The 57,301-nt window shown below is 62.0% G+C and carries 53 protein-coding genes and 2 pseudogenes (1 of these 55 cut by a window edge); 27 read left to right on the top strand and 28 right to left on the bottom strand.

The window, feature by feature from the left end; translation table 11 throughout:
• Positions 1 to 139, bottom strand: the 5' end (the start) of a protein-coding gene (ltrA, locus tag CCR95_RS10555) for a group II intron reverse transcriptase/maturase (protein WP_242523175.1). The gene continues 1,085 nt to the left of window position 1, outside the view; only the first 139 of its 1,224 coding nucleotides appear in the window; its start codon is at positions 137 to 139; the stop codon falls past the left edge of the window.
• Positions 140 to 737: 598 nt separating this feature from the next.
• On the opposite strand from ltrA, the gene fusA reads away from it, so the two are divergent.
• A complete protein-coding gene (fusA, locus tag CCR95_RS10550) occupies positions 738 to 2,783 on the top strand; it encodes an elongation factor G (protein ID WP_201094154.1) in 2,046 nt (681 codons plus the stop codon).
• Positions 2,784 to 3,079: 296 nt separating this feature from the next.
• Here the strand turns inward: fusA and xseA are convergent, their stop codons facing one another.
• Entirely contained in the window at positions 3,080 to 4,456 is a 1,377-nt protein-coding gene (gene xseA, locus CCR95_RS10545; protein WP_201094152.1) for an exodeoxyribonuclease VII large subunit, read from the bottom strand.
• On the bottom strand, positions 4,453 to 4,716 hold the full coding sequence (locus CCR95_RS10540; protein WP_201094150.1) for a type II toxin-antitoxin system HicB family antitoxin: 264 nt from the start codon (positions 4,714 to 4,716) through the stop codon (positions 4,453 to 4,455). Before CCR95_RS10540 ends, xseA begins: the two co-directional genes overlap by 4 nt.
• Positions 4,717 to 4,880: 164 nt before the next feature.
• Between CCR95_RS10540 and guaB the strand changes: the two are divergent.
• The 6 genes and pseudogenes from guaB to guaA all read left to right on the top strand — a co-directional run.
• Positions 4,881 to 6,017, top strand: a pseudogene (guaB, locus tag CCR95_RS10535) (IMP dehydrogenase); the annotation flags it as partial.
• 894 nt (positions 6,018 to 6,911) lie between these two features.
• Positions 6,912 to 7,478: pseudogene (locus tag CCR95_RS10525) on the top strand (IMP dehydrogenase); the annotation flags it as partial.
• 63 nt (positions 7,479 to 7,541) lie between these two features.
• Complete coding sequence (locus tag CCR95_RS10520; protein ID WP_201094148.1) at positions 7,542 to 7,808, top strand: BrnT family toxin; 267 nt, start codon at positions 7,542 to 7,544, stop codon at positions 7,806 to 7,808.
• Complete coding sequence (locus CCR95_RS10515) at positions 7,801 to 7,998, top strand: hypothetical protein (RefSeq protein WP_201094146.1); 198 nt, start codon at positions 7,801 to 7,803, stop codon at positions 7,996 to 7,998. Before CCR95_RS10520 ends, CCR95_RS10515 begins: the two co-directional genes overlap by 8 nt.
• A gap of 100 nt (positions 7,999 to 8,098) precedes the next feature.
• Positions 8,099 to 8,722 (top strand): Uma2 family endonuclease, encoded by a 624-nt coding sequence (locus tag CCR95_RS10510; protein WP_201094144.1) that lies wholly within the window; start codon positions 8,099 to 8,101, stop codon positions 8,720 to 8,722.
• A 140-nt stretch (positions 8,723 to 8,862) separates the two neighbouring features.
• Positions 8,863 to 10,437: a glutamine-hydrolyzing GMP synthase gene (gene guaA / locus CCR95_RS10505; RefSeq protein WP_201094142.1), complete on the top strand. Its 1,575-nt coding sequence runs from the start codon at positions 8,863 to 8,865 to the stop codon at positions 10,435 to 10,437.
• Positions 10,438 to 10,674: 237 nt separating this feature from the next.
• Here guaA and CCR95_RS10500 read toward each other — a convergent pair whose 3' ends face one another.
• Entirely contained in the window at positions 10,675 to 11,775 is a 1,101-nt protein-coding gene (locus CCR95_RS10500; RefSeq protein WP_201094140.1) for an alkene reductase, read from the bottom strand.
• A gap of 151 nt (positions 11,776 to 11,926) precedes the next feature.
• Here CCR95_RS10500 and tadA point away from each other — a divergent pair, with 151 nt between their 5' ends.
• Both tadA and CCR95_RS10490 read left to right on the top strand, forming a co-directional pair.
• Entirely contained in the window at positions 11,927 to 12,394 is a 468-nt protein-coding gene (tadA, locus tag CCR95_RS10495) for a tRNA adenosine(34) deaminase TadA (protein ID WP_207188584.1), read from the top strand.
• Between the two features lie 239 nt (positions 12,395 to 12,633).
• Positions 12,634 to 12,999 carry a 4a-hydroxytetrahydrobiopterin dehydratase gene (locus CCR95_RS10490; protein WP_201094139.1) on the top strand — a complete coding sequence of 122 codons (366 nt, stop codon included), beginning with the start codon at positions 12,634 to 12,636 and terminating at the stop codon, positions 12,997 to 12,999.
• 12 nt (positions 13,000 to 13,011) lie between these two features.
• Here CCR95_RS10490 and CCR95_RS10485 read toward each other — a convergent pair whose 3' ends face one another.
• Together CCR95_RS10485 and CCR95_RS10480 are read right to left on the bottom strand one after the other, a co-directional pair.
• Complete coding sequence (locus CCR95_RS10485) at positions 13,012 to 14,400, bottom strand: ribonucleotide-diphosphate reductase subunit beta (RefSeq protein ID WP_201094203.1); 1,389 nt, start codon at positions 14,398 to 14,400, stop codon at positions 13,012 to 13,014.
• Positions 14,401 to 14,964: 564 nt separating this feature from the next.
• Entirely contained in the window at positions 14,965 to 15,453 is a 489-nt protein-coding gene (locus CCR95_RS10480; protein WP_201094138.1) for a hypothetical protein, read from the bottom strand.
• 273 nt (positions 15,454 to 15,726) lie between these two features.
• Here CCR95_RS10480 and CCR95_RS10475 point away from each other — a divergent pair, with 273 nt between their 5' ends.
• Positions 15,727 to 15,990: a ferredoxin gene (locus CCR95_RS10475; protein WP_201094137.1), complete on the top strand. Its 264-nt coding sequence runs from the start codon at positions 15,727 to 15,729 to the stop codon at positions 15,988 to 15,990.
• A gap of 328 nt (positions 15,991 to 16,318) precedes the next feature.
• Here CCR95_RS10475 and CCR95_RS10470 read toward each other — a convergent pair whose 3' ends face one another.
• The 3 genes from CCR95_RS10470 to CCR95_RS10460 form a co-directional block, all read right to left on the bottom strand.
• Positions 16,319 to 18,043: a potassium/proton antiporter gene (locus tag CCR95_RS10470; protein ID WP_201094136.1), complete on the bottom strand. Its 1,725-nt coding sequence runs from the start codon at positions 18,041 to 18,043 to the stop codon at positions 16,319 to 16,321.
• A 183-nt stretch (positions 18,044 to 18,226) separates the two neighbouring features.
• Positions 18,227 to 18,541, bottom strand: a complete 315-nt coding sequence (gene ppnP / locus CCR95_RS10465; protein WP_201094135.1) for a pyrimidine/purine nucleoside phosphorylase — start codon at positions 18,539 to 18,541, stop codon at positions 18,227 to 18,229.
• Positions 18,542 to 18,631: 90 nt separating this feature from the next.
• Positions 18,632 to 18,868 (bottom strand): YMGG-like glycine zipper-containing protein, encoded by a 237-nt coding sequence (locus CCR95_RS10460; protein WP_201094134.1) that lies wholly within the window; start codon positions 18,866 to 18,868, stop codon positions 18,632 to 18,634.
• Between the two features lie 378 nt (positions 18,869 to 19,246).
• On the opposite strand from CCR95_RS10460, the gene hcp reads away from it, so the two are divergent.
• Positions 19,247 to 20,536, top strand: a complete 1,290-nt coding sequence (gene hcp, locus CCR95_RS10455) for a hydroxylamine reductase (protein WP_201094202.1) — start codon at positions 19,247 to 19,249, stop codon at positions 20,534 to 20,536.
• Positions 20,537 to 20,793: 257 nt separating this feature from the next.
• On the opposite strand, the gene CCR95_RS10450 is transcribed toward hcp, so the two are convergent.
• The gene (locus CCR95_RS10450) at positions 20,794 to 21,174 is read right to left on the bottom strand and encodes a Rieske (2Fe-2S) protein (protein WP_201094133.1); all 381 of its coding nucleotides are present in this window, start codon (positions 21,172 to 21,174) and stop codon (positions 20,794 to 20,796) included.
• A gap of 78 nt (positions 21,175 to 21,252) precedes the next feature.
• Between CCR95_RS10450 and CCR95_RS10445 the strand changes: the two genes are divergently transcribed.
• Both CCR95_RS10445 and phoU read left to right on the top strand, forming a co-directional pair.
• Positions 21,253 to 21,615 (top strand): hypothetical protein, encoded by a 363-nt coding sequence (locus CCR95_RS10445; RefSeq protein ID WP_201094130.1) that lies wholly within the window; start codon positions 21,253 to 21,255, stop codon positions 21,613 to 21,615.
• A 236-nt stretch (positions 21,616 to 21,851) separates the two neighbouring features.
• Entirely contained in the window at positions 21,852 to 22,517 is a 666-nt protein-coding gene (gene phoU, locus CCR95_RS10440; RefSeq protein WP_201094129.1) for a phosphate signaling complex protein PhoU, read from the top strand.
• A gap of 51 nt (positions 22,518 to 22,568) precedes the next feature.
• Here phoU and CCR95_RS10435 read toward each other — a convergent pair whose 3' ends face one another.
• The 3 genes from CCR95_RS10435 to CCR95_RS10425 form a co-directional block, all read right to left on the bottom strand.
• On the bottom strand, positions 22,569 to 23,195 hold the full coding sequence (locus CCR95_RS10435) for an SPOR domain-containing protein (protein ID WP_201094127.1): 627 nt from the start codon (positions 23,193 to 23,195) through the stop codon (positions 22,569 to 22,571).
• A gap of 1 nt (position 23,196) precedes the next feature.
• A complete protein-coding gene (gene argS, locus CCR95_RS10430) occupies positions 23,197 to 25,002 on the bottom strand; it encodes an arginine--tRNA ligase (RefSeq protein WP_201094125.1) in 1,806 nt (601 codons plus the stop codon).
• Between the two features lie 278 nt (positions 25,003 to 25,280).
• Positions 25,281 to 26,939: a hypothetical protein gene (locus CCR95_RS10425; protein WP_201094123.1), complete on the bottom strand. Its 1,659-nt coding sequence runs from the start codon at positions 26,937 to 26,939 to the stop codon at positions 25,281 to 25,283.
• Positions 26,940 to 27,207: 268 nt separating this feature from the next.
• Between CCR95_RS10425 and CCR95_RS10420 the strand changes: the two genes are divergently transcribed.
• Entirely contained in the window at positions 27,208 to 28,098 is an 891-nt protein-coding gene (locus CCR95_RS10420; protein ID WP_201094122.1) for an S-methyl-5'-thioadenosine phosphorylase, read from the top strand.
• A 20-nt stretch (positions 28,099 to 28,118) separates the two neighbouring features.
• Positions 28,119 to 28,646 (top strand): adenine phosphoribosyltransferase, encoded by a 528-nt coding sequence (locus tag CCR95_RS10415; RefSeq protein ID WP_201094121.1) that lies wholly within the window; start codon positions 28,119 to 28,121, stop codon positions 28,644 to 28,646.
• A 115-nt stretch (positions 28,647 to 28,761) separates the two neighbouring features.
• Here the strand turns inward: CCR95_RS10415 and CCR95_RS10410 are convergent, their stop codons facing one another.
• The 7 genes from CCR95_RS10410 to CCR95_RS10380 form a co-directional block, all read right to left on the bottom strand.
• Positions 28,762 to 29,304 carry a DUF1415 domain-containing protein gene (locus CCR95_RS10410; protein ID WP_201094120.1) on the bottom strand — a complete coding sequence of 181 codons (543 nt, stop codon included), beginning with the start codon at positions 29,302 to 29,304 and terminating at the stop codon, positions 28,762 to 28,764.
• Positions 29,301 to 30,563, bottom strand: coding sequence for a peptide-methionine (S)-S-oxide reductase MsrA (gene msrA / locus CCR95_RS10405; protein ID WP_201094119.1), 1,263 nt, complete (start codon positions 30,561 to 30,563; stop codon positions 29,301 to 29,303). The genes CCR95_RS10410 and msrA overlap by 4 nt, the downstream gene beginning before the upstream one ends.
• Before the next feature lie 82 nt (positions 30,564 to 30,645).
• Positions 30,646 to 30,903, bottom strand: a complete 258-nt coding sequence (locus CCR95_RS10400; RefSeq protein ID WP_201094118.1) for an FmdB family zinc ribbon protein — start codon at positions 30,901 to 30,903, stop codon at positions 30,646 to 30,648.
• A 186-nt stretch (positions 30,904 to 31,089) separates the two neighbouring features.
• Positions 31,090 to 33,282, bottom strand: coding sequence for a malate synthase G (locus CCR95_RS10395; protein WP_201094117.1), 2,193 nt, complete (start codon positions 33,280 to 33,282; stop codon positions 31,090 to 31,092).
• 258 nt (positions 33,283 to 33,540) lie between these two features.
• Positions 33,541 to 37,506: a PAS domain S-box protein gene (locus CCR95_RS10390; RefSeq protein ID WP_201094115.1), complete on the bottom strand. Its 3,966-nt coding sequence runs from the start codon at positions 37,504 to 37,506 to the stop codon at positions 33,541 to 33,543.
• The gene (locus tag CCR95_RS10385; RefSeq protein WP_201094114.1) at positions 37,503 to 37,964 is read right to left on the bottom strand and encodes a response regulator; all 462 of its coding nucleotides are present in this window, start codon (positions 37,962 to 37,964) and stop codon (positions 37,503 to 37,505) included. The genes CCR95_RS10390 and CCR95_RS10385 overlap by 4 nt, the downstream gene beginning before the upstream one ends.
• Entirely contained in the window at positions 37,939 to 39,423 is a 1,485-nt protein-coding gene (locus tag CCR95_RS10380) for a sensor histidine kinase (protein ID WP_201094113.1), read from the bottom strand. The genes CCR95_RS10385 and CCR95_RS10380 overlap by 26 nt, the downstream gene beginning before the upstream one ends.
• Before the next feature lie 293 nt (positions 39,424 to 39,716).
• On the opposite strand from CCR95_RS10380, the gene tnpA reads away from it, so the two are divergent.
• The 12 genes from tnpA (at position 39,717) to CCR95_RS10320 (ending at position 50,070) form a co-directional block, all read left to right on the top strand.
• On the top strand, positions 39,717 to 40,139 hold the full coding sequence (gene tnpA / locus CCR95_RS10375; RefSeq protein ID WP_201094112.1) for an IS200/IS605 family transposase: 423 nt from the start codon (positions 39,717 to 39,719) through the stop codon (positions 40,137 to 40,139).
• Positions 40,140 to 40,439: 300 nt separating this feature from the next.
• A complete protein-coding gene (locus CCR95_RS10370; protein ID WP_201094111.1) occupies positions 40,440 to 41,018 on the top strand; it encodes a TerD family protein in 579 nt (192 codons plus the stop codon).
• Between the two features lie 73 nt (positions 41,019 to 41,091).
• Positions 41,092 to 41,775 carry a TIGR00266 family protein gene (locus tag CCR95_RS10365; RefSeq protein ID WP_201094110.1) on the top strand — a complete coding sequence of 228 codons (684 nt, stop codon included), beginning with the start codon at positions 41,092 to 41,094 and terminating at the stop codon, positions 41,773 to 41,775.
• Between the two features lie 121 nt (positions 41,776 to 41,896).
• On the top strand, positions 41,897 to 42,493 hold the full coding sequence (locus tag CCR95_RS10360; RefSeq protein WP_201094109.1) for a TerD family protein: 597 nt from the start codon (positions 41,897 to 41,899) through the stop codon (positions 42,491 to 42,493).
• Between the two features lie 19 nt (positions 42,494 to 42,512).
• A complete protein-coding gene (locus CCR95_RS10355; RefSeq protein ID WP_201094108.1) occupies positions 42,513 to 43,541 on the top strand; it encodes an ATP-grasp domain-containing protein in 1,029 nt (342 codons plus the stop codon).
• Positions 43,538 to 44,704, top strand: a complete 1,167-nt coding sequence (locus tag CCR95_RS10350) for a phosphoribosyltransferase domain-containing protein (RefSeq protein ID WP_201094106.1) — start codon at positions 43,538 to 43,540, stop codon at positions 44,702 to 44,704. Before CCR95_RS10355 ends, CCR95_RS10350 begins: the two co-directional genes overlap by 4 nt.
• On the top strand, positions 44,689 to 45,267 hold the full coding sequence (locus CCR95_RS10345) for a TerD family protein (RefSeq protein WP_201094104.1): 579 nt from the start codon (positions 44,689 to 44,691) through the stop codon (positions 45,265 to 45,267). The genes CCR95_RS10350 and CCR95_RS10345 overlap by 16 nt, the downstream gene beginning before the upstream one ends.
• Before the next feature lie 4 nt (positions 45,268 to 45,271).
• Positions 45,272 to 46,465, top strand: a complete 1,194-nt coding sequence (locus CCR95_RS10340; RefSeq protein ID WP_201094102.1) for a TerD family protein — start codon at positions 45,272 to 45,274, stop codon at positions 46,463 to 46,465.
• A 66-nt stretch (positions 46,466 to 46,531) separates the two neighbouring features.
• Positions 46,532 to 46,987 carry a tellurite resistance TerB family protein gene (locus CCR95_RS10335; RefSeq protein WP_201094100.1) on the top strand — a complete coding sequence of 152 codons (456 nt, stop codon included), beginning with the start codon at positions 46,532 to 46,534 and terminating at the stop codon, positions 46,985 to 46,987.
• A 192-nt stretch (positions 46,988 to 47,179) separates the two neighbouring features.
• Positions 47,180 to 47,938 carry an HAD family hydrolase gene (locus CCR95_RS10330; RefSeq protein WP_201094099.1) on the top strand — a complete coding sequence of 253 codons (759 nt, stop codon included), beginning with the start codon at positions 47,180 to 47,182 and terminating at the stop codon, positions 47,936 to 47,938.
• A gap of 163 nt (positions 47,939 to 48,101) precedes the next feature.
• On the top strand, positions 48,102 to 49,211 hold the full coding sequence (locus CCR95_RS10325) for a cysteine protease StiP family protein (protein ID WP_201094098.1): 1,110 nt from the start codon (positions 48,102 to 48,104) through the stop codon (positions 49,209 to 49,211).
• Positions 49,204 to 50,070, top strand: a complete 867-nt coding sequence (locus tag CCR95_RS10320) for an HpcH/HpaI aldolase/citrate lyase family protein (protein ID WP_201094097.1) — start codon at positions 49,204 to 49,206, stop codon at positions 50,068 to 50,070. Before CCR95_RS10325 ends, CCR95_RS10320 begins: the two co-directional genes overlap by 8 nt.
• A gap of 302 nt (positions 50,071 to 50,372) precedes the next feature.
• Here the strand turns inward: CCR95_RS10320 and CCR95_RS10315 are convergent, their stop codons facing one another.
• From CCR95_RS10315 to CCR95_RS10280, 8 genes are all read right to left on the bottom strand, one after another.
• Entirely contained in the window at positions 50,373 to 51,773 is a 1,401-nt protein-coding gene (locus CCR95_RS10315) for an MBL fold metallo-hydrolase RNA specificity domain-containing protein (RefSeq protein WP_201094096.1), read from the bottom strand.
• 492 nt (positions 51,774 to 52,265) lie between these two features.
• Positions 52,266 to 53,249, bottom strand: a complete 984-nt coding sequence (gene fcl, locus CCR95_RS10310; RefSeq protein ID WP_201094095.1) for a GDP-L-fucose synthase — start codon at positions 53,247 to 53,249, stop codon at positions 52,266 to 52,268.
• Positions 53,246 to 54,373, bottom strand: coding sequence for a GDP-mannose 4,6-dehydratase (gene gmd, locus CCR95_RS10305; protein WP_201094094.1), 1,128 nt, complete (start codon positions 54,371 to 54,373; stop codon positions 53,246 to 53,248). Before gmd ends, fcl begins: the two co-directional genes overlap by 4 nt.
• Before the next feature lie 333 nt (positions 54,374 to 54,706).
• Positions 54,707 to 55,039 carry a type II toxin-antitoxin system PemK/MazF family toxin gene (locus CCR95_RS10300; protein ID WP_201094201.1) on the bottom strand — a complete coding sequence of 111 codons (333 nt, stop codon included), beginning with the start codon at positions 55,037 to 55,039 and terminating at the stop codon, positions 54,707 to 54,709.
• A complete protein-coding gene (locus CCR95_RS10295; RefSeq protein WP_201094092.1) occupies positions 55,036 to 55,287 on the bottom strand; it encodes an AbrB/MazE/SpoVT family DNA-binding domain-containing protein in 252 nt (83 codons plus the stop codon). The genes CCR95_RS10300 and CCR95_RS10295 overlap by 4 nt, the downstream gene beginning before the upstream one ends.
• 168 nt (positions 55,288 to 55,455) lie before the next feature.
• Entirely contained in the window at positions 55,456 to 55,896 is a 441-nt protein-coding gene (locus tag CCR95_RS10290; RefSeq protein WP_201094090.1) for a DUF29 domain-containing protein, read from the bottom strand.
• Between the two features lie 263 nt (positions 55,897 to 56,159).
• Positions 56,160 to 57,104: an Rpn family recombination-promoting nuclease/putative transposase gene (locus CCR95_RS10285; RefSeq protein WP_201094088.1), complete on the bottom strand. Its 945-nt coding sequence runs from the start codon at positions 57,102 to 57,104 to the stop codon at positions 56,160 to 56,162.
• Positions 57,105 to 57,137: 33 nt separating this feature from the next.
• The coding region (locus tag CCR95_RS10280) for an IS4 family transposase (protein ID WP_276570251.1) at positions 57,138 to 57,301 on the bottom strand (164 nt) is incomplete at its 5' end.

Genomic DNA, 57,301 nt, shown 5'->3' with positions numbered 1-57,301 from the left:
GGAGCCTCGCCGTGATCCGGTCGCTGTGTCGGTCAAGATGCTCCGCCAATGCCTTGACGCCCATCCCGTCCACCCCAGGCGCACCACCGTTGGCTTTCACCTGTCGGTAGGCGGCCTGGAGATTCTCCTCCGTGAGCATCATCTCCATCAAACGCTCATTCAGCACTGTCATGATTCCACTCTCCATGACGATCCCCTTGCCGTCCCCGTGCTGGCCTTCCGGTGATCCACANTCAGGCCCGAGATCTCCCCGGGTAAGGTGCCAAGACTGTCGGCCCGTGCCGTCAAGCTCTACCGGATGCGTCTTTCGGTGACGGTTGGATTTCGCGGTCCCTAGCACGCTCATCGCCCGCATCCGGCCTCACTGCTTGTTCGTGTTCCTACGGTCGTGCCTTTGATCCACGCTTCTTTCAGCTTGGCCTCGCGGCGTCCGCCTTGCGCTTCACTACGGTTGTCGTCACTCTCTCCGGCGACCTCTTTGCAGGTCGCAAGTCTTGGCCCATGCCGGGCACACTAGGGGCGGGTTTCAAACCCGCCCCCTAGCCAAGGTTATGTTTGGATATCAGGTGCGAAGGCTATAGTAAAGATCCTTGACCCAACGCAATCGTCGCGGAATTGCACCGACATACCGCCAGTGCGACATCTCGGTTACAGTATAATTTCGGTTCTTCGAACGATCAGCCGAAAGGGCGCACCAACGCCCTGCATTCCACTCAAGCGCCACGACAGGATCACCGATGTCTGACTACAATGCCGAGGACGTCCGCAATATCGCACTGGTCGGCCACGCCGGCTCCGGTAAGACCACGTTGGTAGAGGCACTGCTCGCCGCCACCGGCGTGATCCCCAGCCCTGGCAGCATCGCCCGGAGCACGACCGTCTGCGACTTCGACCCGCTGGAAAAAGAACTGCAACACTCGCTGGACGCAGCCATCACGAGCTTCAGTACCGGCGGCAAACACATCAATCTGATCGACACCCCCGGCTACCCGGATTTCCTCGGACGCAGCATCTCGGTTCTGCCCGCCGTGGAGACCGCCGCCCTGGTCATCAATGCTCAGTCCGGCATCGAGCCAATGAGCATCCGCATGATGAAGGCCGCGCAGAACCGCAAGCTCTGCCGTCTCATCGTCGTCAACCAGATCGATGCCCCGGATCTCGACCTCGCCGGTCTGACCGAGCAGATCCGCGAAACCTTCGGCGCCGAATGTCTGCCGATCAATCTGCCGGCCGATGGCGGCAAGCGGGTCGTCGACTGCTTCTTCCAGCCGACCGGCGAGGGCGCCGATTTCACCTCGGTGGAAGATGCCCACAGCCACATTATCGACCAGGTCGTGGAAGTCGACGAGGCGCTGATGGAGGTGTATCTGGAGCAGGGCCAGGATCTCGCGCCCGAACAGCTCCATGACCCCTTCGAGACCGCGCTGCGCGAGTCTCACCTGATCCCGGTCTGTTTCGTGTCCGCGCAGACCGGCGCAGGCATCCCCGAATTGTTGGAGATTCTGGCGCGGCTGATGCCCAACCCATCCGAAGGCAACCCGCCACCCTTCCTGAAAGGCGAAGGTGCCACGCTGCTGCCGGTGACCGTCAAGCCCGATCCGTCGCTGCATGTCGTGGCGCATGTCTTCAAGATCATCAACGATCCCTTCCGGGGCAAACTCGGCATCTTCCGCATCCATCAGGGCCGCATGACGACGGGCGCTCAGATCCTGATCGGCGACGCCCGCAAGCCGTTCAAGGTGAATCATCTCTACCGACTGCATGGCAGCGAATTGATCGAGGTGAGCGAAGGCGTCCCCGGCGACATCCTCGCCGTCTCGCGGGTCGACGACATCCATTTCGACGCCGTGCTGCACGACTCGCACGAGGAAGACCACTTCCACCTCGCCAGCCTGGAATGCCCGCTGCCGCTGTTCGGACTCGCCATCAACACCGCCAAGCGCGGCGACGAGCAGAAGCTGACCGACGCGCTGCATAAACTGGAGTCGGAAGACCCCTGTTTCCATCTCGAACACAACGCCGCCGCCAACGAGACCATCATCCGCGGTCTTGGCGAATTGCACCTCAAGGTGTTGCTGCGCCGGCTGACCGAACAATTCCATGTCGAGGTGGAGACCCACCCGCCGAGCATCCCCTACCGCGAGACCATCGTGGGCAAGGCGGAGGGGCATCACCGGCACAAGAAACAGACTGGCGGCGCGGGTCAGTTCGGCGAGGTCTATCTGCGGGTCGAGCCCAACGAACGCGGCGCCGGCTTCGAGTTCATCGACGCGGTGGTCGGCGGCGTCATTCCCGGCAATTTCATCCCCTCGATCGAAAAGGGCGTGCGTCAGGTGCTCGATGAAGGCGCCGTCGCCGGTTATCCGCTCCAGGATGTCAAGGTCACCGTCTATGACGGCAAATTTCATCCCGTGGATTCCAAGGACATCGCCTTTGCCACCGCCGGTCGCAAGGCGTTCATCGACGCCGTGCTCAAGGCCCAGCCGGTCATCCTGGAACCGATCGTCAAGATCCGCATCACCGCCCAGGACAGCGCCATGGGCGATCTGGCGGGGGATCTGTCGAGCCGGCGCGGCCGCATCAACGGCAGCGAGACCAAGAGTCGCGGTCGCATCCTGATCGAAGGCGAGGCGCCGCTGGCGGAGTTGTCAGGCTATGACGCCCGGCTCAAGGCCATGACCGGCGGCGAGGGCACCTACAGTATCGAACTCAGTCGCTACGAACCGGTACCCGCCAACATCCAGAAGCAGATGGCGGACGCCTATCAGCGCGCGGAAGACTGAGCAACACCCCGGCTGGGGGACAGTAATTCTCATGTTGACGTAGGAACCCGCTTGCGGGCGACTTGCGGGCCTGCGGGCTGGCTTCCGGGCGACGGGGTTTAGCCCCAGACCCAAAGGCGACTGGCAAGTCATATCGCCCGCAAGGGGGCTCCTACGATGGCGGATGACGCCAAAATGAGAACGGCTGCCGGAAGGATGACCGAGTTGTATTCGGACCGCCGTCAGCCAAGCGCGGCGTGACGACCACAGGTCGGCGCACCCAGGGCGGCGGCAAATCCTTGGTGATTCGACGCGATTCAGCCGCTTTCGTCGGACGCCACAACCGCCATCAATCGCCCTGCCGCGACACGCGCCTGAATGTGGGTTCCAGGTGGAGCCTGATACGGATCCCTGACAATCAAACCATCCGGCCAGCGCGTGACGATGGCGTAGCCGCGCGCCAGCGTGGCCAAGGGGCTAAGCGCCTCCAGTCCGGCGAGAGCACGCAGTAGCCGCTCGCGCCGCTGTTCCGCCATCCGATGAGACGCCCGAGCGAGCCGTTGGCCGAGCGCGTCCAGAATCATCCCCGCCCGTTCCAGCCGTCGCTCCGGCGAGACCGCGCCCAATCGCGCCACGACTGGACGAAGTCGGTTCCGCGCACCCCCCAGCCGCTCCGCCATGAGTGTCAGCAAGCGCTGTTGAGCGAAATCCAGACGCTGCGATTGCTGCTGCAACCGGGCGGCCGGATGCAGCAGCCCCAGATGGCGCACCACGCCCGCCAGTCGCTGACGGACGAGGTCAAACCGACGTTGCTGAACCTCGGCCAGACGCACGGACAGCGCGGTCAGTCGCTGCCGAACATGCTCGGACGAGGGCGCGACCAGTTCGGCCGCCGCCGAGGGCGTGGCCGCCCGCCGATCTGCCACCAGATCGGCGATGGTGAGATCGCTCTCATGACCGACCCCGCTGACCACCGGAATCGCGGAGGCGCGAATCGCCCGCGCCAGCGACTCGTCGTTGAAGGCGTTGAGATCCTCCAGCGAACCGCCGCCGCGCGCCAGGATCAGCACATCGCAGTCGGCACGGGCATTGGCGAGCGTCAGCGCGGCGATCAGTGAGGCAGCCGCCGCCTCACCCTGGACCTGCGCGGGATAGATCACCACCGGCAAGGCGCTGAACCGGCGCTTGAGCACCGCGAGCAGGTCACGCACCGCCGCGCCCGTGGGCGAGGTGATCAGGCCCACCTGACACGGAAAGGCTGGCAACGGGCGCTTGCTGGACTCCGCGAATAAGCCCTCGCTGACGAGCGTTTGCTTCAGGCGCTCAAAGGCCAGCCGCAGCGCGCCCTCCCCGCCCGATTCCAGATGCTCGACCACCAGTTGGAAATCGCCGCGCGGCTCATAGAGCGTCACCCGCACGCGCGCCAGCACCTGCTGGCCGTTCGCGGGTTTAAACGGCAGCAACAGCCGCTTGGCACGGAACATGGCGCAACGGACCTGGGCCGCTTCGTCCTTCAGGCTGAAATACAGATGTCCCGAGGCGGGCTGCGCCAGATTCGAGATCTCGCCCCGCACCCAGAGCAGCGGGAAACTGCCGTCGAGCACGGCCCGCACCTCGCTGGCGAGACGCGCCACGCTGTAGATGTCGCGGGAAAAGTCCAGACCCGCATCCTTGGTGGTTTTCCGCGCGGTCAACAAGACTCCGCCTGGGCGGCCTGCCTGATCGCCTCCGTCGCCCACTGATTCAAACTCTGACCATGCGCGGCCGCGGCCATGACGGCGGCCTCATGCGTGGCGGGATCGACCCGCAGGGAAAATTTACCCGAAAAATGCTTGCGTGGCTCGATCCCACGACGCTTGCAGGCGTCCAGGAACAGACGCAGCGAAATTTCGCCCTCCCGCTTCAAACCTTCGACATCGGCGGCATAGAAGTCGGCACCGCCATTCAGTCCCATAAACTCCCCCCGGAACAGTTCAATGTCGGGGTCAAAGGCGATGACCGCCTGATAGCCATTGATGTGATGATATTCATAAACACAAGTTTACCACTCGGATTTGAAATCCTATACTCACGGGTTAATTTCCAGCCTTTGGAAACGATCCGCGGAGCCCGATTCCCATGCGCCTGATCCAGGAAGCACTGACCTTCGACGATGTCCTCCTTGTCCCCGCCCATTCCAGGGTGCTCCCGAACGAGGTGGATTTCCATACCAAGCTGACCCGCGGGATCGAACTGCGAATTCCCCTGGTCTCGGCCGCCATGGATACGGTCACCGAGGCCCGGCTGGCCATCGCCATGGCGCTGGAAGGCGGCATCGGCATCATCCACAAGAACATGAACGCCGAGCGTCAGGCCCGCGAGGTGCTGGCGGTCAAGAAATACGAGAGCGGCATCATCCGCAATCCCATCACGGTCGCGCCGACGGTCAGTGTCGGCGAGGTGCTCGCACTCACCCACGCCAATAACATCTCCGGCGTCCCGGTCACCGAGAACGGCAAGCTGGTCGGCATCGTCACCGGACGCGATCTGCGTTTCGAGACCCGAATGAGCGCGCCGGTGTCGGCCATCATGACCCCGCAGGAGCGTCTGGTCACGGTACGCGAGGGTGCCAGCCGCGAGGATGTGGTGAGCCTGCTGCACAAACACCGGATCGAGAAGGTACTGGTGGTCAACGACCGTTTCGAGCTGCGCGGACTGATCACCGTCAAGGATATTCAGAAAGCCAAGGACTTCCCCAAAGCCTCGCGCGATTCGCATGAACGGCTGCGCTGCGGCGCGGCGGTCAGCGTCGGACGCGGCACCGAGGAGCGTATCGCTGCGCTGGTCGAGGCCGGGGTCGACGTGGTCGTGGTCGATACCGCACACGGTCACTCGCAGGGCGTGCTCGATCGCGTGAAGTGGGTCAAGACCCACTACCCCGATCTCCAGGTCATCGGCGGCAATATCGCCACGGCGGACGCCGCGCGGGCGTTGCGCGACGCGGGCGCGGATGCGGTGAAGGTGGGCATTGGACCTGGTTGTTTCGCGGCGGGGACGCGAATTCTGATGGCGGACGCCAGCTACCGGAATATCGAGGATGTCCGCCCCGGCGAGCGGGTGATCAATCGGGATGGACAGCCTGTCACGGTCGTGAACGCCTGGTGCACGGGGGTGCGCGAGGTCATGCAGATTCGTCATACCGCCTCGTTCTGGGGCACGCTCGCCACGCCCGACCATCGCTATCTAGTCGGCGATCTCACCACCGCAAGCGCGGAGACCGTGGCATCGAAAGGTTATGTCAATGTACTCGACCGGCCCACCCGGCAAGGCGCATCGAAGATCGGTTGGACGGCCATCGGCGAGGTCGAACGCGGCACCTGTCTGTTCCCGCGCCAGGTTGCGTTCGAGCTACCCGGCACCATTGAAATCAATCTGACCGAGTTTGCCATCCGTCAGGATTTACAGTTAGCGCGTTATCACACCCAAATCCGCGAGTCCTACGCGCTCGGCTATCTTTTTGGAACCTTTCTCGGTGACGGACATGCCTTCATCGCGCCCTCCAGAAATTCCGAGCTGGGACGGGTTTCCTGGTACTTTGGCGAGCATGAACAGGCCATCGTGGACAAACTAATCCAGTGTGTCCAGGAGGTCACCGGGGTCGCGCCGGTACAAACGGCTGGCCCCAGCATCATCAACATCCATTTCTATTCGTTGCAGTGGGCACGCCTGCTGGCACGCTTCGGCAAACGCCACGAAAAACACCTGCCGTCCGATCTCCTGTGCGCCAACCCCGACTATCTGCAGGGGCTGTTCGATGGACTTCTGGACAGCGACGGCTATACCGCCGCCGATGGCCGGCTCTGTTTCGGCAATACCTCGCAAGCGCTGACCGAACTCTTCAGCCTGCTCTGTCTGTTGCTCAAAGGCAGCCTGCCGAACTGCCATGTCGAGGCGCCGTCGGCGGGCGGACTTGTCGGCACCTGCGACGAGAATTGCCGGGATTCCTATCGCGCCCGTCTGAACGTCTCGCACGCGAAGCGATTGACCAGGGACTATCAGGTTCTGAAGCTGCTAGACCGGCAACCGCTCCATCTGGCGCTTCCCGTCTACGACATCGAGGTCGATTGCCCGACGCATAGCTTCATCGCCGATAACGCGATCGTGCATAACTCCATCTGCACCACCCGCATCGTCGCCGGCGTCGGCGTCCCGCAGATCACGGCGGTGTCCAACGTCACCGAGGCGCTGGAAGGCAGCGGGGTGCCAGTCATCGCCGATGGCGGTCTGCGCTACTCGGGCGATGTCGCCAAGGTGATCGCCGCCGGCGCGCACAGCGTCATGATCGGCGGCATGTTCGCCGGCACCGACGAGGCGCCGGGCGAGGTGGAGATCTATCAGGGGCGTTCCTATAAATCCTATCGCGGCATGGGCTCGCTGGGCGCCATGGGCTCCTCCGAGGGCTCCAGCGACCGCTATTTCCAGGAAGACACCGAGAAGGAAAAGCTGGTGCCCGAGGGTATCGAGGGGCGCGTTCCCTACAAGGGCAGCCTGATCAACGTGATCCATCAACTGGTCGGTGGGCTGGGCTCCAGCATGGGCTATACCGGCTGCGCCACCATCGAAGAGATGCGCACCAAGCCGGAGTTCGTGCGCGTCAGCACGGCGGGGATGCGCGAGTCGCATGTGCATGATGTGCAGATTACGAAGGAAGCGCCGAATTATCGCATCGACAATTAAAATCTGGCGCCGGCTGTTGCTTGGGCAACAGCCGGAGCTAGGTCTTTATGTGGATTTTTTGATATGGATTTTGAGTGGGACGAGAAGAAGGCGCGCGCTAATCAGGCAAAACACGGAGTCACCTTTATTGAGGCGACGGAGGTTTTTGGCGATGAACACGCTTCATCTGTTTCCGATCCGGAGCACTCATCCGATGAAATGCGTTACCTACTCTTCGGCATCTCCTCAAAAGCCCGGCATCTCGTGGTGTCATTCACCGAAAGAAACGACACCATCCGTATCATCTCAGCACGATGCATGACACGATCCGAGCGCAATGCTTATGAATGAAGAAGATACCTTGAAGCCCGAGTATCCGCCGAGCTTGATCAAATCAGGCGAACGCGGGAAGTATGCCGCCCGTTATCGGGAGGGAACCAACATCGTCAGGATCGACCCCGATCTTCATCGGATTTTTCCTGATTCGACCGCAGTGAACCAAGCACTCCGCCAGTACGCGCAGGAGCGCCGCATCTTGTAACGAAGGAGATGGATGCATACCGGGCAGTCTGGATTGAGCATCGCCTCCTGATCCTGACACCGATCAGACTGAACCATCCAACATCATAGAGGCGAGGTCAATGTATACCCAGGCCCAATACGAACAACACGATGACCGACCGACCGAGGATCACGTCGTCCATCTCTCGGACCTGAGTTGGGATGACTATGAACGCCTGCTCGACATGCGCGGCGATCATTCGGCGCCGCGCATTGCCTATCTGGAGGGAGTCGTCGAGATCATGAGTCCATCCCGCACCCACGAGGCGATCAAGTCATTGATCGGCTGCCTGGTCGAAACCTACTGCCTGGAACGCGACATCCCTTTCTCCGTCCTCGGCTCCTGGACGCTGAAGTCGGCTGATCGCACCCGGGGCGCCGAACCGGACGAGTGTTACATCTTCGGCGACCCGGAGCGCGAGCGCCCGCACCTGGCCATCGAGGTCGTCTGGACCTCGGGGCGTATCGACACGCTCGACATCTACCGCAAACTCGGCGTGGCCGAGATCTGGTACTGGCGCAAGGGCCGGATTCAGCCCTACGGACTGCACGACGAGCGCTATGTCCCACTCGTCGCGAGCGAGGTACTGCCTGGACTCGATCTGGATCTGCTCATGTCCTTTCTCGACCGCCCGACGACCGACGAAGCGATCCGGGCCTATCGCGACGCCTTGCGTGGCGTACCGCCAACTGACACACGCTAGACAGCATCGACAGATTTTTCAGGATTCGCGGGTTGCGATTGAAAGATCGCGGCATTTCGCGCGCTCCATTCGATCTTGGCTGCGCAAGACCTGGATCTCTGACAACTGACAACTGACAACTGACAACTGACAACTCATTTATGCCCAACATCCACGCCGACCGCATCCTGATCCTGGACTTCGGATCTCAATACACCCAGTTGATCGCCCGGCGGGTGCGCGAGGCCGGGGTCTATTGCGAACTCCACCCCTACGACCTGGACGCCCAGGCCATCCGCGAGTTCGCACCCAGCGGGGTGATCCTCTCGGGCGGGCCGCAATCCGTCCATGAGGCCGAAACGCCGCGCGCCGATCCGCTGGTCTTCGACCTCGGGGTGCCGGTGCTGGGCATCTGCTACGGCCTGCAAACCATGACTGCGCAGCTCGGCGGCGCGGTCGTCCCGGCGACCCATCGCGAATACGGTTATGCCCAAGTCCGCGCGCGCGGACACTCGCGGCTGCTGCGCGATATCGAGGACCATGCCAGCCCCGAGGGCTACGGACTCCTGGATGTCTGGATGAGCCACGGCGACCGTGTGGAATCGCTGCCGCCAGGCTTCCAGGTCATCGCCGAAACCGAAAACGCCCCGCTCGCCGGAATCGCCGACGAGGAGCGCCGCTTCTATGGCGTGCAGTTCCATCCCGAGGTCACCCATACCCGCCAGGGCCAGCGGATTATCGAACGCTTCGTGCACGAGATCTGCGGCTGCGGGCGTCTCTGGACCCCGGACAACATCATCGATGACAGTCTCGCGAAGATCCGCGCCCAGGTTGGAACCGACAAGGTTCTGCTCGGACTCTCCGGCGGCGTCGATTCCAGCGTGGTCGCCGCCCTCCTCCACCGCGCGATTGGCGATCAACTCACCTGCGTCTTCGTCGACAACGGTCTGCTGCGCCTCGGCGAGGGCGATCAGGTGATGAGCACCTTCGCCCGTCACATGGGCGTGCGGGTGATTCGGGTGGATGCCGAGGAGCGTTTCCTGGGCCGGCTCAAGGGCGTGAGCGATCCGGAACAGAAACGCAAGATCATCGGCAATACCTTCATCGAGGTGTTCGATGACGAGGCGAGCAAGATCCAGGATGTGCAGTGGCTGGCGCAGGGCACCATCTATCCGGACGTGATCGAATCCGCCGGCGCCAAGAGCGGCAAGGCCAAGGTTATCAAGTCGCATCACAATGTCGGCGGTCTCCCGGATGACATGAACCTCAAGCTGGTCGAACCCTTGCGCGAACTGTTCAAGGACGAGGTGCGCCGAATCGGGGTCGAGTTGGGCCTACCCTCCGAGATGGTCTATCGCCATCCCTTCCCCGGCCCTGGTCTTGGCGTGCGAATCCTGGGCGAAGTGCAGCGGCACGACGCCCAGACGCTCCGTCTGGCCGATCACATCTTCATCGAGGAACTGCGTCGCGCCGATCTTTATGACCAGGTCTCGCAAGCGTTCGCGGTTTTTTTACCCGTGCGCTCGGTCGGCGTGGTCGGCGACAACCGCCAGTATGCCCATGTCATCGCGCTGCGCGCGGTCGAGACGCTGGACTTCATGACCGCCCGCTGGGCGCATCTGCCCTATGAATTTCTCGATCTAGTCTGCCGGCGCATCGTCAACGAAGTGCCCGGTGTGTCGCGGGTGGTCTACGACATCACCGGCAAGCCGCCGGGGACCATTGAGTGGGAGTAAACCTTCAAACCTTCCCGATTCGATCTGCACAAGACCGCCCACCAGAAGCGAGGGCAGTACGCCCTCGCTACCAAGGAGATTCAAGAGTTACCCGACAACTGACAACTGACAACTGACAACTGACAACTGACAACTGACAACTGACAACTGACAACTGACAACTGACAACTGACAACTGACAACTGACAACTGACAACGATTCTGCGCAGGAGTCGGGAACGAGAAAATAGATATTTCTCAGCGAGCGCTGTCGAGACAGGGATAATCGGTATAGCCGCGCTCGTCGCCGCCATAGAAGGTCGCGGGATCGGGCTCATTCAGCGGGGCATTCAGACGCAACCGCTCGACCAGATCGGGGTTGGAGATGAAGAGCTTGCCGAAGGCGATCAAGTCGGCGCTATCGGCCGCGCGAGCGGTCAGCGCAAGATCGCGCGTGTAACCGTTGTTGGCGATATAGGTTCCCTTGAACAGTCGTCGCAGGGTGTCAAGCTGGAAGGGATGACCTGTCTCGCGCGGACCGCCGGTCACGCCTTCAATGACATGCAGAAAACCGATGCCGCGTGCCGTCAACTCGCTCACGACATGGGTGAACAGCGGCTCGGGATCCGAGTCGTCGATATCGTTGACCGGCGAGAGCGGCGAGAGACGCACGCCGACACGATCCTTCTCCCAGACTTCAAGCACCGCGTCGGTGACTTCAAGCAGCAGCCGGGCGCGGTTTTCGATGGCGCCGCCGTAGAGGTCGGTACGCCGATTGGTCTTGTCCCGCAGAAACTGATCGAGCAGATACCCGTTGGCCGCGTGGATCTCGATTCCATCGAAACCCGCCTCTTGCGCATGGCGGGCCGCCTGTCGGTAGTCCGCCACAAGACCGGGGATTTCGTCGAGTTCGAGCGCGCGCGGCGTCACCATGTCGACCATTCCCTGGCCGGTGAACACCTGGCCGACCGGGATCACCGCCGAGGGCGCGACCGGCAGCGCGCCGTTGTCCTGCAGGTCGGGATGCGAGATACGCCCGACATGCCAGAGCTGGATGACGATCTTGCCGTCAGCGGCATGCACGGCGTCGGTGACTTGCTTCCAGCCAGCGATCTGTTCGGCGCTGTAAATCCCCGGCGTTTGGATATACCCCTTGCCCTGCGGCGAAATCTGCGACGCCTCGCTGATCAGCAGACCGGCACTGGCGCGCTGTGCATAATAGGTCGCCATCAAGGGCGTCGGCACATCGCCCGCGCCCGCGCGACTGCGCGTCAGCGGCGCCATGACGAGCCGGTTGGCAAGCGTCAGGCCGCCAAGCCGGTAGGGTTGAAAGAGGTCGCTGGTCGGTTCAGTGTCCATGCCTGGGTTCTCGTTCGATGGGAGACGAAGTGGAGTCTGTGGTGAGGGATTCTGCCATAGCGACCGAGTTCGAACCTCGGTTTTGAATCCTGTCAATCTTGAAACATCCTGTTAATCCTGTCCATTTAACGACCAAGGGGGAAACGCTCGCTTGGACATCGCCGACAACCGTTCGGATCAAGACTGGATGCGCCTTGCGCTGACCCTGGCCCAACGCGCCGCCGAGGCGGGCGAGGTGCCGGTCGGCGCGCTGCTGGTCCGGGACGGCGCGGTCATCGGCGAGGGCTGGAACCGCCCGATCGGGACGCATGACGCCAGCGCCCATGCCGAGATTCAGGCGTTACGCGATGCTGGACGGCGCGTGGGGAATTACCGTCTGCCCGACACAACCCTGTATGTCACCCTGGAGCCCTGTGTCATGTGCGCCGGGGCCATCGTTCACGCCCGCGTCGCTCAGGTCATCTATGGCGCGCCCGACCCCAAGGCCGGCGCCTGCGGCAGCGTCTTCGACCTGCTGCCATCGGACGACCGATTCAATCACCGCACCGCTTGCCGGGGTGGCATCCTGGCCGAGGAGTGCGCCGAAACCCTGCGCGCCTTTTTTCGGTCGCGGCGTTAAACCGCGCCCAGTGCGGTAGGCGATGTTTTTGGATTGGATCACTCTCGACAGCATCCACGTCTGTCGGAGCTGGCGCGGTTTAAAACATTAAAAACAGACTGTCGAAGAAATCGCGTTGTCGTTGTCGTTGTCGTTGTCGAGTATCCGAGCGACAACGACAACGACAACGAGCAAAGTCCTCGATCACGTTTTTAGTTCCGGCTCTGCCGGGTTGGGTGAAACCACCGGAGGCACCAACCATGTCCGACATCCGAGTCTACGGCGAAGCGGAAATCCGCGAGCGGATCGCCCGCGAACTCCCGCGCTGGATCTTCGAGGACGGCTGTCTGCGCCGCACCTACCGCACCCACGGCTGGAAGGGAACGCTGATGGCGCTCAACGCCGTCGGACACCTTGCCGAAGCCGCTTGGCATCACCCCGATCTGACGGTCTCCTATGACCGCGTGACCATCAGTCTGATGACCCATTCGGCGAAGGGCGTCACCGACAAAGATTTCGAGCTGGCGAGCCAGATCGAGGACATGGTGATGTGGCGTCCGCCCGCCGGAAGCGCGCTGGAAGGGACGCCAGATGACGTCCGGTTCGCGTACATTCGCGACGAGTAGGCCGCTCGGGGATCAATCCCAGTTCAGCGCCCCACCGGTCTGATACTCGGTCACGCGCGTCTCGAAGAAGTTTTTTTCCTTCTTGAGATCCAGCACCTCGGACATCCAGGGGAAGGGATTGCTGGCGCCCGGATACTGCTCGGGCAATCCGATCTGGGCGCAGCGGCGGTTGGCGATGAACTGGAGATACTCCTCGAACATGGGCGCGTTCAGGCCCAGCACGCCGCGCGGCATGGTGTCGTGGGCATAGCGCGACTCCATCGCGACCGCGTCGCGGATCATGGTGACCAGTTCCTCCCGGAACTCCGGGGTCCAGAGGCGGGGATTCTCGATCTTGATCTGGTTGATGACATCGATGCCGAAATTCATGTGCATGGATTCGTCGCGCAGGATGTACTGAAACTGCTCGGCGGTGCCGGTCATCTTGTTGCGCCGGCCCATGCTCAACACCTGCACGAAACCGACATAGAAAAAGATGCCCTCGAAGATCACGTAGAAGGCGACCAGTTCGCGCAGCAGCGTCTGATCGTTCTCCCGCGTGCCGGTGTTGAAATGCGGGTCGGCCAGATGCTGGGTGTAGGGCAGCGCCCACTCGGCCTTGCGCGCGACGGATGGCACCTCGCGGTACATGTTGAAGATTTCGCCCTCGTCCAACCCCAGGCTTTCGACCACGTACTGATAAGCATGGGTGTGCAACGCCTCCTCGAACGCCTGGCGCAGCAGATATTGACGGCACTCGGGGTTACTGATGTGACGATAGACCGCCAGCACCAGATTGTTCGCGACCAGCGAATCGGCGGTCGAGAAAAAGCCCAGGTTACGCTTGATGATGGTGCGTTCGTCGTCGGTCAGGCCGTTCGGATCCCGCCAGAGCGCGATGTCCGCGTTCATGTTGATCTCTTGCGGCATCCAGTGATTGGCGCAGGCGTCGAGATATTTCTGCCAGGCCCAGTCGTATTTGAAGGGCACGAGCTGATTGAGATCCGCTCGACAGTTGATGATCGCCTTATCGTCCACCCGCACCCGGCCCGCGCCCAGTTCCAGGCTTTCGAGTCCGGTGGCGCCGCCCGCGGCACCCTGTTCAGGCTCATGGTGCGCGCCGGGGAGGAGCGGATCCTCGATGGACAGCTCGGCCTGTTGGTTCGCGGCGGCGGCAAAGGGATCGGGAGCGACCACGGGTGCCGCGCCGGCGCTCTCCATCAGATTGAGATTGGCGACCAGCCCCTGACCGGGCCTCGCATGGGCGCGGGTATCGTGGGATTGAAAGCGCGTCCGGAAATCCGCGTGCTGACCCGCCAGGCTATCCAGCCGATCGTCCTGACCCGCCGAAGTCGGCATGGCAGCGGCCGGACGGAAAGCGTCGGGCTTGGCCGCGGCAAGTGGATCGTCCCAGTTCAGCATGGTGGTCTGTCCTCGATTCATCGATTCGATCAATCCGCCAGGCAGCCGACGTGGGTGGATGGCGGAAGAAGGTTAAGGTTGACTGAAGGGCGGGAATCGCCCCGTCCCGAAAGACCGACGGCAGTGCCATCCGTCCAGGAAGAAAGCCGGAAAAACCCGGTGCCAGGCGATCCGTCGAACGCGTTCGCGTGGTACCGCCCGTGCGCCGGAAGCGCTAGTGCTTCGCTGCTCAAGTTCCGAGCCCCGGTCCTCCTCGTTGTCGTTGTCGTAATCGATATTCGCCATGTCGAGACCGCGACAACGACCTGAGACGGTCTTGGGACTTGCGCACAGTTGCACGAGGTCATTCTAGGACATCCAGACAGTATCTCCAACCGAAAACACAATATATTGTGTTTTCTCTGAAATAAAAGCATGTATTTAGTTCTTCCGAGCGACAGTCATGCGAACGAAACCAGGTCTTTGCGTCGATAGACCCGCTTGGTCTGTCCCGTTCCGTGAGGGCTGGAAGCTCTGGCGTTGCAGGTTGAGCGACTCGACTTCGGCGCCGCTGCGGCAGAGGATTCAGACCGAACTGGCGTGGCTTTGTTCTTCGACCCAAAGCCGCCGGAGGCTGGGCGCTTCCAGTTCGTCCCGCATCCTGTCGCCGGCTGGCGCGGCCGACTCGCAAGGAACCGGAGCGCCACGCGAGACAGTCCGGGCATCGGGCAGATAGGTTGAAATGAGGCCGTGAAGTTCCGCCGCGGCACGCTTGGCATGATCGAACGGCAGTCTGTCGAAACAGATCAGGGTAGGCTTGATCCTGAGATGCGATTCCGGAATGGCGAAGCGCTCGAAAATCGCGCGGGCGTTGTTTTCCAGCGAGGCAAAATGGCCGCGCAACAGGGCATCGCAACTCGGCGGAAGCGTGACATAGTCCCAAAGCACGTCGGCTGATGTCTCGCCACTGCGCACGACGACGTAAGGCGTCTGGGTCTGACGGCAGACATGGAACCAGTCGCTATCGGCGAAGGCGTCCTTGGCGTCGATGAGGTCGAATGGGGCATCTGACATGGATGAAGGCTCTCTCGATGATTCCCTGATAAAGACATGCATGGTTTCTCGGATTGGCCGATCACGTCCGATGGTCGATTATACGGGTTACCCAACGATGAACACGTACGCTGAATTTGCGCGCTCTCGCGTGCCAGCCGTCGTCGCCTTCCGCGTGTGGGGTATCCTATCTCGTTGCGCCCCGCGCCACCCCAGCGTATCTTTTGGCGTTTGAAATCCTGCTGCGCGATGCAGACGACACGCAGCCTAACCCGCTATGGACCCTTCGTACACATGATTAGCAAGATCGAGGTTGAAGCTGCCGCCTGTATTGGCTGCGGTACCTGCTGGGTGGCCTGCCCCCAAGCGTTCAAGGAAGACGATATCGGCGATGATCTCAAGGCGCTTCCGACTGGCGGCCTTGGGGACCAACTGATGATGCGCTCGGCGGCCGAAGGCTGTCCGACCCTCGCGATTACCCTCCTCGACGAGGCGGGCAAGGCGATTTATCCCACCGAGGAGGCCCGCGCGGCCCTTAGTGCGGCCAATAGCTGGTAATCGCGCCCCTTATCCGTGTTCACAGCGATAATCTCCATGAACACGGAAACCCGAACTGTGCGAAAGTCCCAAGACGGTCTCAGGTCGTTGTCGTTGTCGTTGTCGTTGTCGTAATCGAATATTCGCCAAGTCGAGACAACGACAACGACAACGACAACGACAACGACAACGAGGATGCCTCGGTCTCGGAACTTGAGCAGCGAAGCACTAGGCATCCAGCACGCTTGCTCGGGTTGCATCGGTCGAACGATCCCGCGTCTCACACGGCCACTGTTGATTCCTGCAAAACCGATCTCGCACGATAGCGCGCGCGTCGCGCGGACGAGGTTCAGTTTGCACGGGGCAACTTCAGTCCCACCTGCGTGATCCGGTCATCCTGCACTCGCCGCACCACCAATTCCACACTCCCCAGTTGCAACCGGTCGCCGACGACCGGATGCGCGTTGAGCCCACGACGAATCAGCTCATCGAGCGTGAATCGATGCTCGCTGTCGGCCAGACAGATCCCGTAAGCCGTGCACAGATCGCCCACGCGGGCATCGCCGTTGAGGACGAACTCGCCAAAAAAGGCGAGGTCGGAAAGACGTGCCGCGGCGGGGCTCGCGACGAACAAGCGGTCGAGAGTCGGCAGGTCGGTCGGATCCGCCATCAGATAAAGATAGTCGCCCGGACGGGGGTCGAGCGGTTCCAGATGCTCCAGCAAATGCCTGTCGCGCAGAATCGCCACCACCCGCGCGCCCCTGGGCAGGGTCAAGCCAGCCCGCTTCTCGATGACCGCCGGCGAATTGGCCGCCAAACGATAGCCGACCAGTTCCAGTTCCTGCTGGCCGGGAATGTCCAGTTCCACCCGCTGCACCACCTGGGTGGTCGGCGGGATCTCCAGCTTCAGCAACCGCGCCAGCGATGACAGCGTCCAGCCCTGGATCAGCAGCGACAGCAGGACCACGAAGAACACAATATTGAAGTACATCTGGGCCTGCTCCAGACCCGCCAGCAGCGGGAAGAGCGCCAGGATGATGGGCACCGCCCCGCGCAGACCCACCCAGCCGATGAACACCTGCTCGCGCCAGGGAAAGCGAAACGGCAGCAGACAGAGCCAGACCGCCAGCGGCCGTGCCAGCAGGATCAGCACCGCCGCGAACAGCAGCGCATCCAGCGCCACCGGCAAAAATTCCGAGGGGGTGACGAGCAGCCCGAGCATCAGGAACATGCCGATCTGCGCCAGACTGGCGATCCCGTCGTGGAAACGTTTGATGTCAAGGCGGGACTGGAGCGGACGGTTGCCGACCACCAGTCCGGCTAGATAGATGGCCAGAAAGCCGCTGCCATCGAGGACCGCAGTCACGCCGAAGAGACTCAAGCCGCCCGCCAGGACCGCAAGCGGATAGAGTCCCGGCGACATCGTCAGACGGTTGACCAGCCACACCAGACCGAAGCCGCCGGCCAGGCCGATCAAGGCGCCCAGCCCCATCTGACGGGCAAACTCGGTCAACAGCGTCAGCCCTGGATTGCCCTGAGGATGGAGGACCAGCTCGATCAGCGCGATGGTCAGGAAGACGGCCATGGGATCGTTGCTGCCGGACTCGATCTCCAGCGTGGCCCCCACGCGCTGCTTCAACTCCAAGCCCCTGGAACGCAGCAGCGAAAACACCGCCGCGGCATCGGTGGAACCCACGATGGCGCCGAGCAGCAGCCCCTCAAGCCAGCCCAGACCCAGCCACCAGACGGCGAACGCCCCGGTGATCAGGGTGGTGATCAGAACGCCGATAGTCGCCAGCCCGAGCGCCGGTTTGAGTCCGACCCGGAAATTTCGATAGGGGGTCGCCAGACCGCCATCGAACAGGATGACGGCCAGCGCCAGGCTGCCGAACAGGTGAGCCACGCGCACATCGTCGAACTCGATGCCGCCGGGGCCGTCCTCGCCGAGCAGCATGCCGATGACCAGGAACACCAGCAGCAGGGGCGCGCCCAGCCGGCTGCTCAAGGCGCCGGCCAGGACGCTGGCGAACAGCACGAGCGAGACGATCAGGATGATTTGATTGGTGAGGTCCATGCGGAAACCGGGGTAACTTTACGAAAATCCCACGACCGTCTCAGGTCGTTGTCGTTGTCGTTGTCGTTGTCGTTGTCTAGACATGGCGAATAATCGACAACGACAACGACAACGAGGAAGCCCCGGTCTCGGAACTTGAGCAGCGAAGCACTAGGGTTCGAGCCAGAGGCTGGTTTACCCGGTTCAGGAAAGAAACGAACAGCAATAATCCGTCAAGGCGCGCACCCGGACGCGGAATTTGGAATTGGCGGGCACCTCGAACGATTCGCCCCCCTGAATCTGACGCCATTGCTCCTCGTCGGGGAGCAATACCTCCAGTTCTCCGCTCATGATTTCCATCAGTTCTCGCGCCTGGGTGCCGAATTCGAATTCGCCGGGCTGCATGATTCCGAGGGTTTTGATGCGCCCGTCCGGGAACGTCAGGGTGCGACTGGTCACCAGACCATCGAAATAGCAGTTCGCTTTTTTGGTCACGGTGACATTGGTGAATTCAGACATAACGACTTCTCTGGCGATGCGTGGGATTGGGTGCAAGCGGGCTTTGCCGACGAAACCCGCCGCCCGAAGCCGACGGGTTCCGCGGTCAGCCTACCACCGCTGCTGCTCTTTGCTTTTCTCGTTGCGATCATGGACGTAACCGCCAAGGGCGCCGGCTCCCGCGCCAATGAGCGCGCCCTTACCCGCGTTACCGCTCAATGAACCGACTGCCGCGCCGGTGGCCGCCCCGAGCGCCGCGCCGCTACCCGTACGCGATGCGGTGGTGGTTCCGCAGGCAGCGATGGTGGCGGCCGCCAGCAGAGTCATCGAAATCATCATCAGTTTCATCACATTAACTCCTAAGGGATAAAAAACCGCGTCTTGCTGATCGCCCCAGAGGCGGTCGCGACGCCTGAAAAGGCTGAAAAGGCTGAAAACGACGCTTTTCCGTCTGGACACGGTTGAACGCAGGCTCAACGGCCATTCATGCCTCTTCACCATCATTATAAGTGCGGGCGCGCCCTGGCATCTCCAACGGCAAGGATTCGGTTTGAGACCGGAAGCGCCAGTGCGATGGGGGCAGCGACACACGTCAGAAGCCATTTGATCTCGGTCAAGGCCATCCCGCCCCGCTCCCGCGACACTCTCCCCCGCGCACCCGGCCAGGCCCTGACCCATCCCGCGTGCCGATTTTCCTTGAGCTATTTTTCAGATCCAGAGGTTTCCATGTATTGCAACCAGTGTGAACAAACCTTCCGCCAGACCGCCTGCGTCACCTCCCCCGGTGTGTGCGGCAAGGACGCCGATGTCCAGTCGCTCCAGGAAACCCTGCTCTACGGACTCAAGGGTATGGCCGCCTACGCGCATCATGCCCGGAGAATGGGCAAATTCGACGAACAGGTTTCGTCCTTCATCGAGGAAGCCCTGTTCGCGACCATGACCAACGTCAACTTCGACCTGGAGACCCTGCTGGAACTCTGTCTCAAATGCGGCGAAATGAATCTGCGAGTGATGGAACTGCTCGACGAGGGCCATATGGAGTCCTTCGGAAAGCCAGCGCCGATCAAGGTCAAGGAAGGCACCCAGGCGGGACCGGGGATTCTGGTCTCGGGGCATGACCTGGTGGATCTCTGGAACCTGCTCGAACAGGTCAAGGGCACCGACATCAAGGTCTACACCCACGGCGAGATGCTGCCGGCCCATATGTACTCGAAGTTCCAGCAGCATCCGAATCTGGCCGGTCACTATGGCGGCGCTTGGCAGAACCAGAAAAAGGAATTCGCGGCCTTCCCCGGCCCCGTGGTCGTGACCACCAACTGCGTGCTGATCCCGCCCGACAGCTACAAGGGCCGACTCTTCACCATGCGCGCCACGGCGGTACCAGGCGGTCAGCGTTTGGACGAGGATTTTTCGGCGGTCATCGAGGAAGCGCGTCGCTGCGAGCCTTGCGAGGAAAACATCGTGGGAGAATCCACGGTCGGTTTCCATCGTACCGTGCTGCTCGACCGGGCCCAGACCATCGTCGATGCCGTCAAGGCCGGCCAGATCAGCCATTTCTTCGTCATCGGCGGCTGCGACGGTGCCGAGAAGGGCCGCAATTATTTCAGCGATTATGCGCAAGCCACGCCAAAGGATTCCTTTATCCTGACGCTCGGCTGCGGCAAGTTTCGCATCCGCGATTACGACTATGGCGAGCATCTGGGCCTGCCGCGTCTGATGGACATGGGGCAGTGCAACGATGCCTATGGCGCGATCTCAGTCGCGGTGGCACTGGCCAAGGCGTTCGACTGCGGCGTCAACGACCTACCGCTGACACTGGTCATCAGTTGGTTCGAGCAGAAGGCCGTAGCCGTGTTTCTGACGCTGCTCAGTCTCGGAGTCAAGGGCATCACGCTCGGCCCGAATCCGCCGGCCTTCGTCACGCCCAACGTCTTCGCCATTCTGCAGGAACGCTATGATCTGCGGCTTACCGGCGGCGATGCCGAGGGCGATCTGAAACGCGCCATGGGTGCCTGAACCAGCATCCGGCAGCCGGAACCGCACAGGCGCCGCGCCTTGCGGTTCGATTGCCGCCAGTGCAGCGGTACCTAAGGAACGGTTCATTCATAAGCTAAACAAGCCAATTCGCAAATACCTTTAGCGCCGTTGTCGTTGCCGTTGTTTTAATTAATTTTTTACTCGTTGCCAAGTTCCGATCAGGCACTACGCAGATCGCTCTCGTTGGCGAGACTTCGGCGCACCATACTCGCGCGTCTACCGTCGTCACTCCGGCCTCAATCCGCCGCCAGCCGCGGCCTGAGCCGCCGATCCTTGATCCAGATCCCTGTTTCGTCCTCCATCACCCTGACCGACGTCAGCCGCTGACCGTTGCAGAGCGTGCTGAGCGATTCGCCCGTGAGCGGGTCATAGACGATCCCATGCATCGAGCAACGCAAATATTGACCGGTCTCGTCAAAAATCATATCGTTTTCGCAATCGAGCTCGCGCGGCATGTGCACGCAGAGATTCCGATACGCCAGACACTGACCCTTGTATCGAAAGACAAGTAAAGAGGTCGGATCGCCAGCATAGCTCGCATCGATCCGAAGATACGCGCCCTCAACCAGTTGTTCGCTGTGACCGATCCAAAATCGTTGATCGCGGAGAGTTGACATATTGATCGCGCTTTCCGTTTAAACCGCGTCCGAACGGACACCCCGAATTTCATCGCAATCTGAATCGAGGAGCCAACCATGACCATCAATCGACTCTTTGGCGGTATCGCCTCCGTCGCGCTGCTGCTGTCGGCATCCGCCGTTTCCGCCGATAACTTTAATGTCTACGGCAATAGCGCCTATAACGAAGTGATGCGTAGCCAGGCCGATGTCAACCATGCAGCCGCCGGGGCCATCGACCGCGAATCCCGTGCGCGTTCGCGGCTCATGAACAGCAACGCCGATCTGACGGATAACCGGGTACGGGTCATGAATCGGACCGAGGATACCGAGGTATTTGGCCGCAATACCTCGAATGTCGCCAATGGCATCGGCTCGATCGGCGATGCGGCGCAAAGCATCGGTCACGGAGCCTCCGCCCTGCGCTGGGGCTTCCGCTAACCCGGATGATATACCGCTGACCACCGCCTGATCGGTTTGGACGGACTGGCTTGAGCCAATGGCGCTGGCGATCCGAAGTCCAGATCGCGCGTATGCTTTGCGGTTTCAACGGCAGGCTTTAGGATCAACCGCCCATTCGGGCGGTTTTTTTCTGCGTACCAGTTTCCGCAACATGCCTGTGAGACAATCGCCGGTCGATTGAGCGTACTTTCGATGACTCACACGAGGATGCCACGATGACCGACAATATCAATCTGGTGCAGAAAAAGCGTATCCAGCTTCAGGCGGCCATCGGCGACCTGGGGGAACTGGTGATCCAGGCACTGAATCGCTCAGTCAGCTGTCTCCGGGAGCATGATCTGGCCTTGGCCGAGCGAATCATCGCGGCGGACAGCGGGATCAATCAACAGCGTCGCCTGCTGGAACAGCAGTGCCTGGTCACCCTCGCCGCGTATCAGCCCGCCGGCGAAGATCTGCGCGCGCTGGGCGCCTGCATGGAGCTGGTGTCCGAACTGGAACGCATCGGCGATTATGCCGGGGACGTGGCCAGCGTGATGCTCAAGATCGGAGACAGCCGTCTTCCGTCCGAATTAGTCGCGTCCATCGTTGAAGTCGCCGGCGACGCCATCGCCATGCTCGCCGCCGCGCTCGACGCCTTCACCTCCAACAGCGACGAGAACACCGCGCGCGCGGCCGTGATGCGCGAGGAGCAGGTCGATCGCGACGAGGACGCGATCATCGAACAGGTGCTCGGCAGAATGCGCGTGGACGTGGAATTCGCGCTGACGGGAACCTACCTGCTGTGGATCGTGCATAACTATGAGCGGGTCGCCGACCGCGCCACCAATGTCGCCGAACGCGCGGTCTATGTGGCGGCCGGCCACACGCCGAACCTCAATTGACCGCGTCATCCCGCAGCGCGCGGCTGCATTCCGCAAGCTTGCTGTTCGTTCTCATTTGATGGGGATGGTCATCCCCTCCTTGCCATTGCGTTTGAGCTGAGCACGCACCTGCTCCGCGGCCTGTTTGCTCGAATAGGCACCGGTCCGCACGCGATAGGCGGTCTTCCCGCTCGGGAGGGTCGCGGTCTGAACCCTGCTGGAGATTCCCAGCAGGGCCAGTTCGGCCTTACGGCGCTCCGCATCCGCCGCGCTGGTGAAGGAACCCGCCTGCACCACATAGGTTCCGCTGCGAGCCGCCGGGACGGGCTCGGCCGGCCGTGGCGCGTCAGACGGTAGCGTCGACGGATCTTCCACCATTGGCTGCGGTTGCTCGACGGGCGGTTGCGGCCGAGGTGCCGGCGGCGGCGGCGGCGGTCCCTTGTCGCCGACCTCAACCGTTGCATCATTGAGGAGCTGCGGAAAGTGGAAGGTCGGTTGTACGGGCGCCGCTTGCGACTCGCGGTTGGTGCTTGGCGATGCCCCGGGTTGCGGATTCGTCGCGTCACGCCGTGTCGACATGAAATTGCCGGCGACCACGCCCAGCGCGATGCCCAACAGCAACCACCAGACACAGGAACAACTCTGCTTGCGTTTCACCAGCAGCCGCGCGGGGGTGCCGCGTCGCGTTTCCTTGACCATCTTACATGTTCTCCGGTGCCGAGACGCCGAGCAGGCCCAGACCATTGCGCAACACCTGCCGCGCGGCCAGGATCAGTTTGATGCGCGCGTCACGCAGGACGGCGTCCTCCACCAGAAACTGGTGGGCGTTGTAGTAGGTGTGAAAATCATTGGCCAGCTCGCGCAGATACTGGGTGAGCTGGTGCGGCTCGGCCTTGAGCGCGGCCGTCTCGACCACCTCGGGATAACGGGTCAGGCTGCGCAGCAGCGCCTGTTCGTGATCCTCGACGAGACGTTCCAGGTTGATCGCGCCAGGGCTTGGGTCGACCACCATGCCCTTCTCGGCGGCCTGACGCAGCACGCTACAGACGCGGGCGTGGGCGTACTGCACATAATAAACCGGGTTGTCGGAGGACTCGGACTTGGCCAGATCCAGGTCGAAATCCAGGTGCTGCTCGCAGCGGCGCATGACATAGAAAAAGCGCGCGGCATCGCGTCCGACTTCCTGGCGCAGCGCGCGCAGGGTGACGAACTCGCCGGAGCGGGTGGACATCTGCGCCTTCTCGCCGCCGCGATAGAGGATCGCGAACTGCACCAGCAGCACGTCGAGCCGGTCGGCATCGTCGCCAAGCGCCTGGAGCGCCGCCTTCACGCGCGGGATATAGCCGTGATGGTCAGCGCCCCAGATATCGATGACCCGGTCGAACCCGCGTTCGAGCTTGTCCATGTGATAGGCGATGTCGGAGGCGAAATAGGTGCTCTGGCCGTTGTCGCGCACCACCACCCGGTCCTTTTCGTCGCCGAAGGCGGTCGAGCAGAACCAGAGCGCGCCGTTTTGTTCGTAGAGATGGCCGCCCGCGCGCAAACGCTCGATGGCCTTATTGACCGCGCCGCTCTCGGTCAGCGAGCGTTCCGAATACCACTCCTGATAGTCGACGCCGAACCCGGACAGATCGTCGCGAATATCGTCGAGGATGATGTTCAGCCCCAACTCGAAGACATACCGATAACGGTGGTCGCCGAGCAGACGCTTGGCGGCGACGATGAGCCCGTCGATATGGGCCTCTTTGTCGCCCACAGGGGCATTCGGTAGGGGATTGCCTTCCTCGTCGTGCTCGTCAGCGCTGGCGGCATCCTCGGGCGCCCCGGCGAAGACATTCTCCGCAGGATGACGATAGGCGTCGCCATGCTCGCGGTGCAGGGTCGCGGCGATGTCCCAGACATAGTCGCCCCTGTAGCCGTTGCTCGGAAAACGCAGATCCTCGCCGCAGAGTTCCAGATAGCGCAGCCAGACCGAGGCGCAGAGGATGTCCATCTGGCGCCCGGCGTCGTTGACGTAATACTCGCGATGGACGTTGAAGCCGACCGCGGCCAGCAGATCCGCGACCACCGCCCCATAGGCGGCGCCGCGTCCGTGTCCGACATGCAGCGGGCCGGTCGGGTTGGCGGAGACGAATTCGACCTGCACCCGCCGGCCAGCACCGATGCGGCTGCGGCCAAACTCGTGACCGGCCTCCAGGATGCGGGGAATCTCGGCGCGATAGGCCGTGTCGGCCAGAAAGAAGTTGATGAAGCCCGGTCCGGCGATCTCCACCCGCGTGACCAGCGGCGAGGGCGGCAGCGCTTCCACCAGCCGTTGCGCCAGCTCGCGCGGTTTGGCACGGGTGAGCTTGGCGAGCACCATCGCCACGTTGGTGGCGAAGTCGCCGTGAGCGGTGTCGCGGGTACGCTCCAGCATCGGCTCGGGCAATTCCGGGGCGTCGAGCTGGCCGTTGGACACGAGGGCCGTCAGTGCGGCGCTGATGAGGTCTTTGATGTCTTGCTTCATTCGGATTGACGACTCGGCGACGTTGCGCGGTCGACAGTGCCGATGGAGCCGTTAGAGGATCCTCGGGGCCGCTCGCCGCCAACATCCGCACAGGATAATAAAGAGAGTTGGGCACCTAACCGCGTCCAGAGCGAAAAATGCCGTTTCCGCAAACCCACAGCGGTCCGGACGCGGCTTAGGATACCTGAATCCACGCGTGAAAACGCATCCGGCTGGCCCGCCTGGTTGGTTGCGCCGATCTGGGGTCGCTGCGCGCCGGGGGTGGCGGGAGACGGCATTCAGGGATGCGCGCGATCTCTTGGCGCGGCTTCAGCCAAATCTGGCGCCGGGTGTCGGGCGGCGAGCGTCGGTCCCGGCTGGAGCGACTGGCCAGCGCTCGGGGGCAGCGCGCCGGATGATCGAGCCGCGCGCCGGGCATCGCGATGCAGCAGCCACAGGAGCAGCGCGCAGAGTGCGTAGATTGCGGCGAATTCCGGCGCGGCATTCAGGCCAAAATGATTCTGCACACCGCTCTCGGTCAGTCGGTAGGAGTGGATGACGCCAAAGTAGGAGAGGATCGAGGCGGCAAGACACCAACCGGCCGCCTGATCGAAACGGCGGTCGATCATGAAGGCGAGCATGGCGGCCAGGATGGTCGAGGTGAAGATGAATCCCTGATTGAGCGCGATGACACCGTGGATATAGAGGTCGCTGCCGAACTTGTCCGCCACCGCGAACAGCGAGGAGCCACTGACCCGCAGTGTGGTTTCGATCAACAGCAAGGCCCAGGCCGCCAGCGCCGGGATCATGCCGAGACTCACCGCCAGCGCATGCCGGCGCGGCGTCTCCTGAAACGCCTGGGCCGTGATGCTCAGGCCGATCCAGAGCAGGATGCCGAGGGTCGCCTCCAGCGGCACCCAGGCCATGACGACGGCATAGGTTCCGGTCAAACAGAGCAAACTCATGGCGATGGCATTCAGCACCGAATAGCCCGTTCCCGCCCCCATGGATTTCCAGGCCGGGTGGCCGATATAGATGGTCGTCGGAAAAGGGCTGCCGAAGCTGGCGGCCAGGAGCGTGCCGGCGCCGTTCGCCAGCAGCGACGGGCGCGTCTCGTAGCGGTCGCCCGCCGCTTCGGCGCTTTCCAGGTTCTGAAGCGCGCCGATGATGTTGAACAGACCCATTGGCAGGATGACGGCGAAGTACTGCCAGCCCAGGGGCGAGAACATCAGGGCCAGCATCGAGTCTGGCACTGGCCGCGGCAGGTGCAGCCCAAGATCCGCCGCGACCGCGGGCGTCGTGCTTTCCAGCCAGCCGAGCGCGTGCAGCGCCGCCGCGATCGCCACGCCGACGCAGACCGCGACAAACCCGCCGGGCAACCCCCAGGGCAGACGCAGCTTGGCCGCATAGACACCGAGCAGGATCATCATCGGCAGCAACGCCAGCGCCGGAGCCGCGAAGATGTGGAAGACAAAACCCATGGCGATGAAGGTCACGGCAATGCCGGCGAGCGCCGAGAGCAGGGCCGCGCGGGGCGTATTGCGGCGCAGCCAGTCGGCGCCGTAGGCCCCGACGATCTCCATCGCCCCGTTCAGGAAACAGGCGAACAAACCGACTTGCCAGGCCAACTCCGGGTTGCCCGTGTCACGGTAGACCGGGCCAATGACCAGGAACATGAAGGCCATGAGACTGACGGTATTGATGCCATAGGGCAGCGCGGTCACGTCGTCGCGACCGGTGCGGCGCGCAAGCCGGCGTGCCTGCCAGGCATAGAAGAGGTTCCCGAAGACCACCGACAGGGCGACAGCGGGCAGGATCTGTTCGGCGATCTGCGTCGAGGTAAAACCGCAGATGATCGGCCCGAGCAGGACGATCAGCATGATCTGCAGGAGGTTGTCGACGAAAAGACCGAAGAAGCCGTCCAGGTCGCCGCGGCTGAAGAATGGTGGGGAAATCATGAGAGGCTGGCCTATGCTGTACATCGAAAGCGGTCGTTGGAAAAACCCTCGAGCCTCGCACCGCCGAACGAACCGAGTCGATAGGTGGGCGATTCCCGCCTCGCGCGACATTAAACCGGGCGGCGCCATCCTCAAAGGCATGCCTTCCCGCTGAATTGATACAGGTCAAACGAACGTCCCGCGGAAGTTTGGTCCCGCCGTTCATTTTCACGCGACCAATCGGGTAGACTGTCGGCCCTATTGACAATCGCATGGCGGGGGATCGTGAATGGCAGGCGACAGTAACGCCCAGGTGATCGGGATTATCGGCGGCAGCGGTGTCTATGACATCGAAGGACTCACCAACCAGCGCTGGGAGCGCATCGAGTCGCCCTTCGGCGAACCCTCCGACGCCTTGTTGCGCGGCGAGCTAAACGGACAGCCGATGGCGTTTCTACCCCGCCATGGCCGCGGACACAAGATTCCGCCGTCCGAGATCAACTACCGCGCCAACATCGACGTGCTCAAGCGCGCCGGGGTCACCGAGGTGATCTCGGTCAGCGCCGTGGGTTCGCTGCGCGAGCATCTGCGCCCAGGCATGTTCGTGATCGTTGACCAGTTCATCGACCGCACCTTCGACCGCGTCAAGAGCTTTTTCGGCACCGGTCTGGTCGCGCATGTCTCGATGGCGCATCCGGTGTGCCACCGGCTCGGCGACCACATCGAGGCGGCGGCGCGCGAGGCCGGCATCGAGGTGGCGCGCGGCGGCACCTATCTGGTCATGGAAGGACCGCAGTTCTCCAGTCTGGCCGAATCCGAGCTGTATCGCAGTTGGAACTGCGATGTCATCGGCATGACCAACATGCCCGAGGCCAAGCTCGCGCGCGAGGCCGAACTCTGCTACGCAACGGTGGCCATGGTCACCGATTTCGATTGCTGGCATCCCAACCACGACGACGTCACCGTCGACGCCATCGTCAAGGTTCTGCTAGGCAATGCCGATAAAGCCCGCAGCCTGGTGAAGACGCTCGCGCCGCGTCTGCACGCCGATACCGGCGCCGCCGCCTGCGGTTGCCGCTCGACGCTGGAGCACGCCCTGATCACGCCGCCCGAGGCGCGCGATCCCGAACTGGTCGGGCGCCTGGACGCGGTCGCCGGCCGCCTGCTCAACCCCCGCTAACCCTTTCCGGAAAGAGAGCCATGCCCATCAAGTCGCTCATTCGCACCGTTCCCCATTATCCCAAGCAGGGCGTCATGTTTCGCGACATCACGACCCTGCTCAAGGATCCAGTCGGACTGCGCGTCACCATCAATGAACTGGTCCATCGCTACACCCCCGTGAAGATCGATCGGGTGGCCGGCATCGAGGCGCGCGGTTTCATCATCGGCGCGGCGCTGGCCTATCAACTCGGCGTCGGCTTCGTGCCGATTCGCAAGCAAGGCAAGCTGCCGGCCGAGACCGTCGGCCACGACTACGATCTCGAATACGGCACCGACCGCATCGAGATGCATGTCGATTCGGTGACCGAGGGCGAGCAGGTGCTACTGGTCGATGACCTGATCGCGACCGGCGGCACGGCGGAGGCGGCCTGCAACTTGATCGAGAGCATGGGCGGCGGGATCGTCGAGTGCTGTTTCGTCATCGATCTGCCCGATCTTGGCGGGCGCCGGCGGCTCGAAAGCCGTGGACAAAAGGTCTTTGCGCTGTGCGAGTTCGAAGGCGATTGAGCATCATGCCGCCGAGCGACGGCCCACCGATGGTCACCGTCACCGGCGGCGGAATATGCGCGCGCATCCAGCTCAGGCTGGTGCGTCTCGAGTATGGAACCTGTTCACGACCTGCTCAGGGCTTGCGCCACAAAGCCTGCCAACCCGCCTGTCCCAGCGCCTCGATCGTCTCGATATTGCGTTCATAAATCGTCTCGGCCTGGGGAAATGCCGTCACCGCGCGCGCGATGCTGTCCTCGCGCAGCAGGTGCAGCGTCGGAAACGGCGCCCGATTGGTGAGGTTGCCGAGATCCTCGGGTGCCGTTCCCGCGAACTGAAAGGCCGGGTGAAAGCTGGCGATCTGGATGACACCCTGCAGGTCGTGTTCCTCCACGCTCGCCTCGGCCAGCGGCATGAACTCATTGAAATCGAGAAAATCCGGCAAAAGCGTGGGGTGGATCAACAGCGTCGTCTCGACGGCATCCTGGTCGGCGGCGACAAGAAACTCCAGCTCGCGGTCGAGGTCTTCAAGCAATCCGTCCAGATGACGTGCATGACTCACCACGAAGCGTACCTGACGCTTCACGTAGACCACCTTGGCGAACGGGCAGAGGTTCAACCCGATCACCGCCTGCTCAATCCAGTGCCGCGTCGCCGCGATGATCGCCTCGTCGTTCATTCGGCGTCCGGCTCGAATTTCAGGACGTTTCCGTTGATGCAGTAACGCTTGCCTGACGGAGGGGGACCGTCGTCGAACACATGCCCCAGGTGCATCCCGGAGCTTGCGCTGCGCACCTCGACCCGGCGCATCCCGTGCGAGCGATCCTCGTGCAGGGTAATCGCTCCCTCGACTGGATTGAAGAAGCTGGGCCAGCCGGTGCCGCTTTCGAACTTGGCATCGCTGCGAAACAGGGGGGCGCCGGTGACCGCATCGACGAACATACCCGGGCGTTTTTCATCGAGATGAGAGCCGGTGAACGCCGGCTCGGTGCCCTGTTCGAAGGCGACCCGCTGCTGCGCCGGCGTCAGAACCTGAAACCCCAGCCATTTCCAGAAGCGCTCCTTGTCGCCCTGGTAGCCGGTGAAACGGGACACCTCCCGTCCCTGCTCGAAGAGCACTGTGGTCGGCGTGGCGAACAATGCCTTCTGCAACGTCCAGTCCTTAGGCGGTTCGTGGTTGAGGGTGGCGGCAATGGGAATCTCCGACTGCCAGGCGTCCATCACCTCGGCATGGAACTGCTTGCAAAAGGGACAGTCTTCCGCCTCGAACACGATCAACTGCCGATCCCACGCGAGCTGATCCGCCGCCAGCGGCGGTGGTCCCGCCTTGGTCTCCCCGCCGGGGAAGACCACGCCCGTGCCACCGAGCCCGCAATAACCGTTGGGGTTCTTCTTCAGGTAATCCTGATGCTGCTCCTCGCCGCGAATGTAGTGGCGCAGGGGCGCGATTTCGGTGGTGATCCGACCATGTCCCGCCTGACTCAGCGCTTGCTGATACGCCGTACGGGTCGACAGCGCGACGGCCCTTTGCGCCTCATCGCGGGTATAGATGGCGCTGCGGTAATTGCTGCCTAAATCGTTACCCTGACGATCGCCCTGCGTGGGATCGTGGCTCTCCCAGAACCTTTTCAGGATGGTTTCGAGACTCACGCGCTCAGGATCGAAGCGCACCCTGACGACTTCGGCATGATTGCGTTGCCCGGAGGCGCCGCGCCGCAGCGCCCTCTCCAGCTTCAGCACGTCCTCGTAGCCCGCCGCTGGGTCATCGCCGCCGGCATAGCCGGACTCGACATCGATCACGCCGGGAATCTCGGACATCCGTTTCTCCGCCCCCCAGAAACAGCCCATGCCAAGCACGATGGAATCGTCACTGGCAAACAGGCTCGTCGGCATCAGAACCAGCATGCCCCACACAAAGATTCGACTGATTGAAACCATGCGCGCGCTCCAGAGAGAAGAATGTCAGACGACAGATGTTTCTGGTGAGACCCGCGCAAGCGCGAAAATGTTTCACATCGCCTTACTGCAACCCGCACATCCCGCCCGCGCAGCAGGAACCGGAAGCACAGGCCGGGGCGCTGCCACTGCCGAGGCTGTGGCTGGAAATGACATTGCCGCCGGTCGCCAGACGATGCACGGGCGCATCGGCCGGCGTATCGCCAGTCTCGAGACCGGCGCGCGCACAGAGTTCGCCCCAACTGCTCAAACTCTCGCTCATCCGGTGTGAGATCTCGACCACGCGGTTGTTGGCATCGCAACGATAATCGTAGGTGGGCATCATCATTCTCCAGGATCGTTTGACAAATGTTCAGTCGCGTCCTGGTGGCGGACGCGGTTTAAGGCAGCGGATTATAGGCGAGGCCGATCAATGGGCAAAGCCCGCTCGGGTGCCCTGGCTTGAGAGTCGATCCCTGTCGGGACGGCTGGCGAGCGCCGCCCGAAAGCGGTTGCCGCAGGAATGACGTCAGGAATCCGATCGCGTTCCATCCAGTTGCTTGCGCCGTCGGCGCATGGCATGCAGCCGGGGCTCGGTATAGCCGTTCGGGGCCGCGCGACCCTGGAAAATCAGCTCGCGGGCGGCCTCGAAGGCGAGGCCGTCGAAGCCGGGCGCCATAGGCCGGTACTGAGGATCGGCGGCATTCTGACCGTCCACCACGTCCGCCATGCGTTGCAGCGTTTCCAGCACCTGCTCGCGGCTGACGACGCCATGATGCAGCCAGTTGGCAACCTGCTGACTGGCGATGCGCAGGGTCGCGCGGTCTTCCATCAGACCCACATTGGCGATGTCCGGCACCTTGGAACAGCCCACGCCCTGATCGATCCAGCGCACCACATACCCCAGGATGCCCTGACAATTGTTGTCCAGTTCCTGCTGGATGTCCTCGGCGGTCCAGGCCGGATCGCGCACCGTCGGAACCTGCAGAAGATCGTCCAGACTGGCGCGGCGCCCGCCCCGGACCAGTTCGGCCTGGACCTCGGCCACGTCGACCTGATGATAGTGGATGGCATGCAGGGTCGCGGCGGTTGGCGAGGGCACCCAGGCGCAGTTGGCGCCAGCCTGAGGATGCGCGATCTTGCTCGCGAGCATGGCGTGCATCTCGTCCGGCATGGTCCACATGCCCTTGCCGATCTGAGCGTGTCCGGGCAGGCCGCAGGCCAGACCTACATCCACATTCCAGTCCTCGTAGGCCAGGAGCCAAGGTTGGCTCTTCATGTCGCCCTTGCGCGGCACCGGACCGGCTTCCATGCCGCTATGGATCTCGTCGCCGGTGCGGTCGAGAAAACCGGTATTGATAAAGATGATGCGCTCGCGGGCGACCCGAATGCATTCTTTCAGGTTGACCGTCGTGCGACGCTCCTCGTCCATGATGCCGATCTTGATCGTGTTAACGGGAAGACCGAATGCCGCCTCGACGCGCGCGAAGAGGTCGACGGCAAGCTGGACCTCCGCGGGTCCGTGCAGCTTGGGCTTGACGAGGTAGACGCTGCCGGTGCGCGAGTTGCGCCGCGCGCCGAAGTCGGGATGGACGTCGTGCAGCGCGCACAGCACCGTGACCATGGCATCGAGCATGCCTTCGGGCACCTCCTCGCCCGCGGCATCGAGCACGGTGTCGGTGGTCATCAGATGGCCAACCGTGCGCACCAGCATGAGCGCGCGGCCGGGCATGGCCAGGGTACCGCCACCAAGCCGAATATAGCTGCGATCGGGGTCCAGCGCGCGTTCGACCATCCGGCCGCCCTTGCTGAACTGCACGGTCAGGTCGCCTTTCATCAAGCCGAGCCAATTGCGATACACGCCGACCTTGTCCTCGGTATCGACGGCGGCGACCGAATCCTCGCAGTCCTGAATGCAAGTCACGGCGGACTCCAGCAGGATGTCCGCGATCCCCGACGGGCTCTCCCTGCCGATGAGGTGCTCGCGGTCGATCTGGATCTCGATATGCAGTCCATGATGGACGAACAGGATGGCCGAGACCTGTTCCGGACTGCCGCGATAGCCGATGAATTGCGCCGGATCCGTCAGCATGGTTTGACTGTTGTCGGGGAGACAGACGACCAGCTTGCCCTGTTCGAGCTTGAATCCGCAGGCATCGCCGTAGGAGCCGCGATTGAGCGGGACGGTCGCGTCCAGAAAGGCCGCGGCGCGCGCGACCACTGCCGCCCCGCGTTCGGGGTTGAAGTCGTGACCGCGCTTGAGATGATCCTCCTCCGGAATCGCATCGGTTCCATAGAGCGCGTCGTAGAGACTGCCCCAGCGCGCATTGGACGCGTTCAGGGCATAGCGCGCATTGCTCAGCGGCACCACGAGTTGGGGGCCGGCGATCGCGGCGATTTCCGGGTCGACATTGGTGGTGCTGACCAGGAAATCCGGTCCCTCGGGAACCAGATAGCCAATGTCAGTCAGAAAGGCATGGTAGGCGTCCAGATCCATCGACTGGCCGCGGCGCTCCTGATGCCAGGTATCGAGCTGGGTCTGTAGCGCGTCCCTTCGGGCGAGCAGTTCGCGATTGCGTGGCGCAAGCTCGCGCAGGATCTCGCCGAAGGCGCTCCAGAAGGCTTCCGGATCGATCCCGGTGCCTGGGGCGATCTCGTTGCTGACCAGGTCATACAGGGGTTGGGCGACCTTGAGGCCGCCGATCTCCAGTCGTTCGATCATCGTCGCGATCTCCATCCCCGGCAACGGCCGGGGCGTTTTTAAGAAATGGCTAGTGCTTCGCTGCTCAAATTCCGAGACCGGGGCATCCTCGTTGTCGTTGTCGTTGTCGTTGTCGTAATCGCGGTCTCGACATGGCGAATATTCGATTACGACAACGACTTGAGACGGTCTTGGGACTTTCGCACAGTTGCACGAGTTGGCTTGATCGGGCATCGGAACAAAAGCGTTCGATCCGCCGCGCGTTGGATGCGCAACCGCCTACACGGCGGTCTCGCCCCGATCCGCCTTGGCAGCGCGCAGGGTGTCGAGCGCCGTTGGGTAGTCGAAACACTCGATCTGCCGGCCGAGTTGTCGAGCCTGTTCGCCAAGGGCGCGCAGGAAGAGTGGCTGAAACGCCTTGAAGGTCGCATTTGCCGCTGTGTCGTCAATGACGAGCTGGGATTCCAAACGAGCGATCGCCTCGGAGAGGACCGCCTCGTCGATGGGGACGGCCACACTCGGATCCTCGGCCATCGGCGCCACGAACTCTTCCAATCGCGTTGCAATTTCCTTTAACACTGTCTCCAGCGCGTTGGCAAGCCGAAAGGCTTGCCGGGATGCCTCGCTGCGTTCCGCGCGGGCATTGTTTTCCGTACTGGTAGCAAGCTCTCTGAAGGCGTCGGCGCAGAGGTTGCCCGCTGTGCCTTTCAGGCTGTGGGCGAGGAAGGCGATGCGGCCCATGTCGCCGCGGTTGGCGGCTTGACGCAGGGCGGCGGGATGCGCGGCATTCCCGGTCAGCACGGACTCCAGAAGTTTGGGCAGAAATTCGGGGCGTCGCTGATGACGGTTCGTCAGGGCCGGCCAGTCGATCATCGCCAGCGCGTCGCCAGCGCCGATGACCGGTGGGGCTTGCCGCGCCCCGGCGATCCGTTCAAGCCGCCCGATGAGTTCCAGCCTTGGCGAACGGGTGGGATCGGGAGCGATTTTGGCATATTTCAGGATGGTCTCCACCAATGCATCGAGATTCACCGGTTTGGCCAGATGATCGACCATACCTGACGCCAGACAATGATTGCGCTCGGCCGGCAGGGCGTGAGCGGTCAGACCGACGATCGGCAGCTCGGGCGCGAACCCGCGAATCTGTCTGGTCGCCTCGAAACCGTCCATGACCGGCATCTGGATATCCATGAGCACCAGATCGAAGGCGTTGGCACCATCCTGGCGCACGCGCTCCACGGCTTGGAGCCCATTTTCGACCTGCACCAGCCAGCAGCCTTCATCTTTCAGCAACTCTTCCAGCACCAGTCGATTCACCGCGTTATCCTCGGCCACCAGGATGACGAGCCCAGGCAGACGCTGGGGCGGTGTCGCAAGCAACGGCGCGGTCGCCTCGACCGGACGCACGGAGAGCGTTCCGGAGGGATCGACCAGGGGAATCCGCACATCGAAGCGAGCCCCTTCTCCCGGCCGACTCTGGACGTCGATCTCGCCCCCCATCATGTCCACCAGACGTTTGCTGATCGCAAGCCCTAGCCCGGTGCCGCCAAACCGGCGAGTGATCGATCCATCCGCCTGTTCGAAGGGCTGGAACAGGTTTGCCACCTGCGTGTCGGTCATGCCGATGCCCGTGTCCGACACGCTGAACGACAGACTGCGAGCGCTCCGGGTCACCGACAGAACGACCTTTCCCTGCTCGGTGAACTTGATCGCGTTCGACAGAAGATTTCCCAGCACCTGCGCAAGCCTGAGACCGTCGCAGCGACAGGTGGCGGGAAGCTCGCGAGAGGCATCGACAGAGAGTTCCAGCCCCTTATCCCGCGCGCGCTCCCGCAGTTGCTCCACGGAATGGTCGATGACATCGCGCAAGTCGATCAGGCCCTGTTCGATGTTGAGCTTGCCCGCCTCGATCTTGGAAAAGTCCAGGATATCGTTGACGATACCGAGCAGCAGTTGCCCCGAATCCATGATCCGCTTGAAAAAATCCCGCGCCTTGCGCCCGTCGCTCTGGCGCACGCCGATCTGCGCAAACCCCAGCACGGCATTGAGCGGGGTACGGATCTCATGGCTCATGTTGGCCAGGAACTCGCTCTTCAGACGCGCGAGACGCTCCGCCTCGGCGAGCGCCGCCTCGCGCGCCGCCTCGGTCTGCTTTTGCGCGGAGATATCGAAGAAGCTGACCACCGCGCCGATGAGCTGCTTGTCCCGATACATGGGATGGGACGAATACGACACCGGAAAGGGGTGGCCGTCGGCATGCCAGAACACGTCCTCGTCCTGCCGTAGCACATGCTTATGGCCGGAGGCGCGGTGGATTGGACAGTCTTCTTTCGGATAGTGCGTCCCATCGGGGTGGCTGTGGTGAATCAGATCATGCGTGCAGCAGCCCAGCACGTCCTCCGGACGATAGCCCAGCATGGCGCAGGCGGACGGATTGATGAAGGTCGCGCGTCCCTCGGTATCCTCGCCATAGAGTCCATCGGCGCTCGATTCGAGGATGAGTCGGCTGCGCTCCTCCAGTGTTTTCAGCTCCAGAGTCCGGGTTTCAACCAGTTCTTCCAGATGCAGACGATAGTGTTTGAGTTCTTCTTCAACACGTTTACGCTCGGTGATATCTTCCTTGACCGCAAGATAGTGGGTGATGCGCCCGTCCGGTTGGCGCACTGGCGAGATGATGGCCAGCTCGACATAGTCGCTGCCATCCTTGCGCCGGTTGGAGAACTCGCCACGCCAGACATCGCCTCGGCCCAGGGTCGTCCAGAGGTCATCGTACACCTCGCGCGGGGTTTGCCCGGATTGCAGGACACGCGGATTCCGACCCATCGCCTCGTCGAGACGGTAGCCCGAAACCCTGGTGAACGCGGGATTGGCGTATTCGATGCGGGCATCCAGATCGGTGATGACGATGCTGGCCGGACTCTGTTCCACGGCCAGCGAGAGTTTACGCAGTTCCTGATCCGCCCGCCGATGACGGACGATGCGCCAGATCTCATTGGCGATGAGCTGAACGCTCTCGACATCCAGGTCGGTGTAGAGGCTGTCCTTATTGCCGACCCCGGCCATCATGCGAACCAGGTCGCCTTCCATCACGGGCACGCTGATCAGGCGCGTCAACTCCGCATGACCCTCGGGCAGGCCGTGCTTGTGAGGCGTCGTTGCATACTCGTTGAACACCGCCGGGGCACGCTGACGCAGGGCATCCGCCCACACGCCCGCCTGGCTGATCGGATAATGTTTGTCATAGGCCGCCTGACAATAACCGTCCAGGGTGCGGCGCGACCAGGTGACCAGTTCGATGGTTTCCTGATCCTCGTTGACGAAATGGATGAACGCGATTCGGCTCGCGGTCAGTTCCTCGGCCAACTCCTGACCGAATTGCATGAATTCCCGCTCATCCATGTGCTCGGCGGCGCGCGGCAGCTCCAGCAGGGCCGTGGCGCGACGGGCCTGCAACAGCAGCGTCGCCACATTGCGCTTGCGTTGGGTGATATCGCGGTCGATCCCCCGATAGCCCAGGAAACGGCCGTCGGCCCCGACAATCGGGATCCCGCTGGTTTCCATCTCGACGGGTGCCCCGTCCTTGCGCAGGCAGGTATTTTCAAGCAACGAAAAGGGTTGTTGGGCGGCGACGATCTCGGCAAGGCTTGCGCCGATGCGCGTGGCCTCGGACGGCGGCATGAAATCGATGGGGCGGCGTCCCAGCATTTCCTCCGGGGCATAGCCCAGCAGTCTGGTCGAAGCCGGGCTGACATAGGTATAGCGGCCCTCGGCATCCACCTCCCAGATCCAGTCCAGCGTGGTTTCCACGATGGCGCGGAAGCGTTCCTCGCTCTCCCGCAGCGACTGCTCGGCCTTGTGCAATGCCTTGCTCTGACGCGCATTCTCCAGCGCACGTTCCAATGCCATGGGCAGACGGGTGAGCAGATCCTTGAGGACGTAATCATTGGCGCCGTTGCACAGCAACTCCACCGCGCCTTCCTCGCCCAACGCCCCGGTGACGAAGATGAACGGCAGATCGGGATCGCGCGCGCGCACCAGATTCAACGCCTGCAACCCGTCGAAGTGAGGCAGACTGTAGTCCGCCAGGATGACCTCCGGGCGGAACGCATCCAGTGCTTCCACAAAGGTATCCTCGCGCTCGACCCGGCGCGAATCGAACGACAGCCCCGATTTTCTCAGGAAGCGTTCGATCAGCTCCGCGTCCGAGGGGCTATCTTCCAGCAACAGGATGCGCAACGGAGCGGTCATGATGGAGAGCGGATATCGGGCGGCACCCGATTGACGAGCACCCAGTACATGCCCAGCTCGGCCACGGTGCGGGCAAACTCGTCGAAGGCGACCGGTTTGGCGACGAAACTGTTGACGCCGAGTTGATAGGTGGCGACGAGATCCTGCTCTTCTTTCGAGGAGGTCAGAATGACCACCGGCAACTCTCGCGTCTCCGGATGGGCGCGGATCTGCGTCAGCACCTCGATCCCATCGACCTTGGGCAGGCGCAGATCCAGCAGCACCACCTTCGGCAGGGCACTGGAACGTCCGACATAATCGCCCCGCTGGAAGAGGAAATCCAGGGCGGCGGCGCCGTCCTTGACCCATTCCAGGTGATTGGCCAGATTGCGCTTTTTCAAGGCGCGGATGGCGAGTTCCGCGTCGCTCGGGTTGTCTTCCACCAGGAGGATATCAACCACCAATTCTCTCTCGACCATGCACATCCTCCGACTCATCGAATGGTTGGACAGGCAGACTGAAACAAAACGTGGCGCCCATGCCCACCGCGCCCGTCCCCTCCACCTGGCCATTATGCTTTTGGATGAACCGTTTGACGATGGCCAGCCCCACGCCCGTGCCCTCGAACTCATCCATGCCATGCAGACGCAGAAAGAGCCCGAAGAGTTTGTCGGCATAGGCGGGATCGAAGCCCGCGCCATTGTCTTTGACACGGTAACGGATCATTCCCTCCCGACGTTCCGCGCTGACCTCGATCACCGCCGGATCGCGGCCCTGGGTGAACTTGAGCGCATTCCCCAACAGGTTCCGCCAGACCTGACGGATGGCCCGCGGATCGCAGAAAATCCCTGGCAGATCCTCGCACTGGAATTGAATCGAGCGTTCCCCCTGCTGCTCGGTCAAGTCGTTCCAGACCTCGTCCACCAGCGCATTCATGTCGACCTGACGGGGTTCCAATTCCAGGCGGCCAGCGCGCGACAGGGCCAGAATATCGTTGATAAGCTGCTCCATTTTCTTGGCGTTGGCACTGACCACGGCGAACAGACGTAAACCCTCCGCGTCCAGGAGTGGTGCGTACTCCTCCATCAGGATGGCGACGAATCCATCGATGGCGCGCAGGGGCGCGCGCAGATCGTGCGAGACCGAGTAGCTGAAATTTTCCAGATCCTTCACCGCGTTTTCCAGTTCGGCGGTATGCCGTTTCCGCACCGCTTCGGCCTCTGCGAGCCGTCGCGACATCTGATTGAAATCCAGTGCCAACCGGCTGAATTCATCCTTTCCGGACAAGGACAGAACAGGCGGGATACCGTCCTGTCCCAACTCGCGGGTACCCCGGCTGAGCGTGTGCAGCGCGGTGGCGACCCGATACAGAACTGGCGCCATCAGGGCCAGAACCAGAAGTGCGGTGATGACGATCAGGATGAATTCGGTCTTCCAGAGCGTATCGCTATAGTCGACCACGGAGCGATGGCTGTCATGTTTCAGACGGTGCAGCAGGGGTTTAATGTGACTGAGTTCGATCTGGATGCGTTGCGCGAGCTGCTGGATGTGCGCGATGCCGACCGCGTTGAGGACGGGCAAGTAGAGTGCGTCCAGTTCCATGAAGCCCCGGTGGGTCCGCATCAGCCGCTGGCGCAGTTCCGCCACGATCGCGGGTGCGGATGGCGCCTCGAAGCGTTGGCCCGCGACATACGCCTGGATATCCAACGAATCCAGCAACAGATAGACTTCCTGGCGGAAAGAGTCCGCACGGGTCTCGATGAAGCGATGGACGTCGGACTCCACCTGTTCCACCTGATCCTGCATCCCGTCGGCCAGGTCGGTGAGGTCACGCAGCTCGCGCAGGCTTTCATGGCCGCGATAGGCGGTCGCGCCGAAGACCACCGCCATCAACAGAGGCAGCAGACCGATCAGCTTGAGCTTGGTTTTGATTCCCATACGCGGAGCATTATGAACGCGATTGAGCGAAGCGTGCGCCGATGATTGCACAAGGAATCGAATAGGGCTTGGGTAGGGCAAGGGGCAAGAACGCGCCGGCGATCCGCTTGAGTTCGCTGTAGGGCATTTCATCAATTCTCCTTGTGTGGGATGAGCACGGAGATCGAGGGCATCTCCACTGTCACCCTGGCAAAACCGGGGGATTACCTGTTTTATTGTCTCCAATGGGGATGGGTAAAAACCCCCGCCTTTAGGCGGAAGCTTGAGCATTTCCTTTTTGCGACTTCGGAACCATGGAAGAACATCGTCACGGCTCTCGCACGGTCTTCTCGATCCGCATCCACGTGGTCTGGATCACCGAGTACCGCCACAAAGTGCTGCGCGAGGCGGTGGCGGAGCGGGGGGGGGATGTGGTGCGAGAGGAGTGCCGGCGGCAGCGCGTGGATATTCTGCAGGGACATCGCTCCGCCGATCATCTCCACGTGATGCTCTCGATTCCTCCGCAAGTCACCATCAGCCGCTTGGTCCAGCCGTTGAAAGGGAAAAGCGCGTTCATCCTGCTGCGAGCGTTTGCGGAGATCCGCAAACGCGACTGGGGGCGCCATGTGTGGGCGCGCGGTTACTGTTGCCGCAGCAGCGGTCAGGTCACCGACGAGATCATCAAAGCGTCTATTGCCAACCAGTGTCATGATCAGGATGCGACCTTCTCCATATGAAGAGGAAGCTTCCCCGATCGGGTGAAGAGGAAGCTTCCCCGATCAGGGAGCCCCCTTCGACTTAAGCCTGCTTCGGCGGGGACCGACTCGGCTTCAGCCGACATCGCCGGCTTTAGCCGTTACTTGATACCATCGCCTTCCAGGCGATGGTCAGTTCATTATTCTTTACTTTAGGATCGCAACCAGCCGATCGGGCTTGACGGGATCGATACACAACCCTCGCCTCGGTACCATCCGTCTCGCGAGTCGACTAAACTAATGCCCTCTTGAAGAATCCCACCACCCACTGAGGAGAAACACATGGCAATCAGTTTGCAGAAAGGCGGGAACGTCAGCCTGACCAAGACCGATCCGGGCCTGATCAATGCGCTCGTCGGGCTGGGTTGGGATGCCCGCTCCACCGATGGCGCGGCCTTCGATCTGGACGCCAGCGTTTTTCTGGTCGGCGAGACCGGCAAGGTACTGTCCGACGGGCATTTCATCTTCTACAACCAGAAGACCTCGCCCGATGGCGCCGTGATCCACTCCGGCGACAACACCACCGGCGCCGGCGAAGGCGACGACGAAACCGTCTCGATCAATCTGCCGGGGGTTGACCCCAACATTCAGCGCATCGTCTTCGCGGTCACCATCCACGAGGCCGAAGCCCGCAACCAGAACTTCGGCATGGTCCGCAACGCCTTCATGCGCGTTCTGAACAAGGACAGCAACACCGAACTGGCCCGCTTCGATCTGTCGGAGGACTACTCGACCGAGACCGCCATGGTGTTCGGCGAGGTCTACCGCAACGGCGCGGAATGGAAGTTCAAGGCCGTCGGCCAGGGCTTCGCCGGCGGTCTCAATGCGCTGGCGAAGGATCACGGCGTGAATGTTGGCTGACCGTCTGGGGCGGGTTTCAAACCCGCCCCCGCTGGTGCTTTATCCCTGATACCTTGCCGGGAGGACTCAGCCAATGCCCACGTTCACCGTCACCGGGGAGATTGATCCCTTCCTGCATGTCAGTCTGCAAAAGGGCGAAAAAATCTTCTGCGAATCGGGCGCCATGGTCATGATGGAGGCGGCGCTTCAGGTCAAGGGCCAACTGCGGGGCGGTCTGGGGCGTGCCCTGCTGCGGCGCATGGCCACCGACGAATCGCTGTTTCAGCAGGAAATCGAGGCCGTGAGCGGCGATGGCGACTGTCTGCTGTCGCCCACCCTTCCAGGCTCCATCGAACTGCTCGATGTCGGGCCGGGCAATGCCTACACGCTGTCGGATGGCAGTTTCGTGGCGGCAGACTCCTCCGTCGAGGTGCGCGCGCGCATGAACACTGTCGGCGGCGGGCTGTTCGGCGGCACCGGCGGATTCGTCATCATGGAGGCGACGGGGCGTGGCAAACTGGCGGTGTCCGGGTTCGGCTCGATCTTCACGCTCGACATCGCGCCCGATCGCGAAACCGTGATCGACAACAACCATGCGGTCGCCTGGTCGTCCAATCTGCAGTACGAGGTCGGCATGCCGCAGACCGGGGGCGGGTTCTTCGGGAACATCGTCAATTCGGTGACCTCCGGCGAGGGTCTGGTGCTCCGCTTTCGGGGCCAGGGCAAGGTCGTGATCTGCTCGCGCAACCGCGGATTATTCCAACCGCAGGCCCATTAAACCGCGCCCGGCGCGGTCGGCGATGCTTTTGGATTGAAACAACCTCGGCAGCCTCTTTCACTGTCGGAGCGGGCGCGGTTTAAGCGATTAATCAATCAATTTCACATCGAGGAATCTTGAGATGGGTATCAGCCTGCAGAAAGGTCAGAAAATCTCGCTGGAGAAAGAAGCCGGCGGCGGCTTGACCCGCATCGTCATGGGTCTCGGTTGGGATGCCGCGAAGGGCAAGAGCGGCGGCATGTTGGGCGGACTCTTCGGCGGTGGCGGCGGCGAGAGCATCGATCTCGACGCCTCCTGCCTGCTCTTCGACGAGCCGGGAAATCTGGTCGATACCGTGTGGTTCCGTCAACTGCGCAGTCAGGACCGCAGCATCGAGCATACCGGCGACAATCGCACCGGCGAGGGCGAAGGCGACGACGAACAGATCAAGGTCGATCTCGCGGCGGTTCCGGCCAACGTGAAAAGCCTGGTCTTTACCGTCAACAACTTCACCGGCCAGGATTTCTCCAAGGTCGAAAATGCCTACTGCCGCATCATCAACGGCAGCAATAACAGCGAGATCGCGCGCTACGACCTGAGCTGTCAGGGCAGTCATTCGGCCATGATCATGGCGAAGCTTTACCGTCACGGCGGCGAATGGAAGATGCACGCCATCGGCGAGGTCGGGCAAGGCCGGACGGCGGAACAACTGCTGCCGCAGATCAAGCCGCATCTGTAACCCCGAGAGCGACGGCACCATGACCCGCGTCTGGTTCAACCGAACCTTCTCCAATGTCCGTGCCGTTTTCGACCTCATCCGTCAGGGTGACGAGGCCGGCGAATTCCATCTGGTCTGTTCGCACACCCAGAAGGAGTTCCCCGGCTTTCTGTCGGCGCATGAATTCGCACTGGAACCGACCGGCACAGTCGGCGATGCCTATCTCGATTTCTGTCTCGACTTCTGTCGGGAACGGCGAATCGATCTCCTCTGGCCGGGCAAGGGCGTTCAATTGCTGGCCGCGTACCAGGAGCGCTTTGCCGAACAAGGCGTGCGAGTCCTGGCGCCAGCGTCGGCGGACCATCTAACGACACTGATGGATAAGGCGCGCTTCTATACAGAGGCGAGGCGCTTTTCCATTCCCCCGCCCGATTTCCTGGAATTCCGCACCGCCGACGAATTCGAGACGGCCTATGAGCGACTGCGCGCCTCCCACGAGGTGCTGTGCGTCAAACCCGCCGAGGGCGTCAACGGCGCCGGTTTTCGCGTCATCGATGAACAGCGCGGCGGCCTGGAAATCCTGCTGCAAAACGCGCTCTATTCGATTCATCACGATGGCCTGCGGCGGCTCCTGAGTGAGTCGGAGACCTTTGAAACCCTGCTGCTGATGGAATTCCTCGAAGGATATGAATATAGCGTCGATTGCGTCGGCGATGGCCAGCGGCTCATCGCCGCCGTCCAGCGGCGAAAATCGAAGGCCGGCGGCTACGGCCAGGAGATCGTCGATATCCCTGAACTCACGCAAGCCATCCGCGAGATGACCGGGGCTTTCGGGCTGCTCGGACTGTTCAACGTGCAATTTCGGGAAGGGCGGAACGGCTTTCGCCTGCTGGAGATCAACCCCCGTTTTTCCGGCGGCATCGGCTACGCGGGGGCGATCGGCGTCAATCTCCCCTATCTGGCGCTGCATGGCCTGACCCATGGTTTTCCCGATCAAGCGCACAGGGTCGAAAGCGGTGTCCGCGTTCTGGAACTGGCCCACTTCCGCCGGATCGAGGCTGTCGTTTGAGCGAGTCGTACCGGGCGGAACTGCCCACTGGAGTGCTCGATATCCAGGTGCGCGAGGCCGCCTTTCCGCTGGATGAACTCTGCGGTTTCGCCGCCCGCAACAACCCCAAGCGGGGCTTTCTGTTTCTCAGCAAGGTGCTTGGCAAACACTGGCCGGCCGCGCCCTCGCGGATGCGTCGGGTGCATGAGTATCTGGCGTCCGCGCTGGATTTGGGGCCAGGCCCCTGGGCCTTCATGGCGATGGCCGAGACGGCGACCGGTCTCGGACAAGGCGTCTTCGAGGCGGCGCTGAATCAGCGGCCCGAAGCCGACGCGCTCTTTCTCCATTCCACCCGGTATCGCGTCGCCGGGCGCCCGTTCCTGGAGTTTCAGGAGCCCCATTGTCACGCACCCGATCAAACGCTCTATGAGCCCTTAAACGCACGTCATCAGGCGTTATTCCGGACGGCCCGCGAGCTGATCGTGGTAGACGATGAAATCAGCACCGGTTCCACCCTGTGCAATCTGGTCGCGGCCTATCGAACGCGGAATCCGCGACTGGAACGGGTGCATTTCGTGGCCATCACCAATTTCAGTGGCGCGCGCAGCGCCGAGCAATTTTCAGAACGGTTGGGAGTACCGGTGCGCTGCGTAGCGGCGCTCCACGCGGATTTTTCCTTCCAGCCGGACGCCGACTGGGAGCACGAACCCGCGCCGGCCGCCGTGGGCGACAATCGGCGCGAACCCGGTCAGATCGCCGACGATCTTGGGCGCTTCGGCATTGATCGACCTATTTCGACTCCCATGTCGGAGCTTGAGCGGCTGTGCGTCGGACTCGCCCCCGGCGCGTCGATCCTGGTCCTCGGAACCGGGGAATTCATGCACCTCGCCTTTCGGGTCGGGCTGGAATTGGAGTCGCGCGGCTTCGCGGTCGTGGTGCAGGCAACCACCCGCTCGCCGATTCTGCCCGGCGCCGACATTGGACACCGACTCGTTTTCGCGGACAATTACGGAGAAGGCATCCGGAATTATCTGTATAACGTCGATCCCGACGATTTCGCCCGCATCATTGTCTGTCATGAAACCCCGCTCGACGGTCTGGACGATTTGATGCAACACCTGGGATCCAACTGTCTGACCTCTCGCTATTCGCACTCAATGGAGGATTTATGGCCATCAGCTTGAACAAAGGCGGCAACGTCAACCTGAGCAAAGAGGCGCCCAATCTCGAAAACGTCCTCGTGGGCCTGGGCTGGGACGCGCGCGCGACCGATGGGCAGGCGTTCGACCTCGACGCGAGTCTCTTCATGGTCAAGGAAGACGGCAAGGTGCCGAGCGACGCCTATTTCATCTTCTACAATCAGAAAACCTCGCCCGAAGGCTCGGTCGAGCACACCGGCGACAACCTGACCGGCGCCGGCGAAGGCGACGACGAATCCGTGCATGTGACGCTGTCGAAGGTGCCGCCCGAGATTCAGCGTCTGGTGATTGTGGTCACCATCCACGACGCCGACGCCCGCAAGCAGAATTTCGGCCAAGTCGCTAACGCCTTCGTCCGAGTCGTCAATCGCGACAACAATCTTGAAGTGGTCCGTTTCGATCTCTCCGAAGATTATTCGACCGAGACCGCGATGATCTTCGGCGAGATCTACCGTCACGCTGGCGACTGGAAATTCAAGGCCGTGGGCCAGGGATATGCCGGCGGACTCCGCGCGCTCGCCTTGCAACACGGCGTCAACGTGGGTTAAGCGGATGAATCTACAACGCGGACAACGGGCCAAAATCGCCGATCTGGTCCCCAACGGCCAACGCTTCACGCTCGGCGTGGCCGTGAACGCACCCGATCTGATTCTCGATTTCGCCTGCTTCGGTCTGGATGGTCAGGGCAAGCTCTCCGACGATCGCTATATGACCTTCTTCAATCAGCCGACGACGCCCTGCGGCGGCGTGCGGCTGGAAACGCCTGCGGGCGATGCGGCGGGCTTTGCCGTCGACCTTGGAAAACTGCCTTCGACCATCGAGCGTCTGACGATCACCGCCGCGCTCGACGGCGCCGGCGCCATGTCCAGCATCGGCAGCGGTCATGTGCGTTTCATGGACGCCGGCCGCGAGACGGGGCGCTTCGACTTCAGCGGGGCCGACTTCGCCGCCGAGCGCGCGCTGATGCTGCTGGAGATCTACCGGAAGGATGGCGTCTGGCGCACCAGCGCGCTGGGCCAGGGTTTCAACGGCGGCATGGCGGCGCTGGTCGGACATTTCGGCGGCACCGTGGAGGATGCGCCCGCGCCAGTCTCGGCGCCCGTTCCGCCCAAACCCCAGACGGCACCGCTCAATCTGAGCAAGATCACCCTGGAAAAGCGCGGCAACACGGTCTCGCTCGACAAGAAAGCCAATGCGGCCCACGGCGAGATTCTGATCAATCTCAACTGGACAACCCGCGCCGGCCCCGTCAAAAAGGGCTTTTTCGGCGGCACCCGTTCCAACAGCATCGATCTGGATCTCGGCTGTCTGTACGAACTCAAGGACGGCTCCAAGAGCGTGGTCCAGGCGCTCGGAAACACCTTCGGCGACTACCGGGATCCGCCCTATATCGCCCTCGACGCGGACGACCGCACCGGCACCCGGACCGAGGGCGAAAACCTACGCATCAACGGCCAGTATTGGGACGAGATCCAGCGCATCGTCGTCTATGCTTTCATCTACGAAGGGACTCCCAATTGGGCCGAGGCCAACGCGCGCATCACCCTGAAAACGCCCGGACAGCCGGAAATCGAGATCCAGCTCGATTCGAGCCGCAACGATCGGCCCATGTGCGCCATCGCCCTGATCGAGAACCAGGGCGGATCGGTCAAGATCACCAAGCTCGTCGATTACTACCGTGGCCATCTCGATGTCGACAAGACGCATCGCTGGGGCTTGGATTGGGTAAGAGGCAAGAAGGATTGATCGCCAGCGTCGCCTGCCCACTGAACAACATTTTCGTCAATCGTGATCCAACAGAGAGCAAACGCCATGAGCTTCCAAGACTTCGTCAGCAACCTGAAACAGAAAGCCTCCGAACTGAAAACCGAGGCGATGAAATTCAAGAACAAGGATTTTCTGAACGCGGCCATCAGCGGTTCGGTGCTGATCTCCATGGCCGATGGCGTGGTCTCTTCCGAGGAAAAACAGAAGATGATGCGCTTCATCGAGAACTATGAGGCGCTGTCCGTCTTCGCCAGCAAGGATCTGATCGACGCCTTCCAGAACGCCATGAGCCAGATCGAATTCGACAAGGATCTGGGCGAGGCCAAGGCCTACGATGCGATTCGCAAGATGAAGGGCAAGGATGACGCCGCTCGTCTCATCATGCGTCTGATCATCGCCATCGCCGCCGCCGACGGCAATTTCGACGATAGCGAGAAGCGCGTCGCCCGCAAGATCGCCATGGAACTCGCCCTCAACCCGGCGGATTTCGAGCTGGCTTAAACCGCGTCTTAGACTGACAGGCAAGGCCCACAGGCATCGCCAGACTTGCGGCAGCTCACAACCATCGGCGAGACGCGGTTTAAATGAATAAAAAAGTCATACTCTTAAACCGCGTCAACTCCGTTATGCACGAGTCGTGGCGACGTCAAGCCAAGACCATGACAACGCCTGTCATGCCGAACGCGGTTTAAGATGCGCAAGCTGGTTTTTCTCGATCTGGACGATACCCTCTTCCAGAGTCGACCCAAATGTCCGACCGATGAGGCTCTGCGGCCAGTCGCTTATCTCCGCGACGGCAGCGCCCATTCCTTCATGACGGCGAAACAGCAGGCGTTTTGGCATCTGCTGGACACCAATACGACGGTGATACCCACCACCGCGCGGGATCTGGATTCGCTCCGTCGGGTGGAACTGCCCTTCGAGAGTTGGCGCATCATCGACTATGGCGGAATCGTCCTGAACCCCGATGGCGTTCCCGACGCGCCCTGGCTGGAACGCATGACGACCGCCTCTCGGAACCACCTGGAGGATTTGAACGCACTGCTCGATCATGTCGATACCTTCATCGTCCGACAGGGACTCTCCGCCCACGTCCGGATCATCGAGGATTTCGACCTGCCCTTTTATCTGGTCGCCAAATATCGGGATGGCCGCGACGGCGATCTGGATCTCTTGCAGCGCGCCTTGATCCAGCCCTGGGTCGCGGATCGGTCCAGGGTCTATCGACTGCATCGCAACGGCAACAACCTCGCGGTGCTGCCCCGCACGCTCGGCAAGGAACACGCCGTGCGCTATCTGATCGAAAAACTGAGCGGGGAATGGGGCGAACTGATGACCGTTGGAATCGGCGACAGCCTCATCGACGGCGCCTTCATGGCCGAATGCGATTATTCGCTGACGCCACGCGGTTCGCAGTTATTTGGGGAGACCTTCGGCCGACCCTTGCTGTAAGCCATCGGCCTCACTCGACGAGGCACCTCTGGGATCGCCGAGTTGCACTCGGCTCCCCGGCCGCCAGACCAGAGCGGAGACGCCGAGTGCAACTCGGCGATCCCAGAAGGCATTCGTGACCTTCGTCCTCTTGCAAAAAACCCCTCACCGGAGCCCCATGCCCATGCCTCCAGTCGAACAGCGCGCGCGTTTTTCAGGCAGCTACCGCCCCGAGGACGTCCACATCCTGCTCAAGCCCATCGCGATGGAACTAATCGAAGTAGCCGAGAAAGAGCGCCTGATCCAAAGCGGTCAACGGCATTACAGCGAGATGCTGAGTCCCGAGACCCTGCCCTCGCCGCGTTACATGGATATGTTCCACCAGGCGTTCGCCATGAACCGCCGACGCATGGCGCAAGGTCTGCTTGACCTAGCCGCCATCGTCGCGGCACGCCGACAGAACGACATCACGCTCGTCTCGCTCGCGCGCGCCGGCACCCCGGTTGGCGTGACGCTCAAGCATGTGCTGACCGACATCCTGGATCGCCCGACGGCGCATTATTCCCTCTCGATCATTCGCGACCGGGGCATCGACCAAAACGCACTGCGCTTTATCATGAATGACGAGGCAAGAGCGCCGGACGGTATCGTCTTCGTGGATGGCTGGACCGGCAAAGGCGTCATCGCCCGCGAACTGGCCGCGTCGGTCGAATTCTTTCACAGGACGCAGGGCATGCGTCTGGACGCCACGCTCTTCGCCCTGACCGATCTAGCCGGCGTCGGCATGGCGCCCACGGACGAGGATTACCTGATCCCGTCGAGCATCCTGAATGCAACCATGTCGGGCCTGATCAGCCGCTCGATCCTGCACGAAGGGATCGGACCCGACGACTTCCACGGCTGCGTGTTTTACCGCGAATTCGCCTCGGGAGATCTGTCCCGATGGTTTGTCGACGAACTTCTGCGGGAGATCCGCGCCTTGCTGGAGGAAGATTACGCGCCCTGCCCCACTCCGGTCGATCCGCTGCGCGCGCGCGAACGCTCCCGGATCTGGCTCGCCGCGATCAAGGATCGCTTCGGGATCATGGACGAGAATCTCATCAAGCCAGGCATTGGCGAGGCAACCCGCGTCCTGCTGCGGCGCGTCCCGAGGTTGCTCATCCTCCGCGATCCGCACGCACCGGAGGCGCTTCATATCTTACAATTGGCCCAAGAAAAACAAGTGCATTGGGAGGTCGATCCAGCATTGCCCTACCAGGCCGTCTCGCTCATCAAGGGTTTATCCGATGCTTAATGCCTACCGACTGGGCGCTTCCCTGTATGTCCCTGCAACCCATCGGGATGTTCTGAAGATTGCCAACGGCGCCAAGTGGCCGGAACTGCGTTCTGTCATCTTTTGCACCGAAGACGCCGTTGCGCCCGAGGATCTCGCGGCGGGGCTCGACAACCTCCGCGACGCCTTGGAACGGATGCAGGTCAGGTCATCCGCGCTGCGCTTCGTGCGCGTGCGCAATCCCGAGATCCTGACTTGGTTGCTCGCGCTGCCGGGTGTGGAGAAACTGGACGGATTCGTCCTGCCCAAGCTGGATCTGAGCAATGTGGATGACTATCTGAGCCTGCTCATGGACTCCCGGCATCTGTGCATGCCGACGCTCGAAACCCGGGATGTCTTCGACACCTCCAGAATGATCGAACTGCGCGACCATCTGCTCGACCGCGGCTATCAGAAGCGGATTCTGGCGCTGCGCATCGGCGGCAACGACCTGCTGTCCATCCTCGGCATTCGCCGGCCCCGCGACCGCACCATCTACCGCACACCCCTGGGACACACCATCGCCCATCTGGTGACCGTCTTCAAACCCTTCGGTTTTCAGCTCACCGCCCCGGTGTTCGAGCATATCGACTGTCCGGAGATTCTCCGGGAAGAACTGAGCGAGGATATCGCCCACGGACTCTGCGGGAAGACCGCCATTCATCCGAGCCAGCTCCCGACGATCGAGGCGAGTTTTCGCGTCTCGCAACTGGAACTGGAAGCGGCACGACGCATCCTGACCGACGACCGCGCCGTCTTCCAGTTCGACGGATCCATGTGCGAAGTCGCCACGCACAGCGCCTGGGCCCGGCATATCATCGAACGAACCGCGATGGACTAATGGAAGGGTGCGAGAAAGCTAGATATAGCGGCCAGCGGCCAGCGGCCAGCGGCCAGCGGCCAGCGGCCAGCGGCCAGCGGCCAGCGGCCAGCGGCCAGCGGCCAGCGGCGATTATGCCGGGGGTTTCGCTGATCGACATCTTCTTCCAATGGGCGAGTCCTGGCACGCGGTTCGCCATGACCAAGTGACTGAAACGAAAAATCTGGCTGCCTGAAGCTGGCGGCTGGCGGCTAAACCACTCTTAGCAGTTTGAAACCTTTCGCGTTATTCGCGTTTTTTGCGGTTCGACCGCGCTTTCCAGGTCAACCGATCCGGATCTCCACCCCCTGAAAACGCGCTTGCAGCTCCCGCCGCAGGCTTTCCTTGGCGTGCGCATCGCCATGCACCAGGATGACCTCGCGCGGCTTGACGCGCATCCGCCCGATGAAGTTGATCAAATCGTTTTGATCGGCATGCGCCGAATAGCCGCCAAGCGTATGGATCGCGGCCCGGATGTCGTAACGCTGACCGTCCAGATCAACATAGCCGCCACGGGGCCCATACCGCTGAATGGCCTGCCCCGGAGTCCCCGCGGCCTGATAACCGACGAACAGCACATCGTGACGGGGATCGCCCAACATCGCCTTGAGATAGTTGACGATGCGCCCGCCGGCACACATGCCGCTCGCGGCGATGACGATGGCCGCCCGCGCCGAACTCCTGAGATACTCGACCGTACGCAGATGGGTCGCGTGATCGGTGACCGTCAACACCTGCTCGAAAGCGAGCGGATGACGGCCCGAATCGAGCCGGCGCCGGGCTTCTCGGTCCCAATGCGCGCGCAGACGGGCATAACCGGCGGTGAAATCCGCGGCGAGCGGCGAATCCAAAATAATCTCGACATCGTCCCAGACGCGCACCGCGGCCAGCGTCCGTTGACGATCCCGATGGATGATCGACTCCAGTTCATAGAGCAGCTCCTGCGTGCGACCGATACTGAATGCCGGGATCAGCAGGGTTCCGCCATCGCGAAAGGCATGCTCGACGATCGCCTGCAATCGCTGGCGGCGGTCACGGCGTCCCTCGTGCAGACGGTCGCCATAGGTGCTTTCGAGCACCACCACATCCGCGCTGTAGGGCGATTTTGGTGCGGGCAGCAGTGGCGTGTAAGGCGCCCCGAGATCGCCCGAGAAGAGAATACGGGTATGCGCGCCACCCTGGGGCAAATCGCATTCCACGGACGCCGACCCGAGGATATGCCCGGCGGGCCGCAGCTTGATCCGTAAACCCGGATCGCCCTCGGCCAGCGTGTACCAGTGACCATAAGGCACGCCGATGGTGCGCGCGCGCAGAAGTTTCAACACCCGCTCGATGAGCGTCGCGTCCCGCGTCACGCCGATCTTCAGCGCATCTTCCAACACCAGCGGCAACAGCTCCGCCGACGCCTCGCTGCACAGAATCGGCCCCTTGAAACCGGCCGCCAGCAGATAAGGGATACGCCCGACATGATCGATATGCACATGGGTGACGATCAGCGCCAGCACCGGCTCCACCGGAAAATCGATCTGGAGCCGCTCGACGCCCGCGCCGCCGGGCGAGGTCTCCGCGCCCTGAAAGAGCCCGCAGTCTACCAGCACCGAGCGACCATCGCCCAGCCGGAGTTCGTGGCAGGAACCGGTTACGCCGTCCACGGCGCCATGATGGACGATGGTTTTGCTGGACATTCCGAAATCGGGCAAAATGAGCCTCCATGACCCTAGTGCTTCGCTGCTCAAGTTCCGAGACCGGGGCCTCCTCGTTGTCGTTGTCGTTGTCGTGATCGCGGTCTCGACATGGCGAATATTCGACAACGACAACGATTACGACCTGAGACGGTCTTGGGACTTTCGCACAGTTGCACTAGGGCGTGTCATCAATGATATTCGTGTGGATGATCGCCACCCCGCCACCGTTCTAAAACCCGGGTCGTTGCGCTTAGGTGATTTCCTGAAAACAATCGACCCACGGAGAGACTGAGAATGGACAGGATTAACACGATTTCGCAGGATGAACAGGATAGAAGCCATTGTTTTCAATCCTGTCAATCTTGAAAAATCCTGTGAATCCTGTCCATTTGAAGCGTCGATTCTGGTAAACACTTTCCCGGAAACCCCCTTAACGCAGATGGCATCCTTGTAGGGGCAAATTCATTCGCCCCGACAGTCCCCGAGCGCGCGCTATCCTCGAAAATCCTCCTGATTGGCGAGAAACCAATCATAGGTGTCTCTGAGACCCTCTTCCAGTCCGATGCCGGCCTGCCAGCCCAGGGCCTTGAGTCGGGAGACATCCAATAATTTACGCGGCGTACCATCGGGCTTGCTCGGATCGAAGACAAGCCGACCCTGAAAACCCGTAACCCGCGCGATGGTGTGCGCCAGCTCGCGAATGGTGCAATCCACGCCAGACCCCACGTTGATGTGCGACAGCATGGGCTGCGTGTTGGCGCGATAAAGGTCGTCGTCCAACTCCATCACATGCACGCTGGCGGCGGCCATGTCATCGACATGGAGAAACTCGCGCATCGGCGCGCCAGTGCCCCAGATGACGACCTCGTCCGCGCCCGCGCGCGCCGCCTCGTGGACGCGCCGCAACAGAGCCGGGATCACATGGCTGTTGTCAGGATGAAAATTATCGTGCGGTCCGTAGAGATTGGTCGGCATCACGCTGCGATAGTCATGTCCGTACTGACGGTTATAACTTTCGCAAAGTTTGATCCCGGCGATCTTGGCGATGGCATAGGGTTCGTTGGTCGGTTCCAGCGTGCCGGTCAGCAAGGCGGACTCGGTCATCGGCTGCGCGGCCCGCTGCGGATAAATGCAGGAGGAACCGAGGAACAGCAGTTTCCGAACCCCCGCGCAATGCGCCGCGTGGATGAGATTGGCCTCGATCATCAGGTTGTCGTAGATGAAATCGGCCGGATAGGTATTGTTGGCATGAATGCCGCCAACCCGGGCGGCGGCCAGATAGACCTGATCGATCGCGTGCGCGTCAAAAAAAGTCTGGACCGCGCGCTGGTCGAGCAAATCCAGTTCCTCGCGTCCGGCCGTCAGAATCCGGCGGCCACCCAACGCCTGAAGTCGGCGCACGATGGCGCGCCCAACCATGCCGCGGTGACCGGCAACGAAAACGGTTGGGGCGCGTGACGAATCGCGGTCGCTCATCCGTTAATCTCCCGCGCAACCGGCACCTCATGACCATGCGCCTTCAGCAAGGCATGACGCCGCGCCACCTTGAGATCTTCGATGACCATTTCGGCGCACATTTCCTGCACCGTGATCTCGGGCACCCAGCCGAGCCGCTCGCGGGCCTTGGTCGGATCGCCCAGCAGGGTTTCGACTTCTGTCGGGCGGAAATAGCGTGGATCGATCCGCAGCACGATGTCGCCCACCTTGACCGCCGGCGCCCTGTCGCCCGTCACGGCGGTGACCACGGCGCATTCGTCGACCCCCTCCCCCTCGAACCGCAACAACAGGCCCAGTTCGGCGGCGGACCAGAGGATGAACTGACGCACCGAATACTGCACCCCGGTCGCGATCACATAATCCTCGGGCCGATCCTGCTGCAACATCATCCATTGCATGCGGACATAGTCCTTGGCATGTCCCCAGTCGCGCTTGGCATCCAGGTTGCCCAAATGCAGACAGCGTTCGAGTCCCTGGGCGATATTCGCCAATCCCCGGGTGATCTTGCGGGTCACGAAGGTCTCGCCCCGGCGCGCGCTCTCATGATTGAAGAGCAGACCGTTACAGGCATAGAGGCCATAGGCTTCGCGATAATTGACCGTGATCCAATAGGCGTAGAGCTTCGCGACCGCGTAGGGGCTGCGCGGGTAGAAGGGCGTAGTCTCCTTCTGCGGGGTCTCCTGCACCAGACCGAACAACTCGGAGGTGGACGCCTGATAGAAACGGGTCTTGGAGGTCAGCCCCAGAAAGCGGATCGCTTCGAGCAGCCGGAGGGTGCCCATCGCATCGACATCGGCGGTGTATTCGGGCGATTCGAAGCTGACCGCGACATGCGATTGAGCGCCGAGGTTATAGACCTCATCCGGCTGCACCTGCTGGAGGATGCGCGTGAGGTTGGAGGTATCGGTCAGATCGCCATAATGGAGAACGAAGTTCTGCTGCTCGACATGCGGATCCTCATAGAGGTGATCCACCCGCTGAGTATTGAACGACGAGGCGCGCCGTTTGATCCCGTGAACCTCGTAGCCTTTTTCAAGAAGGAATTCAGCAAGATAGGAGCCATCCTGCCCGGTGATACCGGTAATAAGTGCTTTTTTTCGCATGTCAGTCCTTTACGTTCTCGGATCGGTCGAGTAAGCCCATGGCGGGGCGATCGCGCGTGGCGTATCGCACTGCATGATAGGCACTCGTTTCCATGACCGCAACGCGATCGGCGGAGTTGGCGAACGGCCATGCGCCGACTTGAAAACACCCTTCCTGGGAGCGCCGAGTTGCACTCGGCCCTCCGGCCGCAGGCCGGAGAAAAACGCCGAGCCCAGCGTCCTTCCAACCAGGCATCCAGATCGGCAAGCCCCAGGAACTCCACGATTTCCTGCTGCTCCAGCCCCAATGGGTAGAGCGAAGCGAAAACCATCGCGCCCTGCGAGCGATCCTCATCAGGAACCGTAGGCAAACATCTCTTGGAGCACGTCGGCCACTTTCCGTGAGAATGCCTCGGGCAACACCCCGAGGCGCTTGATGAGTCGCGACTGATCCACAGTCCTGATTTGGTCAAGGACAATCTGCCCTTTCTTGTGCTCAAACGTGAGATTAACGCGGGTCGGATAGTCGCGCTGGGTGGACGTCATCGGCGCGATGATCACCGTGCGGATATGAAGGTTCATCTCGTCGGGCGAAACGATGACGCAGGGCCGTGTCTTCTGGATTTCCGAGCCTTGCGTGGGGTCGAGATCGACCAGATAAACCTCATAGCGCCGAACTTGCCTCACCAGGTCCAATCCTCGACATCAAAATCGTTTTCGAGCGTCTCCAGGACGAGTGGCGCATCGTCACTTGCCACGGCCATCGACGCAAAGGCCGCGTCCCAGCCGGCACGCACCTGACGGGCCGCCGCAAGCACCACGACGCCATTCTCCACCCGCATCTCAAGCGCATCACCGAACCCGCATTCCTTGATCACCGAGGCTGGAATGCGGACACCCTTCGAGTTGCCAATGGGTACCAGATGAATCTTCATACTTGCCTCCCCTTAAAGTAATTACAGAGTAATCACTTTAAGGCTATCTCTCAAGATCGGCCGACTCGACCGCAGCCTAGTTCGTCAAATCCAATTGGCTCTATTCGTCATCCATCGCGTCGTCCGCAAGCATCGCTCGCGATCGATGCGGTTCGTTCCTCGCCGCATCTACGCCGGCTCTTCTGGCCAAAAGGCATCATCCATGATTTGGGTGAAAGTGAAGGGACATGACGTCGGAAATGTCGATTCAGCCAACCCGGTCTCGCGTTCAGCATCAATCATGGCCAGACGATAGGCTCGCGCGATGGCTTGATCGAGTTTCGCCGTCAGGCTCGGATTGTCCTCTAGGTGAGCCTCCAAGCGGATGCGCTGCTCCTTGATGGACAGCCGCCAAGAGTTCCCGCGAAGACCCGGCTGAAAACGCCATTTCAGGAGATGGAGAAGCAGAACCACCAAGCGGTTGACGAGTTCTCGCTGTTCGCTTCGGCCCATGCTTTCGATTTCCTCGATAATGTGGGGGATATCGGCGTCCGCCAACCTCCCACCGCGCAACAAGCCTGCCTGTTGACTCGCCCAGGCATGAAAGTCATTGTCAAAAAGGCTCGGCATCGGTCGCTCCGATTCCTAACGATTCAGCATGATCGCAAGAAAGACGATGATATCAGGTGTGGAAAAATCTTAGCCCGCGTCGATGTGGGGAGCTGGCGAACGGAGGTTCCCCCGAAATTTCGTCTTCCAAGGATGTCGTAGACCAGCCCGCATAGATGCCGTGACGAAGGAACCGCATCAATCGCGAACGATGCGGTTCGTCCCTCATCGCATCCACCCGCTGGCGGCCGCGGAAGGTCTGCTCGGCGTTTTCCCAGCTTTCCTCAGGACGGGGCGGCTGAGCGCAGTGCCTCGATCTGCACCACGCTCAGTCCGGTGGCCTGGGCGATCTGCCAATCGCTGAGCACGCCCAGCGCGATGAGGTTGCGGGCGGTATCCTGGGTCGCCGCCAGGCGGCCTTTCTGCATCCCGAGCTGCTCGCCTTTCTGCATCCCGAGCTGCTCGCCTTTCTGCATCCCGAGCCGCTCGCCCTCCTCGCGCCCCTCCTCACGCGCTTCCTTGAGCAAGGACACCTCGTCGTGCAGCGCCCGCTCGCGCACGAACGCTAACCGCCGCGCTTCCTCGTCGGCGCTCAACTGACGCACGCGGTTCAGCGCCTCCTGGATCGGGGCATGTTCGATCGCGGCCATGGTCTGCTCCTCGCGCCAATGCTCGAAAAAGGTCACCCACGCGGACAGCGGGTCGGAGCCAAGCCCGAGCCGGTCCGCTTTCTTCAATTCGATCAGCGTCAATTGTAACCGGTTCCCCAGCGTGACCTCGGGTTGACGGGCGTCGCGCATCTCGAAGCGCCACCGCGCCTGCGCGCACTGCTCAGGGGTGGCGGTAAACAAATCGAAGTCCAGCAGATGGATGCCGACCGCCGCGCGCAGCGTGGCGTAGTCTTCGCCCTGCTCCAGTTGATGCGCCAGCAGCCGCGCCAGATAGTACAGCGCCCGCTGGTGCCAGGCGCCATAGCGGCGCACCTGGATCTCGATATTGTAGGCGTGCCCCGGCGCATCGCGCGCCAGGACGTCGAGGATGATGTACTTGCCGCGCAACTCCTCGGCGTTGATGCCGGGGTTGAGAATCTCCACCGAACGGATCTCGGGCAGGTCCGGGCGCAGGTCGTTGATCAACGACACCAGCAGCGCCGGCGCTTCGCCAAAGAGGCGCTTGAAAACGTAGTCGTTCTTGGGATCGAGCAGATCCTCGGGCGCAACGGTGTGCATGGCGGGAGGCGGTCCGGGGCTTGACGCATCCCATTACGCACAACTTTCCGTGTCCGGCATCTCCCTGGCATATTTGATCCCGGCGGCGAAGTCCATGATGCGCTGCATGCCCAGCCAGATCGTCTTCAAACCGGGCTCGCCATCGCCCTTGCGCCCGAGAAACCCGCCGAGACGGGCGATGAGGCGCATCACCTCGT

This window comes from Thiocystis minor (genome assembly GCF_016653465.1).
In the GTDB taxonomy this organism is placed as follows: Bacteria; Pseudomonadota; Gammaproteobacteria; order Chromatiales; family Chromatiaceae; genus Chromatium; species Chromatium minus.
Note: the sequence above shows the minus strand (reverse complement) of the source record. Positions and strands in the feature narration are given on the sequence as shown.

Coding starts and splice junctions, on each gene's coding strand:
- tnpA (WP_201094112.1), top strand. CDS start 39,717: ATGGAAGAACATCGTCACGGCTCTCGCACGGTCTTCTCGATCCGCATC.
- CCR95_RS10485 (WP_201094203.1), bottom strand. CDS start 14,400: ATGCTGAACTGGGACGATCCACTTGCCGCGGCCAAGCCCGACGCTTTC.
- CCR95_RS10540 (WP_201094150.1), bottom strand. CDS start 4,716: ATGGGACTGAATGGCGGTGCCGACTTCTATGCCGCCGATGTCGAAGGT.
- CCR95_RS10385 (WP_201094114.1), bottom strand. CDS start 37,964: ATGGTCGAGAGAGAATTGGTGGTTGATATCCTCCTGGTGGAAGACAAC.
- CCR95_RS10285 (WP_201094088.1), bottom strand. CDS start 57,104: ATGCACACCGTTGCGCCCGAGGATCTGCTCGATCCCAAGAACGACTAC.
- CCR95_RS10420 (WP_201094122.1), top strand. CDS start 27,208: ATGGCAGGCGACAGTAACGCCCAGGTGATCGGGATTATCGGCGGCAGC.
- CCR95_RS10520 (WP_201094148.1), top strand. CDS start 7,542: ATGGATTTTGAGTGGGACGAGAAGAAGGCGCGCGCTAATCAGGCAAAA.
- CCR95_RS10425 (WP_201094123.1), bottom strand. CDS start 26,939: ATGATTTCCCCACCATTCTTCAGCCGCGGCGACCTGGACGGCTTCTTC.
- CCR95_RS10470 (WP_201094136.1), bottom strand. CDS start 18,043: ATGGACCTCACCAATCAAATCATCCTGATCGTCTCGCTCGTGCTGTTC.
- CCR95_RS10355 (WP_201094108.1), top strand. CDS start 42,513: ATGACCCGCGTCTGGTTCAACCGAACCTTCTCCAATGTCCGTGCCGTT.
- CCR95_RS10365 (WP_201094110.1), top strand. CDS start 41,092: ATGCCCACGTTCACCGTCACCGGGGAGATTGATCCCTTCCTGCATGTC.
- CCR95_RS10480 (WP_201094138.1), bottom strand. CDS start 15,453: ATGTCAGATGCCCCATTCGACCTCATCGACGCCAAGGACGCCTTCGCC.
- CCR95_RS10445 (WP_201094130.1), top strand. CDS start 21,253: ATGACCATCAATCGACTCTTTGGCGGTATCGCCTCCGTCGCGCTGCTG.
- CCR95_RS10450 (WP_201094133.1), bottom strand. CDS start 21,174: ATGTCAACTCTCCGCGATCAACGATTTTGGATCGGTCACAGCGAACAA.
- fusA (WP_201094154.1), top strand. CDS start 738: ATGTCTGACTACAATGCCGAGGACGTCCGCAATATCGCACTGGTCGGC.
- CCR95_RS10370 (WP_201094111.1), top strand. CDS start 40,440: ATGGCAATCAGTTTGCAGAAAGGCGGGAACGTCAGCCTGACCAAGACC.
- CCR95_RS10510 (WP_201094144.1), top strand. CDS start 8,099: ATGTATACCCAGGCCCAATACGAACAACACGATGACCGACCGACCGAG.
- guaA (WP_201094142.1), top strand. CDS start 8,863: ATGCCCAACATCCACGCCGACCGCATCCTGATCCTGGACTTCGGATCT.
- CCR95_RS10435 (WP_201094127.1), bottom strand. CDS start 23,195: ATGGTCAAGGAAACGCGACGCGGCACCCCCGCGCGGCTGCTGGTGAAA.
- CCR95_RS10340 (WP_201094102.1), top strand. CDS start 45,272: ATGAATCTACAACGCGGACAACGGGCCAAAATCGCCGATCTGGTCCCC.
- CCR95_RS10490 (WP_201094139.1), top strand. CDS start 12,634: ATGTCCGACATCCGAGTCTACGGCGAAGCGGAAATCCGCGAGCGGATC.
- argS (WP_201094125.1), bottom strand. CDS start 25,002: ATGAAGCAAGACATCAAAGACCTCATCAGCGCCGCACTGACGGCCCTC.
- hcp (WP_201094202.1), top strand. CDS start 19,247: ATGTATTGCAACCAGTGTGAACAAACCTTCCGCCAGACCGCCTGCGTC.
- CCR95_RS10395 (WP_201094117.1), bottom strand. CDS start 33,282: ATGATCGAACGACTGGAGATCGGCGGCCTCAAGGTCGCCCAACCCCTG.
- CCR95_RS10330 (WP_201094099.1), top strand. CDS start 47,180: ATGCGCAAGCTGGTTTTTCTCGATCTGGACGATACCCTCTTCCAGAGT.
- CCR95_RS10415 (WP_201094121.1), top strand. CDS start 28,119: ATGCCCATCAAGTCGCTCATTCGCACCGTTCCCCATTATCCCAAGCAG.
- CCR95_RS10475 (WP_201094137.1), top strand. CDS start 15,727: ATGATTAGCAAGATCGAGGTTGAAGCTGCCGCCTGTATTGGCTGCGGT.
- CCR95_RS10515 (WP_201094146.1), top strand. CDS start 7,801: ATGAATGAAGAAGATACCTTGAAGCCCGAGTATCCGCCGAGCTTGATC.
- CCR95_RS10400 (WP_201094118.1), bottom strand. CDS start 30,903: ATGCCCACCTACGATTATCGTTGCGATGCCAACAACCGCGTGGTCGAG.
- fcl (WP_201094095.1), bottom strand. CDS start 53,249: ATGAGCGACCGCGATTCGTCACGCGCCCCAACCGTTTTCGTTGCCGGT.
- CCR95_RS10320 (WP_201094097.1), top strand. CDS start 49,204: ATGCTTAATGCCTACCGACTGGGCGCTTCCCTGTATGTCCCTGCAACC.
- CCR95_RS10345 (WP_201094104.1), top strand. CDS start 44,689: ATGGCCATCAGCTTGAACAAAGGCGGCAACGTCAACCTGAGCAAAGAG.
- phoU (WP_201094129.1), top strand. CDS start 21,852: ATGACCGACAATATCAATCTGGTGCAGAAAAAGCGTATCCAGCTTCAG.
- CCR95_RS10325 (WP_201094098.1), top strand. CDS start 48,102: ATGCCTCCAGTCGAACAGCGCGCGCGTTTTTCAGGCAGCTACCGCCCC.
- msrA (WP_201094119.1), bottom strand. CDS start 30,563: ATGGTTTCAATCAGTCGAATCTTTGTGTGGGGCATGCTGGTTCTGATG.
- CCR95_RS10295 (WP_201094092.1), bottom strand. CDS start 55,287: ATGAAGATTCATCTGGTACCCATTGGCAACTCGAAGGGTGTCCGCATT.
- CCR95_RS10460 (WP_201094134.1), bottom strand. CDS start 18,868: ATGAAACTGATGATGATTTCGATGACTCTGCTGGCGGCCGCCACCATC.
- CCR95_RS10390 (WP_201094115.1), bottom strand. CDS start 37,506: ATGACCGCTCCGTTGCGCATCCTGTTGCTGGAAGATAGCCCCTCGGAC.
- CCR95_RS10380 (WP_201094113.1), bottom strand. CDS start 39,423: ATGGGAATCAAAACCAAGCTCAAGCTGATCGGTCTGCTGCCTCTGTTG.
- ppnP (WP_201094135.1), bottom strand. CDS start 18,541: ATGTCTGAATTCACCAATGTCACCGTGACCAAAAAAGCGAACTGCTAT.
- CCR95_RS10410 (WP_201094120.1), bottom strand. CDS start 29,304: ATGAACGACGAGGCGATCATCGCGGCGACGCGGCACTGGATTGAGCAG.
- CCR95_RS10335 (WP_201094100.1), top strand. CDS start 46,532: ATGAGCTTCCAAGACTTCGTCAGCAACCTGAAACAGAAAGCCTCCGAA.
- CCR95_RS10290 (WP_201094090.1), bottom strand. CDS start 55,896: ATGCCGAGCCTTTTTGACAATGACTTTCATGCCTGGGCGAGTCAACAG.
- CCR95_RS10360 (WP_201094109.1), top strand. CDS start 41,897: ATGGGTATCAGCCTGCAGAAAGGTCAGAAAATCTCGCTGGAGAAAGAA.
- CCR95_RS10500 (WP_201094140.1), bottom strand. CDS start 11,775: ATGGACACTGAACCGACCAGCGACCTCTTTCAACCCTACCGGCTTGGC.
- gmd (WP_201094094.1), bottom strand. CDS start 54,373: ATGCGAAAAAAAGCACTTATTACCGGTATCACCGGGCAGGATGGCTCC.
- CCR95_RS10315 (WP_201094096.1), bottom strand. CDS start 51,773: ATGTCCAGCAAAACCATCGTCCATCATGGCGCCGTGGACGGCGTAACC.